Annotated in this window: 49 protein-coding genes (2 of these 49 running past the window's edge); 21 read left to right on the top strand and 28 right to left on the bottom strand. The window is 62.4% G+C overall.

What is annotated here, in order from left to right:
* Nucleotides 1-363 carry the 3' portion of a CaiB/BaiF CoA transferase family protein gene (locus KHO49_RS06575; protein WP_102861311.1) on the top strand. Its footprint begins 837 nt before the window's first position, so 363 of the gene's 1,200 nt are visible here — the last part of the coding sequence; the start codon falls outside the window, past its left edge; it ends in the stop codon at nucleotides 361-363.
* Between the two features lie 76 nt (nucleotides 364-439).
* The gene (locus tag KHO49_RS06570) at nucleotides 440-1,291 is read left to right on the top strand and encodes a TIGR02285 family protein (RefSeq protein ID WP_372820911.1); all 852 of its coding nucleotides are present in this window, start codon (nucleotides 440-442) and stop codon (nucleotides 1,289-1,291) included.
* A 168-nt stretch (nucleotides 1,292-1,459) separates the two neighbouring features.
* Here the strand turns inward: KHO49_RS06570 and KHO49_RS06565 are convergent, their stop codons facing one another.
* Nucleotides 1,460-1,747, bottom strand: a complete 288-nt coding sequence (locus KHO49_RS06565; protein ID WP_102861309.1) for a DUF3509 domain-containing protein — start codon at nucleotides 1,745-1,747, stop codon at nucleotides 1,460-1,462.
* A 218-nt stretch (nucleotides 1,748-1,965) separates the two neighbouring features.
* On the opposite strand from KHO49_RS06565, the gene KHO49_RS06560 reads away from it, so the two are divergent.
* On the top strand, nucleotides 1,966-2,619 hold the full coding sequence (locus tag KHO49_RS06560; protein WP_180988524.1) for a response regulator: 654 nt from the start codon (nucleotides 1,966-1,968) through the stop codon (nucleotides 2,617-2,619).
* 18 nt (nucleotides 2,620-2,637) lie between these two features.
* On the opposite strand, the gene KHO49_RS06555 is transcribed toward KHO49_RS06560, so the two are convergent.
* From KHO49_RS06555 to xerD, 6 genes are all read right to left on the bottom strand, one after another.
* Entirely contained in the window at nucleotides 2,638-3,903 is a 1,266-nt protein-coding gene (locus KHO49_RS06555) for an EAL domain-containing response regulator (protein ID WP_102878504.1), read from the bottom strand.
* Between the two features lie 90 nt (nucleotides 3,904-3,993).
* Entirely contained in the window at nucleotides 3,994-7,608 is a 3,615-nt protein-coding gene (locus KHO49_RS06550; protein ID WP_213664789.1) for an ATP-binding protein, read from the bottom strand.
* Between the two features lie 91 nt (nucleotides 7,609-7,699).
* Nucleotides 7,700-9,109, bottom strand: a complete 1,410-nt coding sequence (gene thrC / locus KHO49_RS06545; RefSeq protein WP_102878502.1) for a threonine synthase — start codon at nucleotides 9,107-9,109, stop codon at nucleotides 7,700-7,702.
* A 107-nt stretch (nucleotides 9,110-9,216) separates the two neighbouring features.
* Nucleotides 9,217-10,521: a homoserine dehydrogenase gene (locus tag KHO49_RS06540; RefSeq protein WP_060842565.1), complete on the bottom strand. Its 1,305-nt coding sequence runs from the start codon at nucleotides 10,519-10,521 to the stop codon at nucleotides 9,217-9,219.
* Nucleotides 10,522-10,656: 135 nt separating this feature from the next.
* Nucleotides 10,657-11,388, bottom strand: a complete 732-nt coding sequence (locus KHO49_RS06535; protein WP_102861304.1) for a thioredoxin fold domain-containing protein — start codon at nucleotides 11,386-11,388, stop codon at nucleotides 10,657-10,659.
* A gap of 149 nt (nucleotides 11,389-11,537) precedes the next feature.
* On the bottom strand, nucleotides 11,538-12,434 hold the full coding sequence (gene xerD, locus KHO49_RS06530) for a site-specific tyrosine recombinase XerD (protein ID WP_110652321.1): 897 nt from the start codon (nucleotides 12,432-12,434) through the stop codon (nucleotides 11,538-11,540).
* Between the two features lie 107 nt (nucleotides 12,435-12,541).
* Between xerD and KHO49_RS06525 the strand changes: the two genes are divergently transcribed.
* Complete coding sequence (locus tag KHO49_RS06525; RefSeq protein WP_102878501.1) at nucleotides 12,542-14,344, top strand: cation:proton antiporter; 1,803 nt, start codon at nucleotides 12,542-12,544, stop codon at nucleotides 14,342-14,344.
* A gap of 57 nt (nucleotides 14,345-14,401) precedes the next feature.
* Here the strand turns inward: KHO49_RS06525 and KHO49_RS06520 are convergent, their stop codons facing one another.
* A complete protein-coding gene (locus tag KHO49_RS06520) occupies nucleotides 14,402-14,815 on the bottom strand; it encodes an acyl-CoA thioesterase (RefSeq protein ID WP_102861301.1) in 414 nt (137 codons plus the stop codon).
* Between the two features lie 327 nt (nucleotides 14,816-15,142).
* On the opposite strand from KHO49_RS06520, the gene KHO49_RS06515 reads away from it, so the two are divergent.
* On the top strand, nucleotides 15,143-17,269 hold the full coding sequence (locus KHO49_RS06515) for a DUF4132 domain-containing protein (protein ID WP_213664788.1): 2,127 nt from the start codon (nucleotides 15,143-15,145) through the stop codon (nucleotides 17,267-17,269).
* A gap of 58 nt (nucleotides 17,270-17,327) precedes the next feature.
* On the opposite strand, the gene rplS is transcribed toward KHO49_RS06515, so the two are convergent.
* The 5 genes from rplS to ffh all read right to left on the bottom strand — a co-directional run bounded on the left by rplS (nucleotide 17,328) and on the right by ffh (nucleotide 20,898).
* Complete coding sequence (gene rplS / locus KHO49_RS06510) at nucleotides 17,328-17,678, bottom strand: 50S ribosomal protein L19 (RefSeq protein ID WP_007927677.1); 351 nt, start codon at nucleotides 17,676-17,678, stop codon at nucleotides 17,328-17,330.
* 45 nt (nucleotides 17,679-17,723) lie between these two features.
* The gene (trmD, locus tag KHO49_RS06505; RefSeq protein WP_170001093.1) at nucleotides 17,724-18,497 is read right to left on the bottom strand and encodes a tRNA (guanosine(37)-N1)-methyltransferase TrmD; all 774 of its coding nucleotides are present in this window, start codon (nucleotides 18,495-18,497) and stop codon (nucleotides 17,724-17,726) included.
* Nucleotides 18,479-19,015, bottom strand: coding sequence for a ribosome maturation factor RimM (rimM, locus tag KHO49_RS06500; protein ID WP_102861299.1), 537 nt, complete (start codon nucleotides 19,013-19,015; stop codon nucleotides 18,479-18,481). The genes trmD and rimM overlap by 19 nt, the downstream gene beginning before the upstream one ends.
* Before the next feature lie 5 nt (nucleotides 19,016-19,020).
* Nucleotides 19,021-19,272, bottom strand: a complete 252-nt coding sequence (gene rpsP, locus KHO49_RS06495; RefSeq protein ID WP_007927680.1) for a 30S ribosomal protein S16 — start codon at nucleotides 19,270-19,272, stop codon at nucleotides 19,021-19,023.
* A 249-nt stretch (nucleotides 19,273-19,521) separates the two neighbouring features.
* Nucleotides 19,522-20,898, bottom strand: a complete 1,377-nt coding sequence (gene ffh, locus KHO49_RS06490) for a signal recognition particle protein (RefSeq protein WP_102878499.1) — start codon at nucleotides 20,896-20,898, stop codon at nucleotides 19,522-19,524.
* A gap of 208 nt (nucleotides 20,899-21,106) precedes the next feature.
* Between ffh and KHO49_RS06485 the strand changes: the two genes are divergently transcribed.
* The 3 genes from KHO49_RS06485 to KHO49_RS06475 all read left to right on the top strand — a co-directional run bounded on the left by KHO49_RS06485 (nucleotide 21,107) and on the right by KHO49_RS06475 (nucleotide 24,776).
* Nucleotides 21,107-21,919 carry a cytochrome C assembly family protein gene (locus tag KHO49_RS06485; RefSeq protein ID WP_502937856.1) on the top strand — a complete coding sequence of 271 codons (813 nt, stop codon included), beginning with the start codon at nucleotides 21,107-21,109 and terminating at the stop codon, nucleotides 21,917-21,919.
* Nucleotides 21,920-21,928: 9 nt separating this feature from the next.
* On the top strand, nucleotides 21,929-23,158 hold the full coding sequence (locus tag KHO49_RS06480) for an HlyC/CorC family transporter (protein ID WP_123393639.1): 1,230 nt from the start codon (nucleotides 21,929-21,931) through the stop codon (nucleotides 23,156-23,158).
* A gap of 301 nt (nucleotides 23,159-23,459) precedes the next feature.
* Complete coding sequence (locus KHO49_RS06475) at nucleotides 23,460-24,776, top strand: MFS transporter (protein ID WP_170001095.1); 1,317 nt, start codon at nucleotides 23,460-23,462, stop codon at nucleotides 24,774-24,776.
* Between the two features lie 77 nt (nucleotides 24,777-24,853).
* Here the strand turns inward: KHO49_RS06475 and purT are convergent, their stop codons facing one another.
* From purT to KHO49_RS06450, 5 genes are all read right to left on the bottom strand, one after another.
* On the bottom strand, nucleotides 24,854-26,035 hold the full coding sequence (gene purT, locus KHO49_RS06470) for a formate-dependent phosphoribosylglycinamide formyltransferase (RefSeq protein ID WP_102878495.1): 1,182 nt from the start codon (nucleotides 26,033-26,035) through the stop codon (nucleotides 24,854-24,856).
* A 99-nt stretch (nucleotides 26,036-26,134) separates the two neighbouring features.
* The gene (locus KHO49_RS06465) at nucleotides 26,135-26,602 is read right to left on the bottom strand and encodes a VUT family protein (protein WP_102878494.1); all 468 of its coding nucleotides are present in this window, start codon (nucleotides 26,600-26,602) and stop codon (nucleotides 26,135-26,137) included.
* 131 nt (nucleotides 26,603-26,733) lie between these two features.
* Nucleotides 26,734-26,949, bottom strand: a complete 216-nt coding sequence (locus KHO49_RS06460; RefSeq protein ID WP_102861292.1) for a DUF1289 domain-containing protein — start codon at nucleotides 26,947-26,949, stop codon at nucleotides 26,734-26,736.
* Nucleotides 26,946-27,470 carry a gamma carbonic anhydrase family protein gene (locus KHO49_RS06455; protein ID WP_102878493.1) on the bottom strand — a complete coding sequence of 175 codons (525 nt, stop codon included), beginning with the start codon at nucleotides 27,468-27,470 and terminating at the stop codon, nucleotides 26,946-26,948. Before KHO49_RS06455 ends, KHO49_RS06460 begins: the two co-directional genes overlap by 4 nt.
* Before the next feature lie 56 nt (nucleotides 27,471-27,526).
* Nucleotides 27,527-28,126 carry a CoA pyrophosphatase gene (locus KHO49_RS06450; RefSeq protein WP_102878492.1) on the bottom strand — a complete coding sequence of 200 codons (600 nt, stop codon included), beginning with the start codon at nucleotides 28,124-28,126 and terminating at the stop codon, nucleotides 27,527-27,529.
* 146 nt (nucleotides 28,127-28,272) lie between these two features.
* Between KHO49_RS06450 and KHO49_RS06445 the strand changes: the two genes are divergently transcribed.
* From KHO49_RS06445 to nagE, 7 genes are all read left to right on the top strand, one after another.
* The gene (locus KHO49_RS06445; RefSeq protein ID WP_102878491.1) at nucleotides 28,273-28,824 is read left to right on the top strand and encodes an NUDIX hydrolase; all 552 of its coding nucleotides are present in this window, start codon (nucleotides 28,273-28,275) and stop codon (nucleotides 28,822-28,824) included.
* Nucleotides 28,825-28,873: 49 nt separating this feature from the next.
* Nucleotides 28,874-29,377 (top strand): L,D-transpeptidase family protein, encoded by a 504-nt coding sequence (locus KHO49_RS06440; RefSeq protein ID WP_102861288.1) that lies wholly within the window; start codon nucleotides 28,874-28,876, stop codon nucleotides 29,375-29,377.
* Nucleotides 29,378-29,651: 274 nt separating this feature from the next.
* Nucleotides 29,652-30,383 (top strand): GntR family transcriptional regulator, encoded by a 732-nt coding sequence (locus tag KHO49_RS06435; RefSeq protein WP_102861287.1) that lies wholly within the window; start codon nucleotides 29,652-29,654, stop codon nucleotides 30,381-30,383.
* Nucleotides 30,384-30,412: 29 nt separating this feature from the next.
* Nucleotides 30,413-31,519, top strand: coding sequence for an N-acetylglucosamine-6-phosphate deacetylase (gene nagA / locus KHO49_RS06430; RefSeq protein ID WP_213664786.1), 1,107 nt, complete (start codon nucleotides 30,413-30,415; stop codon nucleotides 31,517-31,519).
* On the top strand, nucleotides 31,500-32,522 hold the full coding sequence (locus KHO49_RS06425) for an SIS domain-containing protein (protein ID WP_213664785.1): 1,023 nt from the start codon (nucleotides 31,500-31,502) through the stop codon (nucleotides 32,520-32,522). Before nagA ends, KHO49_RS06425 begins: the two co-directional genes overlap by 20 nt.
* Before the next feature lie 27 nt (nucleotides 32,523-32,549).
* Nucleotides 32,550-35,072: a phosphoenolpyruvate--protein phosphotransferase gene (gene ptsP / locus KHO49_RS06420; protein ID WP_213664784.1), complete on the top strand. Its 2,523-nt coding sequence runs from the start codon at nucleotides 32,550-32,552 to the stop codon at nucleotides 35,070-35,072.
* 22 nt (nucleotides 35,073-35,094) lie between these two features.
* A complete protein-coding gene (gene nagE, locus KHO49_RS06415) occupies nucleotides 35,095-36,801 on the top strand; it encodes an N-acetylglucosamine-specific PTS transporter subunit IIBC (RefSeq protein WP_213664783.1) in 1,707 nt (568 codons plus the stop codon).
* Nucleotides 36,802-36,924: 123 nt separating this feature from the next.
* On the opposite strand, the gene KHO49_RS06410 is transcribed toward nagE, so the two are convergent.
* Together KHO49_RS06410 and purL are read right to left on the bottom strand one after the other, a co-directional pair.
* Entirely contained in the window at nucleotides 36,925-37,236 is a 312-nt protein-coding gene (locus tag KHO49_RS06410; RefSeq protein ID WP_016967836.1) for a YqfO family protein, read from the bottom strand.
* A gap of 5 nt (nucleotides 37,237-37,241) precedes the next feature.
* On the bottom strand, nucleotides 37,242-41,138 hold the full coding sequence (gene purL / locus KHO49_RS06405; protein ID WP_110652312.1) for a phosphoribosylformylglycinamidine synthase: 3,897 nt from the start codon (nucleotides 41,136-41,138) through the stop codon (nucleotides 37,242-37,244).
* 287 nt (nucleotides 41,139-41,425) lie between these two features.
* Here purL and mltF point away from each other — a divergent pair, with 287 nt between their 5' ends.
* On the top strand, nucleotides 41,426-42,886 hold the full coding sequence (gene mltF, locus KHO49_RS06400; RefSeq protein ID WP_102878484.1) for a membrane-bound lytic murein transglycosylase MltF: 1,461 nt from the start codon (nucleotides 41,426-41,428) through the stop codon (nucleotides 42,884-42,886).
* Between the two features lie 64 nt (nucleotides 42,887-42,950).
* On the opposite strand, the gene pdxJ is transcribed toward mltF, so the two are convergent.
* From pdxJ to lptF, 8 genes are all read right to left on the bottom strand, one after another.
* Complete coding sequence (gene pdxJ, locus KHO49_RS06395; protein ID WP_047301928.1) at nucleotides 42,951-43,697, bottom strand: pyridoxine 5'-phosphate synthase; 747 nt, start codon at nucleotides 43,695-43,697, stop codon at nucleotides 42,951-42,953.
* 132 nt (nucleotides 43,698-43,829) lie between these two features.
* On the bottom strand, nucleotides 43,830-44,519 hold the full coding sequence (gene recO / locus KHO49_RS06390) for a DNA repair protein RecO (protein ID WP_213664782.1): 690 nt from the start codon (nucleotides 44,517-44,519) through the stop codon (nucleotides 43,830-43,832).
* Between the two features lie 118 nt (nucleotides 44,520-44,637).
* Nucleotides 44,638-45,540, bottom strand: a complete 903-nt coding sequence (gene era / locus KHO49_RS06385; protein WP_019094760.1) for a GTPase Era — start codon at nucleotides 45,538-45,540, stop codon at nucleotides 44,638-44,640.
* Nucleotides 45,533-46,222, bottom strand: a complete 690-nt coding sequence (rnc, locus tag KHO49_RS06380; protein ID WP_102861278.1) for a ribonuclease III — start codon at nucleotides 46,220-46,222, stop codon at nucleotides 45,533-45,535. The genes era and rnc overlap by 8 nt, the downstream gene beginning before the upstream one ends.
* Nucleotides 46,223-46,438: 216 nt before the next feature.
* Nucleotides 46,439-47,293 carry a signal peptidase I gene (lepB, locus tag KHO49_RS06375; protein WP_102861277.1) on the bottom strand — a complete coding sequence of 285 codons (855 nt, stop codon included), beginning with the start codon at nucleotides 47,291-47,293 and terminating at the stop codon, nucleotides 46,439-46,441.
* Nucleotides 47,294-47,298: 5 nt separating this feature from the next.
* The gene (gene lepA, locus KHO49_RS06370; RefSeq protein WP_102861276.1) at nucleotides 47,299-49,098 is read right to left on the bottom strand and encodes a translation elongation factor 4; all 1,800 of its coding nucleotides are present in this window, start codon (nucleotides 49,096-49,098) and stop codon (nucleotides 47,299-47,301) included.
* 168 nt (nucleotides 49,099-49,266) lie between these two features.
* Nucleotides 49,267-50,328, bottom strand: coding sequence for an LPS export ABC transporter permease LptG (gene lptG, locus KHO49_RS06365; protein WP_102861275.1), 1,062 nt, complete (start codon nucleotides 50,326-50,328; stop codon nucleotides 49,267-49,269).
* Nucleotides 50,321-51,439, bottom strand: coding sequence for an LPS export ABC transporter permease LptF (gene lptF, locus KHO49_RS06360; RefSeq protein ID WP_102878482.1), 1,119 nt, complete (start codon nucleotides 51,437-51,439; stop codon nucleotides 50,321-50,323). The genes lptG and lptF overlap by 8 nt, the downstream gene beginning before the upstream one ends.
* Before the next feature lie 307 nt (nucleotides 51,440-51,746).
* Here lptF and KHO49_RS06355 point away from each other — a divergent pair, with 307 nt between their 5' ends.
* From KHO49_RS06355 to rlmF, 5 genes are all read left to right on the top strand, one after another.
* On the top strand, nucleotides 51,747-53,237 hold the full coding sequence (locus tag KHO49_RS06355; RefSeq protein ID WP_102861273.1) for a leucyl aminopeptidase: 1,491 nt from the start codon (nucleotides 51,747-51,749) through the stop codon (nucleotides 53,235-53,237).
* Nucleotides 53,238-53,297: 60 nt separating this feature from the next.
* Nucleotides 53,298-53,726 (top strand): DNA polymerase III subunit chi, encoded by a 429-nt coding sequence (locus tag KHO49_RS06350; protein ID WP_102861272.1) that lies wholly within the window; start codon nucleotides 53,298-53,300, stop codon nucleotides 53,724-53,726.
* A gap of 7 nt (nucleotides 53,727-53,733) precedes the next feature.
* Nucleotides 53,734-54,213: a DNA polymerase III subunit chi gene (locus KHO49_RS06345; RefSeq protein WP_213664781.1), complete on the top strand. Its 480-nt coding sequence runs from the start codon at nucleotides 53,734-53,736 to the stop codon at nucleotides 54,211-54,213.
* A 119-nt stretch (nucleotides 54,214-54,332) separates the two neighbouring features.
* The gene (locus tag KHO49_RS06340) at nucleotides 54,333-57,179 is read left to right on the top strand and encodes a valine--tRNA ligase (protein WP_110652309.1); all 2,847 of its coding nucleotides are present in this window, start codon (nucleotides 54,333-54,335) and stop codon (nucleotides 57,177-57,179) included.
* Nucleotides 57,180-57,354: 175 nt separating this feature from the next.
* Nucleotides 57,355-57,671: the 5' end (the start) of a 23S rRNA (adenine(1618)-N(6))-methyltransferase RlmF gene (rlmF, locus tag KHO49_RS06335; protein ID WP_213664780.1), read on the top strand. Its footprint extends 709 nt past the window's final position; only the first 317 of its 1,026 coding nucleotides appear in the window; the start codon lies at nucleotides 57,355-57,357; its stop codon lies off the right edge, out of view.

Below are 57,671 nucleotides of genomic sequence, written 5' to 3'. Positions count from 1 at the left end.
AACGACGGACGCGATACCCGCCGCGATGAACTCTATGGCGTGATCGACCGCTGGGTGGCCTCCCTGCCCCTGGACCAGGTACTGCAGCAGCTGAATCAGGCTGACGTCCCGGCGAGCCGGATCTTCAGCGCCGAGGACATGTTCCACGACCCGCAGTTCCTCGCTCGGGAAATGTTCCTCCAGGCCAAACTGCCCGACGGCAAGCCCTTCAAGATGCCTGGCATCGTGCCGAAACTCTCTGAGACGCCCGGCTCCGCGGACTGGGTCGGCCCCGAGCTCGGCGAGCATTCGACAGAAGTCCTGGCGAGCCTGGGCTACAGCAGCGAACAGATCCAACACTTGCGCAACTCTGGGGCGATCTAAGCTGAAAAACCGGTTTTCCATCAGCGCCCTGTCCGGCGCCCATCCACCCTTCCTACGCCGTCGCCTTAGGTGCTGCGTGACGTTTCTGCTCGCCCTGCTGTGGCTGCCGAACGCCTTCAGCGAACCCAAGGAGACGCTGTTCTGGCTGCTGCGAGACCTGCCGCCACTGAGCATTTTCGAGGGCGAGCAGAAAGGACAAGGGGTTATCGACCTGCTGATGCCGCAACTGATCGCCAGCCTGCCGGAGTACCAACAACAGATAGTGCGGGTCAATCGCGCCCGGGGCATGCAGATGCTGCGCGAGCCGACCTTCGTCTGCGACCCGTCGCTGATCATGAACAAGGAACGCGAACAGTGGGTGACCTTCTCCATCACCAGCTTCCGGGTCCTGAGCAATGGCCTGGTGATCCGCCGCGCCGACCATGAACACCTGACCCCGTTCGTCCGGGAGGGCAAGGTCGATCTGCGCGCCCTGCTCGCCAGCGGCCAGGAAAAAGTCGGAGTGGTTGCCGAGCGCAGCTATGGCCAGCAAGTCGATAACCTGCTGCATGCAGCCCCCGCGGACTCGGTCAATGCCCACCACGGCAACGACGCCCTGGGCAGCCTGTTGCAGATGCAGCGCCTGGGGCGCCTGCGTTTGTTGCTGGGCTACTGGCCGGAGATTCGCTACCAGGCAATGCAGCAAGGCATGGACCCGCAGGAGCTGGAGTTCTACCCGATCCAGGGCACCCAGCAGTATCAGGAGATCCATATCGGCTGCAGCAAGACCGCCCAAGGGCGACAAGCCATAGCCCGGATCAACCAGGCCCTGCTCAAGCTGCGTGAAGATCGTCTGGTTGAGCTGTACGCCGCCTGGCTGGAGCCCGAGATGCGCGACCCATACCGTGCCGACGCCCGGGCCTATTTCCGCGATCTGCACGACCACTGACAAATCCCGGGCAAAAAGAAACCCCGAGAAGTGGGGAGACGACTCGGGGTTAAACGCGGTCTTTGACGACCGGTATCAGCCGGCTACAAGCACCGGAGCACAATGCCTGATCCTGCTGATACTGAGTCTGACTGACCGGGTGACAGGAAGGTTCCGCAAAAATTTGCATCAGTTGCGCTGATCGAACACCTTGCCTTCAGCTGCATGGCGCAACGCCGCGATCACACAGGGTTCCAGCCGGCCTTCGGCGATCAGCACGTCACGGTGCAGACCATCGACTACGTCGGTAAGCAGGCGCTTGTCGGTGAGCTGGGCCTGATTCACCTCACGCTCCAAGACCATGGCGCCAGCCGCGTTCTTCAGGGTCACCAGGCATTCGCCATGGCCGCCGCAAGGCGTCAGTGTGACCTGGTACGGACTCAGCGACTCGCTCAACAAAAGACTGATACTTTCCATCTAGATCACCACTCAATAGCTCGAATTAGAGGTTCGAAAACAAAAATGCCGGTAGCTTTCTGACATTCAAGTGACCATCGCTCAGAGAAGAAAGTTCGCCACACCTACTGCTGCCGACCTGAGTCATTCGAGCATGCACGGGTAACATGACAGATATAAAACGGCCGACCAGGCGCAAACCACGCCGCCGTTGCATTGGAGCCCAAGCTTTGAAAGCAATGTCGAACAACAAATTGCGCATCATCCTTGCCGACGATCACCCGATCTTCCTGATTGGCTTGCGTGCCGTGCTGGAGCAGGACGACAGCCTGGCCATTGTCGGTGAAGCCCGCTCGCCTTCCGCCCTGAGCCAACTGATGCAGGAAGTCGAGTGCGACGTGCTGGTAACGGATTTCATGATGCCCGAGGAGCAGCAGAACGACGGCCTGCGCCTGATCGAGCAATTGCGCCGGCATCATCCCGACCTGCCCATCGTGGTGGTGACCATGCTCAATCACGCCGGGCTGTTTCGCTCGATCCTCGACCTGGGGGTGATGGGGTTGCTGAGCAAGGCCAGCCTGGCCGATGAACTGCCGTCAGCGATTGCCCATGCGCGACAGCACAAACGCTATGTGGCCCAGGCCATCAAGCGGGCATTGAGCCTTGCCGGTGAAGTGGGACCGGATCGACTGGTCTCCAAGGATCAGTTGTCGCCCCGGGAACTGGAAGTGATCCGCCTGCTGGCCGCCGGCCATGCGGTGGGAACCATCGCCACTCAGCTCAACCGCAGCAAACAGACGGTCAGCGCGCAGAAAGTCAGCGCCATGCGCAAACTGGGCCTGGCCAGCGAAGCCGCGCTGTACATCTATGTCCAGGAACACGGGCTGTCTTAGGCGCCACGGGCAGCGACCTTAAGCACACAAACCGGCGGCCTGCCCATCCAGGCCGTTGCTGCCCACGCCTGGGGTCTCGGCCAGCCATTGGCGCATCTGGGCGGCACTCATCGGCGGGGCGATGAAACAACCCTGCAGATGAGCCGCCCCCAGGCCCCTGGCCGCCACACAGTCGGACTCGGTCTCGATACCGGTCACCACCACCCCCAGGGACATGCGTCGCGCCATGTTCATCGCACCGCCGACCAGCGCCCGCTTGCGCTCATCCGCGGCCATGCCGGCGACAAACACCGGAGGGATCTTCAGCTCGGTGAACGGCAACTCCAGCAAGCGCTGCAGGCTGGTTCCTCCGGTGCCGAAATCGCCGATGGACAACTTGCAACCAATCATCCGCAGGCGCAGCAGCGCCTCCACATGGGCGGTATCGGTCTGCAGTTGCGTGGTGTCGATGACTTCCAGGGTCAGCATCCGGGCCGGCACTTCGAAGCGCCTCAGCAACGCCTCCAACTGACGGGGGAACAACGGCCGCTCAAGGATGCCGGTGGGAATGTTCACGGCAACCGGCAGCCAGTAGCCCAGCACCAGTTTCACCCCGGCCACCAGTTCCAGTGCCTGCTCCAGCATGTGCCAGGTGAAGACCTCTTGCAGGCCAGCGAACTCGATCAGCGGAAGAAATTCGCCAGGCATCAGCAGACCCCGCTCGGGATGCTGCCAGCGCGCTAGCGCCTCGACACCTTGAAGCTCGCCATGCTCATGGATGACCGGCTGAAAATGCGCAACCCCACAACCCAGCACCGCCGCCAGCCCCTCATCCTGAGTCACGTCCTCGAAGACAAAGGGCTCAAGGCCCAGCAAGTCCCGGAGCAATGTCTGGTTCAATTCGGGGCCGGCTGCCCTGGCGTGCTGTTGATAGGCACAGAGCAAGTCGCCGAGCACCGCAGCCGAAGCCGGCTTGGGCAGGCATGCGAGCACTTTCAAGCCCAGCTCGCGAGCCATGCCGGCTGTACCTTCCAGGACATCCGGCTCTGCGTCGCTGAGAATGATCAGGGCCTTGGCCAGTTGCTGCTGGGCCAGTTCGCGGATCAACTCCAGGCCATCGGTCTGCTCCAGGTACAGATCGCAGATGGCGATATCCACCGGCCCCTTGCTGTCCAGCGAGCGCCGCGCGGACTCCTGGTTCTCGGCGGTCAGCACGTTGAAGACACCATTGGCGTTGAGCATCTGGTGCAAGGCCATCAATTGGAACGAGTTGTCTTCGAGAATCAGCACTTTTAGCGAATGCATGGGGGCAACCTCCGATCGGCGCAGGTGGGAACAGTCCACTACGGGCCGACACGGTAATCAGACAAGTCCTAATCACACATAGGACAAGTCTTATTCGTCCAGAGCCATCTGAATATCGCTGCGCAAAATCCCCATGACCTCAAGCAGCAGCGGCCATTGACGGCCCAGCGCCTGCTCCTGACGCTCCTTGACCAGCACCTCCAGCTCGATACAGGCCTTGGCCAGGGGCAAGGCGTCGATCAGGCAGCACACACCCTTGAGCCGATGCAAGGTGCCTCTCAGGCGCTCCCAATCCAGCACCGCCAAAGCCTCTTCCAGTGCTTGCTGCTCTTGGGCAAGGTTGCGCAACAGCTCCTGCAACATGCGCTGCAACACGTGTTCGTCGGCCTGGGTCATGCCGCGCAAGGTCTGGATGTTGAAGGATGGCGACGGCAGGAAACGGGCCAGAGACTGGGCCAACTGATCCAGGGTCACCGGCTTGACCAGCAACTGATCCATGCCGGCGCGCTCACAACGCTCGCGCTCGTCTTCGAACGCGTTGGCCGTGCAGCCGATCACCGGGCAGGGCGAACGCCCTTCCTGCGACTCGATCTGGCGGATGGCCTCGGTCAGGGCGTAGCCACTCATGCCCGGCATGTTGCAATCGGTCATCAGCACATCAAAGGTCCCGGAGCGCCAGCGCTGCAACGCCTCACGGGCGTTGTCACAGGCCACGACCCGATGCCCGAGGAACATCAGCTGCTGGCTCAGGACCATGCGGTTGGCGCTCAAGTCATCCACCACCAGCACTTCGATGCTGCGGCTCGGCGGACGCTCGGCAGGCGGCGAGACTTGCGGATCGAGATCCTCGCTGACCCGCTCCAGATACAGCTCGATGACAACAACGGTTCCGGCTCCTGGCTCACTCAGCAGGTGAATGCGCCCGCCCATCAACTCGATCAACTGCCGGCAGATGCTCAGACCCAGCCCGGTGCCGCCATAGGTTGAAGAGGTCATGGCATCGGCCTGGACAAAGGGCGTGAATATCCTCGCTTGCTGCTCGGCACTGATTCCCGGGCCGGTATCCGCGACGCTGATACGCAGACACGGGATACCGGACTCATCCGGCTGGCGCTCTACCGTCACCCGCACTTCACCTTCAGCGGTGAACTTCAAGGCGTTGCTCAACAGGTTGTGCAGCACCTGGCGCAAGCGCAACGGATCAAAGAGATAACGCCCCCGGGCTTCCTCGTGGAAGACCAGTTGCAAATGCACGCCCTGGTTGCGCGCAGTCACCTCGAAGAGCTGCCGGACGCTGTCGAAAAAGGGCTTGAGGGCGGTGACCTGCGGCACCAACTGCATATGGCCGGCCTCGATCTTGGCCAGATCAAGACTGTCCCCCATCAGGCTGATCAACTCCTGGGCAGACTGATAAGCCACCCGCAGAGCCTCGGAAAAAGGCGCGCCACGCACCCTGGCCTGCTCTTTCTCCAGTTCCAGCAAGCCAACGATGGCGGTCATCGGCGTGCGGATCTCATGACTCATGGTGGAGAGAAAAGCGCTCTTGGCGGCATTGGCCTGGTCGGCGGACTGACGCGCTTGCACCAACTGGTTCTCCAGACGCTTGCGCTCGGTGATATCGATCCAGCCACCCAGCAAGCCCTGCAGACGGCCCTCGGCACTGTAGAACGGCACCGTCCATTGATAGGCGTGGATCGATCCGTTGCGCGTCTGCACCTGGCGGTCGGCGAATACCGACTCCTCGGACGCCAGCAACTGCATGATCTCGCCATGCAGCTGGCGCGCGGTGGCTGCAGGCAGCAGATCCAGCTCTGTCAGTTGTCGCCCCTGAATCTGTTCCAGGCTCGTCCCCAACTGCTGTTCATAACTCTTGTTGCAGGTGATCAGGCGCCCTTGCAGATCACGGACAAAGATCGGGTTGGGAATGCCGTCAAGCAGGGCCCGCATGAACACCAATTGATCGTTGAGCCGTTGCTCGGCTTGCAATCGCTGCTGAATCTGCAGCTTGAGCCGACTGCTCCAGGCCAGGGAAATCAGACCGAACAGCAGCGCGGTGGAAATGGCCCAGTACACCCAGGTCGGCACCCGCTGCCAGACCGGCATCGGCACCGGCGTGGCCCCCAGCCACTTGAGACGGATGGCGCTAAGCTCCGCCACGGGCAGCGCCTCCAGCGACTTGTTGAGGATACTCAGCAGCTCGGGTTGATCCTTGCGCACGGAAAACTCGTCGGCCGACCAGGTACCTTCGACGCTGCGTCCCACCCGCAACCCATCGTCAGCGGGCCCCAACCCCAGCGCCTGGACCTGGACCTCGTTCTGAATGGTGGCCATGGCTTCACCATTGCTGACCAGGGCCCGGGCTTCCTCATAGCTGGCAACGCTGCGCAGCCGAATATCGGGATAGTAGCGCCGGATGTAGCTCTCAAGGGTGTGCCGCGCCGGCAACGCCAGCACCTCACCGGCCATCTGCTCCAGGCTGCTCAGGCGGCGATCCTCGGGACGCACGACAAAGACCCAGGCAGCACCACCAAAGGCATGGGAGAAATTCAGGAACAACCGCCGGTCCTCACTGGCCGTGAGGGTAGAAGTCATCTGCGCCTGCCCACTCTCCAGCCACTCAAGGGTCTGTGCTGTGGAAAGGCTCTCCTTGTGCACAAAATGCAGGCCGGTCATGCGCGAGATACGGTTGAGCAAATCGATATTCAGGCCGGCCCAGCGCCCTTCCTTGTCCTTGAACACATGGGGCGGATATTGCTGGGAGGCGACCATGACATGGGGATGCTGGAGAATCCAGGCCTGCTCCTCGGCGCTGAGCTCAATGCGCTCACCGGAAATATTCGCCCCCAGACCGGTGGTCCAGCGGGCCTGTATTTCCCGTTGCAGGGATTCGTCGATGCTCTGCAGCGCCTGCTCCAGCATGCCTGCCAGCAACGCATTGTCGTCACGAGTGGCAAAGGCGAAACCAGTCGGTGGCAAGCGGCTTTCATCCTGGATGTGCACCGCCAGATAAGGGCGCAGGGCCTTGTAGGCGCGCACGATGACCTCATTACCAATGAAGGCGTCGGCATCGCCCTGATTCAATGCCTCCAAGCCGCTGTAGAGGTTAGGCGAAAGCATGATCTGACTATTCGGATAGGCCGCATGAACCTGCTCGGCGTTGGCATAGCCATCCAACAACACCAGCTTCTTGCCGGCCAGATCACCGCTGGGGCTCGACCCGTCACGGCGAACCACCACCACCGCCCTATCGGGCATGTAATCGCTGGTGAAGCGCAGCCCCGAGAGGCCGCGCTCATAGCCATTGGCACTGGTCAGCACATCGATGGTGCCGTTGCGCAGCGCTTCAACCGCCTGCTCGCGCTCGGAAAACCCCAGGACTTCCATTGTCACGTCCAATCGCTCGCCCACCAGACCGAGGTAATCGGCGCTGATGCCCTGATAGCGATTGCGGTCACGGGTGATGTCGATGGGCTGGTAGTCATCAATGGCGATCCCCACCCTCAGGCGTGGATGCGTCGCCAGCCATTGCTGTTCGGCAGGCGCCAGGGCCAGAGGCTGCAGATCGGCGAACGCCGGCACCAGTTTGAAGGGCAGGTTCTTCACCGTGCCGGCCAGCGCGACACCCCAGAGCACGGCCCAGGCCAGCAGGCCCGCCAGTAGCAGGCCCAGGACGCGCACTACCCTGTACGTTTGTCGAAGCATCATCCGGGCCTCCCTGCCCCTGACGGGCCAAGCTTGCGCATGAAAAAACAAAGCCCGTCAGGAGACGGGCTTCGTGGACGACAAGACCAAGGGATCAGAGTGGCTTGCCACGATTGCCGTGCTGGCTGACAAAAGCCTGCACCGCTTTCAGGTCATTGGCCAGGACCGTGCAGCGTTCTTCGCGCTGGAACAGGTCGGACAAGTGCGCCGGCAGTTCCAGAGCCTTGCCGACACCGGCCTTCTCCACCGCGTCCGGGAACTTGACCGGGTGCGCCGTGCCCAGGATCACCATCGGTGTATCCAGGCTGCGACGGCACTCACGGGCGGCCTTGACGCCAATCGCGGTATGCGGGTCGAGCACCTCGCCGGTCTGTTCGAAGACTTCGGCGATGGTCTCGCAGGTCTGCTCGTCGTTCACCGCCAGGGAGTCGAACAGCTTGCGCGCTTCGGTCCAGCGATCTTCTTCGACGCTGAAACCGCCGCCTTGCTTGAAGCTCTCCATCAACCCCGCCAGTGCCGCGCCATTGCGACCGTGCAGGTCGAACAGCAGGCGCTCGAAGTTCGACGAAACCATGATGTCCATGGACGGCGACAGGGTCGCGTGCAGGGTTTCCTTGACGTACTGATTGCCGCTCATGAAGCGGTGCAGGATGTCGTTGCGGTTGGTGGCGACGATCAGCTGGCTGATGGGCAGGCCCATGTTGCGTGCCAGGTAGCCGGCGAAAATATCGCCGAAGTTGCCGGTGGGCACCGAGAACGCGATGGAGCGCGCCGGGCCGCCCAGCTGCAGGGCCGCGTGGAAGTAGTAGACGATCTGGGCCATGATCCGCGCCCAGTTGATCGAGTTCACTGCCACCAGACGGGTGCCCTTGAGGAAGCCCTGGTCGGCGAAGCTGGCCTTGACCATTTCCTGGCAGTCGTCGAAATTGCCTTCGATAGCGATGTTGTGGATGTTCTCGCCGAAGATGGTGGTCATCTGCCGGCGCTGCACTTCCGAGACACGGTTGTGCGGATGCAGGATGAAGATGTCGACGTTGTCGCAACGCTTGCAGCCTTCAATGGCCGCCGAACCGGTGTCACCGGAAGTGGCACCAATGATCACCACGCGCTCGCCGCGCTTCTCCAGCACGTAGTCCAGCAGGCGACCCAGCAGTTGCAGGGCGAAGTCCTTGAACGCCAGGGTCGGGCCGTGGAACAGCTCCAGCACCCACTCATTGCCGTTCAGCTGACGCAGCGGGGCAATGGCGTTGTGAGAGAAGGCCGCGTAGGTTTCTTCCAGGATCTTCTTGAAGTCGGCATCCGGAATGCTGCCGGTGACGAACGGGCGCATGACCCGGAACGCCAGCTCGTGATACGGCAGGCCGGCCCAGGAAGCGATTTCTTCCTGGGTAAAGCGCGGCAGGTTCTCCGGCACATAGAGACCGCCATCACTGGCCAGACCGGCCAGCAGCACATCTTCGAAATTCAGGGCCGGTGCCTGGCCACGAGTACTGATATAGCGCATGGGGACAAACCTTCGGTTTGAGCCTCAAGCCGCAAGCTTCAAGCCTCAAGTCAAAGCACATCAGCTTCTGACTTGGCGCTTGCCGCTCGCCACTTGCGGCTGCTTCATTAATTCAAATGTTCGACGCGGATACGGACCACTGGGCCGACGACGCCCTGCAGGGCCTCCAGCGCGGTAATCGCATCGTTGATGTGCTGCTCCAGAACGCGGTGGGTCAGCAGGATCATCGGCACCAGGCCATCCTGTTCTTCCACTTCCTTCTGCATGATCGATTCGATGTTGATGCCGCGCTCGGAAAGAATGCTCGCCACCTGGGCCAATACGCCCGGGTGATCCTTGGCCTGGATGCGCAGGTAGTAGGCACTCTCGCAGGACTCGATCGGCAGGATCGGGTGATCGGACAGCGAATCAGGCTGGAAGGCCAGGTGCGGCACGCGGTTTTCCGGATCGCTGGTCATGGCGCGAACCACGTCCACCAGATCGGCCACTACCGAGGAAGCGGTCGGCTCCATGCCGGCGCCAGCGCCGTAGAACAGAGTCGAACCGGCAGCGTCGCCATTGACCATCACCGCGTTCATCACGCCGTTGACATTGGCGATCAGGCGGTCGGCCGGGATCAGGGTCGGGTGCACTCGCAGCTCGATGCCCGCCTCGGTGCGGCGCGCCACACCCAGGTGCTTGATGCGGTAGCCCAGGGCTTCGGCGTAGTTCACGTCGGCCGTGGTCAGCTTGGTGATGCCTTCGGTGTAGGCCTTGTCGAACTGCAGCGGGATACCAAAGGCGATGGACGCCAGGATGGTCAGCTTGTGCGCGGCGTCGATGCCTTCAACGTCGAAGGTCGGATCGGCTTCGGCATAACCCAGGGCCTGGGCTTCAGCCAGCACGTCTTCGAAGGTACGGCCCTTCTCGCGCATTTCCGAGAGGATGAAGTTGCCGGTGCCGTTGATGATGCCCGCCAGCCAGTTGATGCGGTTGGCCGAGAGCCCTTCGCGGATTGCCTTGATCACCGGAATGCCACCGGCCACGGCGGCTTCGAAGGCCACGATCACGCCCTTCTCCTGGGCCTTGGCGAAAATCTCGTTACCGTGGACGGCAATCAGCGCCTTGTTCGCGGTAACCACATGCTTGCCATTCTCGATGGCCTTGAGCACCAACTCACGGGCCACGGTATAGCCGCCCACCAGCTCGATAACGATATCGATTTCAGGGTTGGTGGCCACGGCGAAGACATCGTTGGTAATCGCAATACCGGTCGTCTGGAACTGAGGCTTTGGCGTACGGGTAGCAATTTGCGCTACTTCGATTCCACGCCCGGCACGGCGGGCAATCTCCTCGGCGTTGCGCTGAAGTACGTTTAGGGTACCGCCACCGACAGTACCCAGCCCACAGATGCCTACTTTGACCGGATTCACTCTGAACTCCCCATAAAACGGCCGACTCAAGGCCGGCCGTGGAAAACAGCCGCAAACAGCGCGGCTCTCTATTAATGCCCCTCCGGTTGCACCCGGAGGAGCATGATCGTCAAAGGCTAGCGTGACGATGCAGGATTATTTCGCACCCAGGGCCAGTTTGGCGATCTGCGGTGCCGGCTGGTAGCCGGGAATGACTTGGCCATCAGCCAGGACGATGGCCGGCGTGCCATTGACGCCGATCGACTGCCCCAGGGCGAACTGCTTGGACACCGGGTTATCGCACTTGGCGGCCTTGATTTCCTTGCCGTCGACCATTTTGTCCATGGCGGCTTTCTTGTCCGCCGAGCACCAGACCGCCTGCAGCTGCTCATCACCCGGCGAACCCAGGCCCTGACGCGGGAACGCTACATAGCGCACTTCCACACCCTGCTTGTTCAGTGCCGGTATTTCCGCGTGCAGCTTGTGGCAGTACGGGCAGGTGGTGTCGGTGAACACGGTGATATGGGTCTTGGTCTCGCCGATGGCCGGATAGACCACAGTTTCTGCGACCGGAATACCGTTGATCAACTTGGAAATGCCCAGGCGTTCGGTTTTTTCCGTCAGGTTCACCGGTTTGCCGTCCTTGAGCTGGAACAGATAGCCCTGGACCACGAACTGGCCATCGGCGCTGGCATACAGCACGCGACTGCCCTTGAGCTTGACCTCGTACAGCCCGGCCAGAGGACTGGCGGTGATGCTCTCCACCGGCACTTCGAGCTGCAGCGTCTCGAGGCTCTTGCGGATGGCTTTCTCGGCACTGTCATCGGCCACGGCGAAGGTGCTGAGCAACGCCAGGGAGGCGGCGGCAAAAATCTGGGTCAAACGCATGGGAACTCCTGAAGGCGGGCAAATGGGCAACTGGGAGCGGTCGCAATGGCAACGGCCCGCAAACACCCGTTTTGCAAACCGGCAAAGCCTACCACATCTGTTTGCCGGCACCGACTACGGGCGACGCAAAGCGCCACCCGGGAGCCAAATCAACCCCGCGGGTGATGCTTGGCGTGCAGATCCTGGAGGCGGGCACGAGCCACATGGGTATAAATCTGGGTGGTGGACAGATCACTGTGGCCCAGCAACATCTGCACCACTCGCAGATCGGCCCCGTGATTGAGCAAGTGCGTGGCGAAGGCGTGGCGCAGGGTGTGAGGCGACAGCGCCTTGCCGATCCCGGCGACCTTGGCCTGGTGCTTGATCCGGTGCCAGAAGGTCTGCCGCGTCATCTGCTCGCCACGCAAGCTGGGAAACAGTACATCGCTGGGCCGCCCGCCCAGCAGCTCGGCCCGGGCGTCACGCATGTAGCGCTCGACCCAGACAATCGATTCCTCGCCCATAGGCACCAGGCGTTCCTTGCTGCCCTTGCCCATGACCCGCAACACACCCTGGCGCAGGTTGACCTGTTCCAGGGTCAGGCTGATCAGCTCAGTCACCCGCAGGCCGCAGGCGTAGAGCACCTCCAGCATGGCGCGATCGCGCTGGCCGATGGCCTCGCTCAAGTCCGGCGCCGCCAGCAACGCCTCGACATCGGCCTCCGACAGGGACTTGGGCAGCGGGCGTCCCAGTTGCGGCATATCGATCTGCAAAGTCGGATCGATCTCGATCAGTTTTTCTCTCAGCAAATAGCGATAGAAGCCCCGCACCCCAGAGAGGAATCTGGCCGTGGAACGGGGCTTGTAGGCTTGCTCCACGCGCCAGGCCAAATGATCGAGGATCAGCTCGCGTCCGGCCCGCGGCAACTCCACCCCCTGCTCCTGCAACCAGCCGTTGAACAACGCCAGGTCACTGCGATAGGCATGGCGGGTGTTGTCGGACAGGCCTTTCTCCAGCCACAGGGCATCGAGAAAACGGTCGATCAGGGGGTGGTCGATGGCGGGCATAAAGACTCGAAAGGCACGGCCCAGGGGCCACGCGTAAAAAAATAGTGAACTGCGCAGAGGGTCGCTAGTCTTTCATAGCCAGCCATTTCAAGGAACAGGGTGCATTGATGAGTGAACAACAGATTCTGCTGGCCTTCGGCGGCATCGGCGCGGCAGCACTGGGCTGCCAATGGCTGGCCTGGAGGCTGAAACTGCCAGCCATTCTGTTCCTGCTGCTGAGCGGCATTCTTGCCGGTCCCGTGCTGGGCTGGCTCGACCCCCAGGAGATGTTCGGCCCGCTGCTGATGCCCCTGGTGTCCCTGGCGGTGGCGCTGATCCTGTTCGAAGGCAGTCTGACCCTGCACCTCTCGGAATGGCGTGAAATCGGCAGCGTGGTGCGCCGCCTGGTGACCATCGGCGCGCTGTCCACCTGGGCGGTGATCACCCTCGCCACCCATTGGCTGCTGGGCTTCGACTGGATGCTGGCCTTGCTGTTCGGCACCTTGACGCTGGTCACTGGGCCGACGGTGATCGTGCCCATGTTGCGAGTGGTGCGACCCAAGGCCTCGATCGCCAATATCCTGCGCTGGGAGGGCATCGTCATCGACCCTATCGGCGCCCTGCTGGCCGTGGTGGTCTACAGCTTCATCATCGCCAGCGCCGCCGGCGAGGGCCTGAGCCACAGCCTGCTGACCTTTGGCGGGGTGATTCTGTGCGGCAGCCTGTTCGGCATCGCCGGCGGCTGGGTCCTGGGCACCATCATGCGTCGCCAGTGGCTACCGGAGTACCTGCACAACCTGGCGACCCTGGCCGCAGTCCTGGGAATCTTCATCGCGTCCAACCAAGTGATGCACGAATCCGGCCTGCTGGCCGTGACCCTGATGGGCATGTGGATGGCCAACATGAAGGGCGTGGATGTCCGGCACATCCTGCACTTCAAGGAAAACCTCAGCGTGTTGCTGATCTCCGGACTGTTCATCCTGCTGGCAGCGCGCCTGGACCTCAAGGCACTGATCGCCCTGGGGCCGCTGGTGCTGATCCTGCTGCTGGTGATCCAGTTCATCGCTCGCCCGCTGAATGTGTTGCTGTCCACTGCCGGCTCCAGCCTCAACTGGCGTGAACGCGCCTTGCTGGCGTGGATTGCGCCACGGGGGATTGTTGCGGCAGCGGTGTCGGCCATCTTCGCCATCCGCCTGGATGAAGCCGGTCACGAGGGGGCGTTGCTGCTGGTGCCACTGACCTTTGCCGTGATCATCGGCACCGTGGTCCTGCAAAGCGCTACTGCCCGGCCCTTGGCGCGCCTGCTCAAAGTCGCGGAGCCCGCTCCCAGCGGCTTCCTGATTGTCGGCGCCAATGGCCCGGCACGCACCATTGGCAAGGCCTTGCAGCAGTTGGGCAGCCGAGTGCTGCTGACCGACTCCAGCTGGGAGAATATCCGTGCAGCACGCATGGAAGGCCTGCCCACCTATTTCGGCAACCCGGCCTCGCAGCACGCCGACGCGCATCTGGATCTGGTGGGATTGGGGCATTTGCTGGCGCTCTCACCTTCAGGCGAACTCAACACCCTGGCGGCCATGCGCTTTCGACACGACTTTGGCCATCAGCGCCTTTTTGCCCTGGCCAACAGCCAGGAAAGCCGACGCACCGACAAGCACCGCGCCAGCCACGAACATCGCGGCCAGCTACTGGGCAGTGAAGCCCTGACCTACACCAAGCTGGCCAGCCTGCTGGGCCAGGGCGCCGAGCTGTACAGCACGCACCTGACCGAAGCCTTTGGCTGGAACGACTACCAGACTTTGCACGGCGAACGCGCAACCCTGCTGTTCGCCCGCGACAGCAACGGCTGGGTGCATGTAATCACCCCGGAAAGCGGCCTCAAGCCGACGGCTGGCTGGACCCTGCTGGCACTGATCCAACCCGAGTCACTCTAAGAAGCGGGTTTGCCGGCGAAGGGGCCCGCAGGAACGCCTTCGCCGGCAAGCCGGCTCCTACGCTGCGAATCCCGGAAGCACCGGCACCGGGCGCTTGTCGTCATCGATGGCGACGAAACTGAACAGACCATGAATGGCCTTTTCCCGTCCGTCACAACTCATGCTCTCGACAAACACCTCTACCTCAACCTTGAGGCTGGTGTTGCCCACCTTCACCACCCGCCCTACCAGCTCGACAATAGAACCGGCGGCAATCGGATGATTGAAGTCGATACGGTCGGTGGAGACTGTCACCAGTGGCAACCGGCAAAAGCGCGTGGCGGCGATAAACGACACTTCGTCCATCCAGGCCAGGGCGGTGCCGCCGAACAGGGTGTTGTGATGATTGGTGGTGGACGGGAATACCGCCTTGGTCACACGGGTCACCGAGAGTTCGGTACGACGCTGGATTTCTTGCTCACGAAGGGTCATCGGACTACTGCCTGAATGGATAGATCCGCGCAGGGACACGCTGCGGGCATGGAACGCCGATGAGCGCTGCAAGGCAGCGACCAAAGGCTTGATGGGAACAATCGGGGGCCGCCTGCCTGTGGATAACAACAGGCCAGGAACGCCGGGAGGCGTGTGACGCACCTTGGGCGTTCCGTGCAGGCTGCACGGCGCGGGCGATCACACTTTATTGGGTCGGCGAGTATATCGCCGCCCGGCAGGGGCCGAAAGAACCCGGCAGGGGTCAGAGGTCACGATCGGCGATAAAAAATGCGATCATCCGCGCCCCCAACAAGGAGAATCGCCGTCATGGATGCCCTTTCCGCGCCTTCGCTCGTCGAGCACCTGCAGCAACGCCTGAGCGCCGCGACAACGGATCATCCGAGTTTCATTGGCGCGCCCATCGATATCAGCTCACTGACACCCGCTCAATTGGGCAGCCTGTGGCCGGCTATCCGCCGAGCACTGCGTACCCCTGAAAACCCGGCTGCGCAGCAACTGGCGACATCGATTGTGCAGCAGGCCGCACAGCTGGAACTGTGCCCAGCCCTCGATCAAACCACCCTGCTGGAGGTGCTGCGCACTTGTCTGAGCGGGCAGGAGGCGGTGGAGCAACTGGCCTATCACAGCGGCAAACCGAGCAGTGCACTGAGCAGCGAGTTACATAGAATCCTCGGCGAACCCTCAATACGCTGGGCTGCGGACTACCACCAGACGTACGTATTGGCACAATGGCTGGATGCACAAGCCCAGGCAGCCCTGCACCGTTGCGTGGAACAACACTACGCCGATGCGCCCTACGTCCGGCAGGAGTTCGAACTGCTTGAACAACTGGAACCGCAATCCCGACTGGCCCTTGCCAGCAGCGAGTACTGGACCGGTCATCACTCACTGAGCAGCGACCCCGCCACGGCGCTGGCCGACGATGCTGCCTACGTCGAGTTCTCCCAGCAGATCCTCAACACCGCCGCCCAGCGCCTGGAAGATATTCACAGCGGCGCCACCCCCTATGTGGCCGATGGCGCCTTCAGCACCCATGACACGCCAGTAATCGCCCGTGCCGCCCGGATCGCCCTGCGGCGCGATGCGCCTTGGCTACCGCCACTGATGGACACTTTGCTGACCAAGGCTTGCGTCGCCCCAACCCAGGCCAAAACCGCGCCGTCGCAATCCCTGGCCATTGCCCTGGGTCATTGCATCGAACAGATACCAACGCCGGAAAGCGTGCAAACGCTGCGCAGCGCCCTGAGCCTGGTGCGACATGCCGGCCTGCAGAAAAAACTCACGCGCAATCTCAAACCCGCCGAGCGCGGACTGGCCCAACGCCCCGAGATTGCCCTGCGCCTTGCCCCAATCACTGCTCCCGGAAAAGCCCAGCACGCGCTTCTGGCCAGTTGCCTGGAGTCAGGACTGTGGCAACACTTCGAGCTGTCTTTGAGCGACTGGCGAAGGCAACTGGTGGATTCTGCCGTGGGCGCGCCCTTTGCCCACTCGTTGATATGGGTGGCTCACAACGACTGTGGCCAACGCTGCAGCTTCCTATTGACCCAAAACGCGCAAGCTCTTGACGTGCGGGGTCAGCCGCTTTCCCTGGACGCCGGATGCCGGATTTCGCTGTGGCACCCCCTGTCGAGCGACGAAGCAGAGCGCCAAGCCTGGCAAGCCGTGATCACCGAACGCCAGATCAGGCAACCACTGCGCCAGGTATTTCGCGAGCACTACCAGGCACCTGACCATGAGCTGGAAAGCCCCTCCTACCAGGCATTCGCCGGGTACAGCCTATCCATTCGCCCATTGATCGGCCTGGCACGCCGCGAGGGCTGGAAGATCGACAGAGACGGTAGCCTGAGCCGGAACCTGAGCGACATCCGAGTGACTCTGAATGTCGACGTGCCACTCTATCCCGGCTTACAAGGGCACTGCTTGTCCGGCGCCACGTGCTTCGCTCGTCGCACCGAGAAACACTGGCAGCCTGTGCTGCTGAAAAATGTGCCGGTGCAGGTTTTTTCAGAGGCTTGCCGAGCCATCGATCTGCTGGTCAGCATCAGCGCTTTCGCCGTTGAAGAACTGACGCAGACCGCCGCTGGCATTCCTCTTCCCCAGGCCTCGCCAGGCAAGCGCGAAGAGCGCCTGAATCGACTGGCCGGGCACAATCTCACGCAAATGACATTGATGCGCCAACAGGTGCTGAATACAGCCTTTGCGACGCACATCAAAGCAGGAAAGCTGAGTATGGATGAGCGCCATGTGCGGGTCGGTGACTACGCCGTGCACCTGGTGACCGGGCGCGTGTCACGCGATGGAGGCGCGGTGGACCTGCCACTGGCGGCACAAAGTGGCAAATTGGCCGCCCTGCCCTGGCTGCCTTATGACGAGGTACTGCTGGAACGTATCGCCAACACGGTCTGCGCCCTGCTGAACCGCTCCGGGCATTAAATGACAGGCAACAAAAAAGCAGCCCGTAGGCTGCTTTTTTCTGCATCGGAAGCTGGACTTAAACCAGTTTTTCCTTGATGCGAGCTGCTTTACCCGACAGGTCGCGCAGGTAGTACAGCTTGGCTTTACGCACGTCACCGCGACGCTTGACAGCCATGCTGTCGATCTGCGGGCTGTAGGTCTGGAAAGTACGCTCTACGCCAACACCGTTGGAGATTTTACGTACGGTGAACGCGCTGTTCACACCGCGGTTGCGCTTGGCGATAACTACGCCTTCGAACGCCTGCAGACGGGAACGATCGCCTTCCTTCACTTTCACCTGAACGACAATGGTGTCGCCCGGGGCAAAGGCTGGGATCTCTTTGGTCATCTGCTCTGCTTCGAGTGCAAGGATGATTTTGTTGGTCATGCTGTGCTCCTAAGGTAAATCGTCGGATCTACCATCGATACGTTGTTAACTATCGTCCCGCTCGCGGAGATATTCCTCGAGCAGCTTCTTCTCTTCTCCAGAAAGCGAGCGGCTTTCCAGAAGATCGGCGCGTCGTTCATAGGTCCGACCAAGGGACTGCTGTAAACGCCAACGCCGGATGTGTGCGTGGTTGCCACTTAGCAACACGTCGGGAACACGCTGATCCGCATACACCTCCGGTCGGGTGTAGTGCGGGCAATCCAGCAGACCGTCCGTGAAGGAATCTTCCTCCGCGGAATCCACATGCCCTAAAGCTCCGGGCAGCAGTCGCGTAACCGCATCAATCAGGACCATCGCCGGCAGCTCGCCACCGGAGAGTACATAGTCGCCAATCGACCACTCTTCATCGACATGAGCTTCAATAAACCGCTCGTCAATGCCTTCATAACGACCAGCAATCAGGATCAATGCATCCTCATTCGCCAACTCGCGTACCGCCGACTGGTTCAGTTGACGGCCTTGGGGCGACAGGTAGATCACCTTCGCACCCTCCCCGGCTGCGTTTCTGGCCTGAACCAGTGCATCCTCCAGGGGCTTGATCTTCATCACCATGCCAGGGCCACCGCCAAACGGGCGATCGTCCACAGTGTGATGTCGATCCGTGGTGTAGTCTCGCGGATTCCAACAAGTGAGCTGCAAGAGCCCCTGTTTCACCGCGCGGCTGGTTATGCCGTATTCGCTGATGGCGGAAAACATCTCGGGAAACAAACTGATCACTTCTACGCGCAAGTTAGCCACGCTTAGAAGTCCGCATCCCATTCCACCTTCATCTCGCCCGCGGCCAGATCGACGGCCAACACGCATTGCTCGGTATAGGGCAACAGGCGTTCGCGATCATCCAGGCTGCCAGCGCAAGGCTTGACCACCATTACATCGTTCGAGCCGGTCTCCAGCAGGTGATCGATCTGCCCGAGCAGTTGCCCGAGGGTGTCGATGACCTTGAGACCTTGCAGCTGGTACCAGTAGTACTCGCCGTCGGTCAGTTCAGGGAACAGGTTGCGCGGCACGCAGATCTCGTAACCGGCCAGAAGACGAGCTTCTTCGCGATCATCAAGACCCTTGAGCTTTGCGACCAGGAACTTGTCGTTCCCGCGTCCGCTGACCAGCTCAACCTGTTTCACGCTACCTTCGCGCTTGAGCGTCCAGGTTTTGTAGTCCAACAGGTTTTTAATCGGATCAGTAAAGGAAAAGACCTTCACTTCGCCGCGAACGCCATGAACAGAGTAGATTTTGCCGATAACGATCAAATCATCAGCAGGAGCTGGCGTCGCGTTCATAGGGTTCAGGCTGCAGCCTTAGCCGATTCCTTCAGCAACTGAGCAACGCGCTCAGAAGGCTGTGCACCAACGCTCAGCCAGTAGGCTACGCGTTCTTGGTTCACGGACAGGCGGACTTCTTGACCGCGAGCGATCGGGTTGAAGAAGCCAACTTGTTCTTTGTGCGAACCGTCGCGTGGGTTACGGCTGTCGGTCACGGTCAAGTGGTAAAACGGGCGCTTTTTGGAGCCGCCAAGGGCAAGACGGATTGTTAGCATGTGAACATCGTTCCTGTAGTCGGTGCTGCAAATCTAAATGCACAGCGGGCATGGGTGCCCGAAAGGCCGCATATTCTAAGGAATATCCGGACTTTTGCAAATGACTTTTTCCGGCGCCTATCGGCTGCCACTCAGATTTGCTATGGAGCCGCCGCAAGCGGCAGCGAGTGAGCGCGCCCCAATCGAGGGTTTGCTCGAGATTCCACGTCCCCGTGGAATAGCGCCGACATGACTGCCGGCGCGGATTCTTCACATTTTCGGCATGCCGCCGCCGGGCAACATGCCGCCCATGCCGCGCATCATCTTGGCCATCCCGCCCTTGGCGGAGAACTTCTTCATCATCTTCTGCATCTGCTTGTGCTGCTTGATCAAGCGGCCGATGTCCTGCACCTGGGTACCAGAACCCATGGCGATCCGGCGCTTGCGCGAACCGCTGATCAGCTCAGGGTCGCGGCGCTCGGCCGGGGTCATGGAGTTGATGATGGCTTCCATCTGCTTGAACTGCTTTTCAGCGGCGCTCTGTGCGTTGCCCATCTGCGCCAGATTGACACCACCGATGTTCGGCAGCTTGTCCATCAGGCCGCCCAGACCGCCCATGTTCTTCATTTGCTGCAGTTGGTCGCGGAAGTCTTCGAGGTCGAAGCCTTTGCCCTTCTTCAGCTTCTTGGCCAGCTTGTCGGCCTTTTCCTTGTCGAGGGTCTGCTCGGCCTGCTCGATCAGGCTGAGCACGTCGCCCATGCCAAGAATCCGCGAAGCAATACGTTCAGGGTGGAATGGCTCCAGCGCCTCGGTCTTCTCGCCCATACCGATGAACTTGATCGGCTTGCCAGTGATGGCCCGTACCGACAGTGCGGCACCGCCACGGGCGTCACCATCGACCTTGGTCAGGATCACCCCGGTCAGCGGCAGCGCGTCACCAAAGGCCTTGGCGGTGTTGGCGGCGTCCTGACCGGTCATGGCGTCGACCACGAACAGGGTTTCCACCGGTTTGATCGCCGCATGCAGCGCCTGGATCTCGTCCATCATCTCGCTGTCGACGTGCAGGCGACCGGCGGTGTCGACGATCACCACGTCGATGAACTTGAGCTTCGCTTCCTTTATAGCTGCTTCGGCGATGGCCACCGGCTTCTGGCTCAGGTCCGAAGGGAAGAAGGTCACGCCGATGTCGTTGGCCAGGGTCTCCAACTGCTTGATCGCCGCCGGGCGGTAGACGTCGGCGGACACCACCATCACGCTCTTTTTCTTGCGCTCTTTAAGGAAGCGCGCAAGTTTGCCGGCGGTGGTGGTCTTGCCCGCACCCTGCAGACCGGCCATCAGCACCACGGCTGGCGGCACGGCGCTGAGGTTGAGGTCTTCGTTGGCCGCGCCCATCAGGCTTTCCAGCTCGGCCTGGACGATTTTCACAAAGGCCTGGCCCGGGGTCAGGCTGCGGGACACTTCGGTGCCGACCGCACGCTCCTTCACCGAGTTGACGAAGTCCTTGACCACCGGCAACGCAACGTCGGCTTCGAGCAGCGCCATGCGCACTTCGCGCAGGGTGTCTTTGATGTTGTCCTCGGTCAGCTTGGCCTTGCCGGTGACATGGCGCAGCGTCTGCGAGAGACGGTCGGTTAGGTTTTCAAACATGCTCGATCCTTTCAGGCCCAAGGTAGACCGGGGTAATGGCGGCCCAGAGCTTAATAAACAAGAGCTCGATGAGCCTGCGGCGTGGGCAGGTCGCGGATTATAGCGAAGACTGTGCGTGGCGGACACCTCGCCGTCTGCTTGCGTGGTCTTTCAGGGCTGTGGGTTCTATGCCAAACTCAGCGACTTTCGGGCTTGCCTAACAGGATTTATGCTCCCCTTGTCACCCAGCTTGCTACCCACCCTCGCCGCCGCCGTCCTTTATGCCGCTGCGACCCTCTATCAAGGCTCTCGCCTGGCCACCGGCGCCAAGGCAAACAAGCGCCTGCTGGTTATGCTGGGCATCCTGGCCCTGCTCGCCCACGGCATCAGCCTGCTGACCCATTTGCTGACCCCGGCCGGCCTGGGCTTGGACTTCTTCAGCGCCGCCAGCCTGATCGCTGCCGCGGTCATCGCCCTGACCTTAATGGCCTGCTGGCGGATTCCCGTGGAAAACCTGCTGGTGCTGCTGTTCCCCCTCGGCGCCCTGACTGCGCTACTGGCGCAGTTCGTGCCTACCGGAACCGTGCCGGTGATCGATGAGGAACCGGGAATTCTCGCCCACATCCTGCTGTCGATCCTGGCCTACGGCATGTTCACCATTGCGGTGTTCCAGTCCCTGTTACTACTGGTGCAGGACCATCAGCTGAAGAACAAGCACCCCTCCGGGCTGATCAGGAACTTCCCGCCCCTGCAAACCATGGAAAGCCTGCTGTTCGGTTTTCTCTGGGCCGGTTGGACCCTGCTGTCGCTGTCGCTGATCTCCGGCTGGCTATTCGTCGAGAACCTGTTCGCCCAGCACCTGGTGCACAAGACCCTGCTGGCCTGCCTGGCCTGGGTGGTGTTCAGCGTGCTGCTGTGGGGCCGCAACCGCCTGGGCTGGCGCGGGCACAAGGCGATTCGCTGGACCCTCGCGGGTTTTTGCCTGCTGATGCTGGCGTACTTCGGCAGCAAGCTGGTTCGTGAATACATCCTGCACATCTGACGACCGGCCATGACCGACTCCTTGCCCTCCGGGCCCATGCTCGCGGTAATCGCCCTGCTGATCGTCTGGTCGGGGCTGTTCACTGCCATCGATGCCGCCCAGCAGCACCTGCTGACCCAACGCAACGGCTCACGCTCAGGCGACAAACCGACGGCACAGCTGGCCTTCCCCAAGGAAAGCCTGATCCTGTGCAACACCCTGTGCCGAGTCCTGGCGGTGATCATCAGCACCTTACTGGCGCTGTTCTACTGGGCGGAAAACGGCCCCTGGCTGGCCTGCCTGATCAGCACCAGCGGCTTGCTGGTGCTGGCCGAGTACTTGCCCCGCACCCTGGCTTTGCGCTACCCGGAAAGCACTCTGAGCTTTGGCAACAGCCTGCTGGCCATCCCCATGAAGCTTGTCTATCCCCTGGCCTGGCTGCTGCAGGCCATCGGCCAGTTGCTGTTGCGCCCGTTCGCCGCCAAGGCCAGCGCGGTCAAGCACAGCGAAGACGATCCGGCACGGCTGGACGATGAGCCCGCTCCCCAGGAACACCACGCCCTGTCCGGCATCCACGCCCTGGACAAGATCACGGTCAATGACATCCTGGTGCCTCGCAGCGAAGTGGACGGCATCAACCTGGACGACTCCATCGACGAGATCATCGCCCAACTGCGCCTGAACAAACGCACGCGCCTGCCGGTGTTCCACAGCGATATCAACCAGGTGGAGGCTGTCCTTAATACCCGCCAGATCCGCCACCTGCTGCCGGACGCCAGCCTGACCAAGGAAACCCTGCTGGCCGCCTGCCACGAACCCTACTTCGTCCCCGAAAGCACCCCGTTGCAGTTACAGCTGCTCAATTTCCACAAGCAGCAGCGGCGCCTGGGCATGGTGGTGGACGAATACGGCGAAGTGCTGGGCATCGTCACCCTGGAAGACATCCTCGAAGAAATCGTCGGCGAGTTCGAAAACGAGCACAGCCTGGACAACCCCCATATCCACCCACAGGCCGATGGCCGTTATGTGGTGGAGGGCGCGGCATCGATCCGTGAACTGAACAAGAGCCTGGGCTGGCACCTGCCCAGCGACGGCCCCAAGACCCTCAACGGCCTGGTCACCGAAGCCCTGGAAACCATTCCCGACAGCGCCGTGTGCCTGAAGATCGGCCGCTACCGCCTGGAAATCCTCGAAACCGAGGAAAACCGTGTCAGCCGCGTACTGCTCTGGCACACCAGCAGCGTTCCCGCCCGGACCTGACTCGATGCTGATGCCTGCGCCCTGAACCTCTGCAACGGAGTTTCGGGGCCTGGCGCAGTCACGCAAAACCACCAACGACCACAGCCCTTGTTGGATCGTTAGCAGCCTTTCTATAATCGCGCTGCTTACCCAAGCCCCGCAGATCCGCGTGCTACCCGCACCGAGAACGATCCTGCATGCATCACCCGCCACTGTTCGACGTCACTCCCATCCCGAGTGACGACCGCGCCAAACCCACATCCCTGGGTGCTCGACCATAATAATTCGCTCCACTGGAGCACAGACTGTCAGGGATATCCGCATGACGACCAACACCGCCTACAGCGCCTGCGCGCCCGCTCAACCGAGCAATTCCACCACCCGGGTGGCCACCGCCAGTTTTATCGGCACCGCCATCGAGTTCTACGACTTCTACGTCTACGCCACCGCCGCTGCGCTGGTGATCGGGCCGGTATTCTTCCCCCAGACGTCCGGCACCGCCCAGATGCTCTCGGCCTTTCTGACCTTTGGCATTGCCTTCCTCGCCCGCCCCCTGGGCTCGGCGCTGTTCGGCCACTTTGGCGACCGTATCGGACGCAAATCGACCCTGGTCGCCTCCCTGCTGCTGATGGGGGTGTGCACCACCCTGATCGGCGTGCTGCCGGGCTATGCCAGCATCGGAGCCTGGGCGCCGATCCTGCTTTGCGTATTGCGCTTCGGCCAAGGGCTGGGGCTGGGAGGCGAATGGGGTGGCGCAGCCCTGCTGGCCACGGAAAACGCCCCGCAAGGCAAACGCGCCTGGTTCGGCATGTTCCCGCAACTGGGCCCCTCCATCGGCTTCCTCGCCGCCAACGGCCTGTTCCTGGCCCTGGCCATGGGCCTGGATGACGAACAGTTCCGCTCCTGGGGCTGGCGCATTCCGTTTCTGCTCAGCGCGGCGCTGGTGATGGTGGGCCTGTATGTGCGCCTGAAGCTGCACGAAACCCCAGTGTTCGCCAACGCCGTGGCACGCCAGGAACGGGTGAAAATGCCACTGGTGGAGCTCTTCAGCCAGTACTGGCTGCCAGTGCTGCTGGGCGCCGCGTCGATGGTGGTGTGCTACGCGCTGTTTTACATTTCCACGGTATTTTCCCTGAGCTACGGCGTCGCGACCCTGGGCTACAGCCGGGAAACCTTCCTCGGCCTGCTGTGTTTCGCAGTGCTGTTCATGGCCGCGGCCACGCCCCTGTCGGCCTGGGCCAGCGACCGTTTCGGGCGCAAGCCTGTGCTGATTGTCGGTGCCGTGCTGGCTATTCTCTCCGGCTTCACCATGGAACCCTTGCTGACTCAGGGCTCCACCGCCGGTGTAGCGCTGTTTCTGTGCATTGAGCTGTTCCTGATGGGGGTGACCTTCGCCCCGATGGGCGCGCTGCTGCCGGAACTGTTTCCGACCCATGTGCGCTATACCGGCGCATCGGCGGCTTACAACCTGGGGGGCATTGTCGGTGCTTCGGCCGCACCCTTCTTCGCCCAGAAGCTGGTGGCGATGGGTGGGTTGAGCTGGGTAGGCGGGTATGTGTCGGGGGCGGCGATCCTGAGCTTGATCGCGGTGCTGTGCTTGAAGGAAACGCGCAATAACGATCTGAATCGGGTCGTCTGAGCGACCGCTTCGCGAGCAAGCTCGCTCCTACAGGTTCAATGCAAACCTTGTGGAAGCCAGCTTGCTCGCGATGTTTCTCAGAGTTCGACCACTACCGCTTGCGCAGCGCGGGTCGCCTTGGCCCGGGCGGCCTCGATCGACTCATCACGAGCCAGAGCCACGCCCATGCGGCGCTGGCCGTTGACCTCAGGCTTGCCGAACAGGCGCAGCGCAGTGTCCGGCTCGCTCAGGGCGACGCCGAGGTTGGCGAACGCGGTCTGGGTGGATTTGCCTTCTACCAGAATCACTGCCGAAGCCGATGGACCGAACTGACGGATCAGCGGAATCGGCAAGCCGAGGATCGCCCGCGCATGCAGGGCGAACTGCGACAGATCCTGGGAAATCAGGGTCACCAGGCCGGTGTCATGGGGACGCGGCGACACTTCGCTGAACCACACCTGATCGCCCTTGATGAACAGCTCCACGCCGAACAGGCCGCGGCCGCCCAGGGCTTCGGTCACTGCCTTGGCCACACGCTCGGATTCGGCCAGGGCTTTGGGGCTCATGGCCTGAGGCTGCCAGGATTCCTGATAGTCGCCCTTTTCCTGACGATGACCGACCGGCGCACAGAAAGTGGTGCCGCCTACGTGGCGCACGGTCAGCAGGGTGATCTCGTAGTCAAAATCGATGAAGCCCTCGATGATCACCCGGCCCTTGCCGGCACGCCCGCCTTCCTGGGCGTAGTCCCAGGCTTTCTGTACGTCATCGACACTGCGCAGCAGGCTCTGGCCCTTGCCCGAGGAGCTCATCACCGGCTTGACCACGCAAGGGAAACCCAGGTCTTGCACCGCCTTGGAATAGTCTTCGAAGGTATCGGCGAAATGGTAAGGCGAGGTCGGCAGGTCCAGCTCCTCAGCCGCCAGACGACGAATGCCTTCACGGTTCATGGTCAGCGAAGTGGCCCGGGCGGTGGGGATTACGGTGAAGCCTTCAGCTTCCAGTTCCACCAGGGTCGCGGTAGCGATGGCTTCGATTTCCGGAACGATGAAGTGCGGCTTCTCAGCCTCGATCACCGCCCGCAGGGCCGCACCGTCGAGCATGTTGATCACGTGGCTGCGATGGGCCACCTGCATCGCCGGCGCATTGGCGTAGCGGTCCACGGCAATCACCTCGACACCCAGGCGTTGCAGCTCGATCACCACTTCCTTGCCCAACTCACCACAGCCACAAAGCAAGACGCGGGTCGCGGTTGGCGACAATGGAGTTCCGATACGAGTCATCTGAAGGTCCTCAAAGGAGCGGATCATCGAGGGCCGAGCGCCAGGCGGGCGACCCATGGGGAAAGAGCGCGGCATTTTACATGAACCGCAGCCTTTGGCTCAGCCGGCGCACGCCGCTTTGCGCAAACGCCAGGCCATCGCCAGCCAGACCACGGTGACCCCGGCGAACTTCGACCCCAGGGCGGTCAGCACGACCCCCGGGGTCAGCGCATCGATCATGCCGTAGAAGATGAAGGTATCCAGGGGAATGCTCAGGGCCGAACTGATCCACAGGCGATCATGCAGGGGCCGCTTGGTGATGCTGAACACCAGCCAGTCGATGCATTCCGAGACGGCGAATGCCGTGGCACTGGCCAGAGCAATGGTCGGGTCGGAGGTGACATAGGACAACACCAGGGCCGCCAGCATGGCGACGATGGCGCCATGGCCGAAGCGAGTCTGCACCATGTCCCGCAGGACAAACACCAGCCCGCCCCAGGCCGACCAGACGATATCCAGTTGCGGCGCGACGGAAAAGGCGTAATTGATCAGCACGACGCTGCTGATATAGGCGATCAGGAAAAGCATGGGGGCCAAGGGTACCTATCGGGAAGGAGCACAGGTTACTGCAGGCCCGGGGTTGGGCCAAGAAACCCTTGCGCCGGCAGCTGGCTCCTACGCATCGCCTGCGGGAGCTGGCTTGCCGGCGAACGGGCGGATCAGCTCGCCGAGCTGGAGCCGATCATCCACAGCAAGCCACTGGATTTGGCCCGCTCATGGCACAGGGCCAGGACTGCGCGGCGCTCGCTGTTGTCCATGCGACTCCAGCGGGTGATTTCATCCACCGTGCGCTGACAGCCGGTGCAAATGTCCTGCTCATCCAGGGCACAGATGCTCACGCAAGGCGAGGCGACGGGTCTTTCAGGGGCGGTCATTGTTCTTGCTCAACCAGGTCTCGGGCATAACGTTGAGCATTATGAACGTAGTGGGCGGCGCTGGCTTCGAGCATTTTCTTCTGCGCCTCGGTCAGTTCGCGAACCACTTTGCCCGGCGAGCCCATGACCAGCGAACCGTCAGGTATTTCCTTGCCTTCGCCGATCAGCGAATTGGCGCCGATGATGCAGTTCTTGCCGATCTTCGCGCCATTGAGAATGACCGCGTTGATACCAATCAGGCTGTAATCGCCCACGGTGCAGCCATGCAGCATGGCGTTATGGCCGATGGTCACGCCGGTGCCCAGGGTCAGTGGAAAGCCCATGTCGGTGTGCATCACGGCACCGTCCTGGACGTTGCTGTGCTTGCCGATCAGGATCAGTTCGTTGTCGCCACGCAGCACGGCGTTGAACCACACACTGGCCCCCTCTTCCAGCTTGACCTTACCCACCAAGGTGGCATTCGGGGCCACCCAGCTCTGTGGATGGGTGTCGACTCGGGCGTCGCCCAGGCGGTATTTCATCTTGTTGTCCTTATGGTTCAGGCAGCCGCGGGTTTATGTCATGCCAAGCCATGGCTTCAGGTGTCGATAAAGGTTTTCGGCGGGTGATGCAGGCTGATCTTGGCGTCGTACAGCAGGTTGACCAGTTCGACCACCATGATCGCGGTCAGACCCCAGATCTTGTACTCGCCGAAGCGGTAGCTGGGGACGTACCAACTGCGGCCCTGATAGTCGATGCGGTGGGTGTGTTCACGAGGGTCCTGGCGAAAGAACTCCAGAGGAACGCTGAAAACGGCAGCGATCTCGGCATCATTGGCCTGGTATTCGACATAGTCGGGAATCACCCCGACGTAGGGTGTGACCTTGATCCCGTGCAGGGAAATCAGTGGGCTCAAGGGGCCGATGACTTCCACCAGTCCCGGCGGCAGGCCGATTTCTTCTTCGGCCTCCCGTAGCGCGGTGAAGATCAGGTCCGGGTCTTCCGGATCGCGCCGGCCACCGGGGAAGGCCACTTCACCACCATGGGTCGAAAGCCCGCTGGCGCGCAGGGTCAGCACCAGCTCCGGTTCATCGCTGCGGGTGATGGGCACCAGCACCGCAGCTTCGGGAAAACGTCGGTCGGTCTCCAGCGTTCTTGGCGTGTAATGGCTTACCCGATGAAGTAGCTCGTCCAGCATGAGGCATCTCGATCTGTTGGCTACCGTGCATCATGCACCAATCCAATCGGTGGCCCAACCCCTGCCCTCGGGCATGTCGCTTAACGACAACTTGCCGACAATCGGGCGGCGCGCCAAGATAGCCCCAGCCTTTTCGGATACCCCACATGAAATTTTGCAGCCAGTGCGGCAACCCGGTGATCCAGCGCATTCCCGAAGGCGACTCGCGCCTGCGCTTCGTCTGCGATCACTGCCAGACCATCCACTACCAGAACCCCAACATCGTCGCCGGCTGCCTGGCCACCTGGGAGGGCAAGGTATTGCTCTGCCGTCGCGCCATCGAACCGCGCCTGGGCTACTGGACCCTGCCGGCGGGTTTCATGGAGAACGGCGAGACCGTGGAACAGGCGGCCATCCGCGAAACCTACGAGGAAGCCTGTGCCCGGGTACGCAACCTGAACCTCTACACCTTGATCGACGTGCCGCACATCAGCCAGGTGCATGTGTTCTTTCGCGCCGAACTGGCAGACCTGGACTTCGCCGCCGGTCCCGAGAGCCTGGAGGTGCAACTGTTCGACGAAGCCGATATCCCTTGGTCCGAGCTGGCTTTCCGCACCGTCGGTCGTACCTTAGAATGCTTCTTCGCTGACCGGCGGGCACAGGCATTTGCCGTGCGCTCCGAATCCATTCCGCCGCTCTCTCAGCCTGCCATCAGTTAAACAATAAAAACGTGCACGGACTCTGTGCGCGCCTGGGGATATCGTGTCAATGCGCTGGTTGCTTGCCCTGCTGTGCTGTTCCGTCGTCACTCTGTCTCAGGCCTCCACGGTGGAAACCCTGGACGGCAAGGTCATAGAAAAGGTTCTGGTGCTCAAGTCCGCCCATCAACTGCAGTTGATCAATGGCGGCAAGCCACTGAAAACCTATCGGATTTCCCTGGGCAAGAAGCCCAAGGGGCCCAAGCTCATGGAAGGCGATAAACGCACCCCCGAAGGCCTCTACTGGCTCGACTGGCGCAAGACCAGCGACCGCTACAACCTGGCCATGCACATCTCCTACCCGAACATCACCGATGCCGCCCGCTCGCGTCGCGAAGGGGTCAATCCCGGCGGCATGATCATGATCCATGGCACTCCAGACACCGAAGAGTTTCCCGAGCAGTACTTCCACACCCTGGACTGGACCGACGGCTGCATCGCCATGCGCAATGTCGACATGCGCGAAGTCTGGAGTCTGGTCAAAGACGGCACCCTGATCGAAATTCGCCCTTAATCCCTACAGCACAAAAAATATTTTCCTCCCCGCCGCCCTCCCCCGGCGCGCATACCACTTGGCGACCCGCCCCGGGTCGCCACCTCGAGCTATAGCCTTCGCGGCCAGACCTGCCTAATACCACTTCAATCCTTTACCCTCCTAAGCACCCCGAAAGCGCCGGATTTACTACACCTTCACCTGATAGGTGGCGTTGACATGGTATTTAAGTGGTATTAGTTTTTCGGCATTACCGGGCGACAACAACCTCATAACCGCATCGGAAAACCTACAGATGAATCACCTCCTGACCCTGCGTCCCGACGACACTCAGCCGACCCCGCTGTACCTGCAACTGGCTCGCAACCTGGAAGCGGCGATTCACTCCGGCCAATGGAAAGCCGAGCAGGCGCTGCCTTCGGAACGCAACCTCAGCGAACTGCTGGGCATCTCCCGGGTGACTGCGCGCAAGGCCCTGGAAGTCCTCTTCGAACGGGGCCTGATCCGGCGCAGCCAGGGCTCGGGCACTTTCATTACCCCGCGCCTTGAGCAACCGCTGTCGCGCCTTTCCGGGTTCAGCGAAATGCTGCGCCTCAAAGGTTTCGTCCCCGGCTCGCAATGGCTGGAACGCACACTGACCCCGCCGACCCACGAAGAGCTGATCCGCCTCGGCCTGTCGCCCAACGACAAGGTGGCGCGCCTCAAGCGCCTGCGCAAAGCCGACGATGCGGTCATGGCGATCGAGATGAGTACCTTGCCGGCCAGCATCATTGCCCAGCCCGAGGCCGTCGGCGATTCGCTCTACGAGTACCTCGACAGCATCGGCCGTCCCGTGGTCCGGGCCCTGCAGCACATCCAGGCGATCAACGCGTCAGACGAATTCGCCGCCCTGGTGGGCATCGCCCCCGGCACCGCGATGCTGCTGATGACCCGGGTCGGCTACCTGGAAGACAACACACCAATCGAAGTCACCGACACCTATTGCCGCAACGACTACTACGACTTCGTCGCCGAACTGCGACGCTGAATCCGCCCCCTGGAGCCAGAGAAACGCCCATGTCCGAAGACAACATCCTCACGCCCCAAGGCTGGGTCCGCGGCCGCCTGATCCATGAGCACGGCAAAGTCGTCGCCATCGAAGGCAGCCCCTGCGACCCGGCGGACAACGACCTGCCCTACCTGCTGCCGGGCTTCATCGACCTGCACGTCCATGGCGGTGGCGGCAAGGACGTCATGCAAGGCCGCACAGCCTTCGAGACCATCACCCGTACCCATGTGCGTTTCGGCACCACCTCGCTGCTGGCCACCACCATGACCGCCCCCAGCGAAGAAATCAGCCAGGTTCTGGCTGAGCTTGGAACCTACGCCGAGCAGCGCCCCCAGGGCTGCGCCCGGGTCCTCGGTGTGCACCTGGAAGGCCCGTACATCAATCCCGGCAAGCTCGGTGCACAACCCAACTTCGCCCACACCGCGCTCATGGCGGAAGTGGAGAAGTACCTGCAACTGGCGCCCATCCGGGTGATCACCATTGCCCCGGAAATCGCCGGCCACGACGCCCTGATCCGTGCCCTCAGCGCGCGTGGCGTGCGCATGCAGATCGGCCACACCCTGGGCAGCTACGAAGAAGGCGTGGCCGCCCTAGCCGCCGGCGCCACCAGCTTCACTCACCTGTACAACGCCATGAGCCCGCTGCATCACCGCGAACCCGGCATCGTCGGTGCGGCCCTGGCCCACGCCCAGTACGCCGAGCTGATCCCCGACCTGCTGCACGTGCACCCCGGTGCCATGCGCGTGGCCCTGCGCTCGATCCCCTGTCTGTATTGCGTCACCGACTCCACCGCGGCCGCCGGCATGCCCGACGGTGAGTACAAGCTGGGCAGCCACACCGTGACCAAGTGCCTGGGCGGCGTGCGCCTGCCGGACGGCACCCTGGCCGGCAGCACCCTGACCATGGACCAGGCCCTGCGCAACCTGGTGAAAATCGGCCTGCCCCTGGCGGACGCTTCCCGGCGCCTGTCGCAATTTCCCGCCGACTACCTCGGCATCCCTGAACGCGGCCGTCTGCAACCTGGCAGCTGGGCCGACAGCGTGCGCCTGGACCGCGCACTCACACTGACCGCCGTCATGGTCGAAGGAGAAGACATTGACTTCAAAAATGCTTGAAGAGGCCCTGTCCTCGCACGCTGCCGTAAGCAGTCAACTGCAGCACCTGGATGCGTCGCTGCTCGAAGTCGCCGGCCGCCTGCGTCGCCAGCCGCCACAAGTGGCCATGACCGTGGCCCGGGGCAGTTCCGACCATGCCGCCAGCTACTTCGCCTACCTGACCATGCAACAGGTGGGCATCCCGGTGGCCTCATTGCCGATGTCGGTGGTGACCATGCAACAGGCCCCCCTGCGGGTCAGCGGCCAGGCGGTGTTCGCCTTCTCGCAATCGGGCCAGAGCCCGGATCTGGTGAACAGCGTGCGCCTGCTGCGCAAGCGCGGTGCCCTGAGCGTGGCCATGGTCAATGCGCAAAACAGCCCTCTGGAGGCCGCCAGCGAATTCTCCCTGCCGCTATACGCCGGTGCCGAGCAGAGCGTGGCCGCTACCAAGAGTTTCATTGCCACCCTCAGCGCCAGCGCCCGCCTGATCGGTCACTGGAACGAGGACAGCCACCTGCTGGAAGCCGGCCTGGCGCTGCCCGAAGGCTTGCAGCAGGCCGCGACCCAGGACTGGGACCTAGCGGTCAACGCCCTGCGCGATTGCCAGCGGTTGATGGTCATAGGCCGCGGTGCCGGCTTCGCCATCGCCCAGGAAGCCGCACTCAAGCTCAAGGAGACCTCGGCGATCCAGGCCGAAGCCTTCAGCAGCGCCGAAGTGCGCCACGGCCCGATGGCCCTGATCGACCACGACTACCCGTTGCTGGTGTTCGCCCCCCGGGGCGCCGAACAGGGCGGCCTGCTGAGCCTGGCCGCCGACATGCGCCAGCGCGGCGCCAAGGTGCTGCTGGCGGCACCGGATGACATCGGCGAACGGGACCTGACCCTGAGCCGCGCGGAACACCCGGCGCTGGACCCGATCCTGGCGATCCAGAGTTTCTATGTGATGGCCGCCGGCCTGGCCGAGGCCCGCAGCATGGACCCCGACCAGCCGCGTCACCTGAGCAAAGTGACCCGCACGCACTAAGCCCTTTTGATCGATGAGTACTGCGCCATGCACAACAACAATAACGACCTGACGCTCAGTGCCCCCCTCAGCGGGCCTGTCCTGCCGCTACACAGCGTCCCCGACCCGGTATTCGCCAGTGGCGCCATGGGCGACGGGATTGCCATCGACCCGCTCAACGACACCCTGCACGCCCCTTGCGCCGGTGAGGTGATCCAAGTGGCACGCACCGGGCACGCCGTGACCCTGCGGGCGGCCAATGGTGCCGAACTGCTGCTGCACCTGGGCCTGGACACGGTCGAACTGCAAGGTGAAGGGTTTGCCCTGCTGGTGGAGCAAGGCCAGCAGGTCAGCGCCGGCCAGCCCCTGCTGCGGGTTGACCTGGACCATGTGGCGCAGCATTGCCGAAGCCTGATCAGCCTGTTGATCCTGACCAACGGCGAGAGCTTCGACCTGCGCCCCCTGCCCCTGTCCGCGGTCAAGGTGGGCGAGCCCTTGCTGCACATCAGCCGACGCGCCAACGCTGGCCCGCAACCGCTGGCGCAAGAGCCATCCGAACAGCAGGCCAGCGCCCGGATCAAGGTAGCCCATCGCGGCGGCCTGCATGCCCGCCCAGCCGCCCTGGTGCGCCAGACCGCCCTGGGTTTCAACAGCCATTCGCAACTGACCTTCAAGGACAAGAGCGCCCCCTGCACCAGCCTGATCGCCCTGATGAGCCTGGGTATCGGTGAACAGGATGAAGTGCTGGTCAATTGCCAGGGCGCTGATTGCCAGGACGCCTTGCAGGCGATGCTGCTGACCCTCGGTACCGCCATGGCCGCAGATGCCCATGGCGAAACCCCGGCACCGGCACCGGTCGCCCAACGCCCCGTGGAAGATGGCGTGCTGCCGGGCGTCTGCGCCGCACCGGGCCTGGTGTGCGGGCCATTGGTGCGGCTCAACGCCATGGTCCTGGCAGAGGATCATGACCAGCATCCGCCCGAGCCCCAACGACAGGCATTGAGTGCTGCTCTGGACCAGGTGCGCGGAGAAATCCGCCACACCCTGGAGCAGGCCCGGCAACGCCGCGACCAGCAGGAACAGGACATTTTCAGCGCCCACCTGGCCCTGCTCGAAGACCCGACCCTGCTGGACGCCGCCGAAGCCGCCATTGCCCAGGGCCGCGCAGCCACCCATGCCTGGAGCGCGGCGATTGCCGAACAATGCCAGATCCTGCAGCAACTGGGCAGTGCACTGCTGGCCGAACGCGCCAACGACCTGCGGGACCTGCAGCAACGCGTGCTGCGGGCCTTGCTGGGCGAAGCCTGGCACTACGACCTGCCACCCGGAGCGATCGTCGCCGCCGAGGAGTTGACCCCTTCCGACCTGCTGCAACTCAGCGCCCAGGGCGTGGCCGGGCTGTGCATGGCCGGCGGCGGCGCCACCTCCCATGTGGCGATCCTCGCCCGCGGCAAAGGCCTGCCCTGTCTGGTGGCCATGGGTCCGGAACTGCTGGGCCTGGACGGCGACCGCCAGGTGGTGCTGGATGCCGACGGCGGGCGCCTGGAACTGGCACCCGGCCCGCAGCGCATCGCACAGGTGCAACAGGCTGGTGAAACCCTACGCCAGCGCCGTGCACTGCAACAGCAAAAAGCCCATGAGTCCGCCCTGACCCAGGACGGCCAGCAGATCGAGGTGGCAGCCAACGTGGCTTCCAGCAATGAAGCCCGGGACGCCCACCAGGGAGGCGCCGATGGCGTCGGCCTGCTGCGCACCGAGTTCCTGTTCGTCGATCGCCTGACCGCTCCGGATGAAGCCGAGCAGCTACAGGCCTATCAGGCGGTGCTGGATGCCATGGGCGACAAGCCGGTGATCATCCGCACCATTGATGTTGGCGGCGACAAGCAACTGGACTACCTGCCTCTGCCAGTGGAAGCCAACCCGGTGCTGGGCCTGAGGGGCATCCGCCTGGCTCAGGCCCGCCCGGAACTGCTGGACCAGCAACTGCGGGCGCTGCTCCAGGTCAGCCCGGTGCAGCGCTGCCGGATCATGCTGCCAATGGTCACCGAAGTGGCCGAACTGCTGCATATCCGTCAGCGCCTGGATCGGCTCGCGGTGGAGCTGGGACTGAGCCAGCGCCCGGAGCTGGGGGTGATGATCGAAGTACCGGCTGCCGCGCTGATGGCCGAGCAACTGGCGGAACACGCCGACTTCCTGTCCATCGGCACCAATGACCTGTCCCAGTACACCCTGGCCATGGACCGCGACCACGCTGGCCTGGCAGCCCGGGTCGATGCCCTGCACCCCGCCCTGCTGCGGCTGATCGCTCAGACCTGTGCCGGCGCCGAGCGCCACGGACGCTGGGTCGGGGTTTGCGGTGCACTGGCTTCCGATCCGCTGGCCACCCCCGTCCTGATTGGCCTGGGGGTCAGCGAGCTGTCGGTCAGCCCGCCTCAGGTCGGCGAGATCAAGGACCGGGTTCGCCAACTGGACGCCGGCCAATGCCGCCACCTCAGCCAACCGCTGCTCAACCTGCCCGGCGCCACCGCAGTCCGTCAGGCCTGCGAACGGCTTTGGCCTCTGCACTCATAACAAGAATTCCAGGAGAGACGCCATGTACCAGTATTTCATCGAGGGCCTGCAACGCCTCGGCCGGGCGCTGATGCTACCCATTGCCATCCTGCCGATTGCCGGCCTGCTGCTGCGCCTGGGTGACACCGATCTGCTGAACATGCCCATCATCCACGATGCCGGACAGTCGATCTTCGGCAACCTGGCGCTGATCTTCGCCATCGGCATCGCCGTGGGCTTTGCCAAGGACAACAACGGCACCGCCGGACTCGCCGGGGCCATTGGCTACCTGGTCATGATCTCGACCCTCAAGGTGCTGGACGCCAGCATCAACATGGGCATGCTCGCCGGGATCATCAGCGGGCTGATGGCCGGCGCGCTGTACAACCGCTTCAAGGACATCAAACTGCCGGAGTACCTGGCGTTCTTCGGCGGTCGGCGCTTCGTGCCCATCGCCACCGGCTTTACCGCCGTGGGCCTGGGGGTGGCGTTCGGTCTGATCTGGCCGCCAATCCAGCATGGCATCAACAGCTTTGGCCAATTGCTGCTGGAGAGCGGCAGCTTCGGCGCCTTCGTCTTCGGTGTGTTCAATCGCCTGCTGATCGTCACCGGCCTGCACCACATCCTCAACAACATGGCCTGGTTCATCTTTGGCAGTTTCACCGACCCGAGCACCGGCGCGGTGGTCACTGGCGACCTGACCCGCTATTTCGCCGGCGACCCCAAAGGCGGCCAGTTCATGACCGGGATGTTCCCGGTGATGCTGTTCGGCCTGCCCGCCGCCTGCCTGGCGATGTACCGCAACACCCGGCCGGAGCGGCGCAAGGTGATGGGCGGGATCTTCCTGTCCATGGCCCTGACCTCCTTTCTGACCGGGGTCACCGAGCCCATCGAATTCGCCTTCATGTTCCTCGCGCCGTTGCTGTATCTGGTACATGCGCTGCTCACCGGTCTGGCCATGGCCCTGACCAATCTGCTGAACATCCACCTGGGCTTCACCTTCTCCGGTGGCGCCATCGACATGGCCCTGGGCTGGGGCCGCTCCACCAATGGCTGGAAGGTGTTTCCGGTGGGGCTGCTGTATGCGGTGGTGTACTACCTGGTGTTCGACTTCTGCATCCGCCGCTTCAACCTGAAGACACCGGGACGCGAAGACAGCCCCTCCGGCGAGAAATCCGAACTCAACGCCGATCAGCGTGCCGCGGCCTACATCAAGGCCCTGGGCGGCGCGAGCAACCTGATCACTGTCGGCGCTTGCACCACGCGCCTGCGCCTGGAGCTGGCGGATCGCAGCCTGGCTGTGGACGCCGAACTGAAAACCTTGGGCGCCATGGCTGTGGTACGCCCCGGCAAGGGCGGCAGTTTGCAGGTGGTGGTGGGACCGATGGCCGACAGCATTGCCGACCAGATCCGCCTGGCACTGCCAACCTCGGCCACTGTCAGGGTGACGCCGACGCCTGTAGAAGCCGCACAGCAGATCGACATTTCCAACCAGGAAGCCCAGCAGTGGCTCAGTGCTCTGGGTGGTCGGGAAAATCTGTTGCAGATGGATTGCGTGGCCCTGACCCGGTTGCGGGTGCAACTCAGTGACAGCCGCAGCCTGTCGGAGTCGGCGCTCAATGCCCTGGGCTGCCAGGGTACGCGGCGCCTGGACGGGGATGTCTGGCACGTGCTGATTGGCGAGAAGGCCGGGGGATTGCAGGCCGCTCTGCAAACGCTGCTGCACAAGAAGGTGGAGGCGAGCGCCTGAAGCCGCCTTCGCCGACAAGCCGGCACCTACACCGTTCCTACAGGTGCCGGCTTGCCTGAATAGGCCCACAAAAAAACCCGCTGACCGTCTCCGGTGCAGCGGGCTTTTTATCGGTGGATAACCTTAGAACGCTTCCAGACGCCAGACTTCATAGGCCGGCGTCTCGTAGGGATGGCTCTGCTTGAGGGCCGCCACTGCATCAGCAATCAGTTCATCGGCCACCACCAGCTCGACTTTCCATTCCTCCACTCGCTCCACCTGCCCGGTCTGCCCGAGAAACGGCTGGCTGCCGTCCAACGGGCGAAACTGGCCCTGGCCGAGCACCTGCCAGGCGCACTGGTCATAGGCGCCGATACGTCCGCCACCGGCGGCAAACACGGCACTCTTGACCAACTCCACATGGCTGGGAGGCACGAAGAAGCTGAGCTTGTACATCAGCCTCAGTTCACCCAGGCACGAGCGTTGCGGAACATGCGCATCCACGCCGCGTCTTCGTTCCAGTCATCCGGACGCCAGGAGTTCTGCACGGCACGGAACACCCGCTCAGGGTGCGGCATCATGATGGTGACGCGACCGTCGCGGCTGGTGAGGCCGGTGATCCCGCGCGGCGAGCCGTTCGGGTTGGCCGGGTAACGCTCAGTGACCTTGCCATGGTTGTCGACGAAGCGCAGGGCCACGCAACCGGACAGATCGGCTTCCAGCAGCGCCTCTTCGCTTTCGAACTCCGCATGACCTTCACCGTGGGCGATGGCAATCGGCATCCGCGAACCGGCCATGCCCTGCAGGAAGATCGAGTTCGACTCCTGGACCTGGACCATGGCCACCCGGGCTTCGAACTGCTCGGAGCGGTTGCGCACGAAGTGCGGCCAGAACTCGCTGCCCGGGATCAGCTCGTGCAGGTTGGACATCATCTGGCAACCGTTGCACACACCCAGGGTAAAGCTGTCGGTACGTTCGAAGAAGCCCTGGAAGGCATCCCGCGCGCGGCTGTTGAACAGCGCCGACTTGGCCCAGCCTTCACCGGCACCCAGTACGTCGCCGTAGGAGAAGCCGCCGCAGGCAACCATGCCCTTGAAGTCGTTGAGGTCGACACGACCGGCGAGGATGTCGCTCATGTGCACGTCGATAGCGTTGAAGCCGGCGCGGTCGAAAGCCGCGGCCATTTCCACCTGACCGTTGACGCCCTGCTCACGCAGCACCGCCACCTGGGGACGCACGCCTTTCTTGATGTAAGGCGCGGCGATGTCCTGGTTGACGTCGAAGCCCAGCTTGACGCTCAGGCCCGGGTTGTCTTCTTCCAGCAGGACGTCGAATTCCTGCTCGGCGCACTCGGCGTTGTCCCGCAGGCGCTGGATCTGGTAGCTGGTTTCTGCCCACTGACGCTGCAGCAGACGACGCTGGCCGGTGAATACGCTTTCGCCGTTGTAGGAGATGCTCACTTCACCGTTGTTGATCGGCTGGCCGATCACGGCCACGCAGTCGCCCAGGCCGGCAGCGCTGAACTGGGCCAGCACGTCAGGAGTGGCGTCCTGACGCACCTGGATCACCGCACCCAGTTCTTCGTTGAACAGGATAGCGGCGATTTCCGCAGCGTTTTCCGCGACAGCGTCGAGGCTCAGGTTCAGGCCGCAGTGACCGGCGAAGGCCATTTCCACGGCAGTGACCAGCAGACCGCCATCGGAACGGTCGTGGTAGGCCAGCAGGTGACCGTCGGCGTTGAGGCCCTGGATCACCGCGAAGAAGGCTTTCAGGTCCTCGGCGTCATCCACGTCCGGCGCTTGCTTGCCGAGCTTGCCGTGGGTCTGGGCCAGGATCGAGGCGCCCATGCGGTTCTGACCGCGACCGAGGTCGATCAGGATCAGGTCGGTAGTGCCCTTGTCCATGCGCAGTTGCGGGGTCAGGGTCTGACGAATGTCCGCGACCGGTGCGAAGCCAGTGACGATCAGCGACAGCGGCGAGGTGACGCTCTTGTCCTGGCCGTCTTCATTCCAGCGGGTGGCCATGGACATCGAGTCCTTGCCCACCGGGATGGTGATGCCCAGCTCTGGGCACAGCTCCATGCCCACCGCCTTGACGGTGTCGTACAGACGCGCATCTTCGCCCGGGTGGCCGGCAGCCGACATCCAGTTGGCGGAGAGCTTGATGTCGCTGATCTTGTTGATCCGCGACGCCGCGATGTTGGTCAGGGTCTCGCCGATGGCCATGCGGCCGGACGCCGGGGCATCCAGCAGGGCCAGCGGAGTGCGCTCGCCCATGGCCATGGCTTCACCGGTGTAGACGTCGAAACTGGTGGCGGTCACGGCCACGTCGGCCACCGGCACCTGCCACGGGCCGACCATCTGGTCGCGAGCCACGAGGCCGGTGATGGTGCGGTCACCGATGGTGATCAGGAAGCTCTTGCTGGCCACGGCCGGGTGGTGCAGGACGCGCTCGATGCTCTCGGCGATGTCCAGGGTGCTCGGATCGAAATCGTCACCCAACTCGGTTTCACGAACCGCCGAACGGTGCATGCGCGGGGCCTTGCCCAGCAGCACTTCCAGCGGCATGTCCACCGGGCTGTTGCCGAAGTGGCTGTCGGTCACGGTCAGCTGTGGCTCGGCAGTGGCTTCGCCGACCACCGCGAATGGGCAGCGCTCGCGCTCGCAGATGGCCTTGAAGCGCTCGAAGTCTGCTGCGCCCACCGCCAGGACATAACGCTCCTGGGATTCGTTGGACCAGATCTCGTGCGGGGCCATGCCCGGCTCGTCGTTGGGAATGTTGCGCAGTTCGAAGCGACCGCCACGGCCGCCGTCGTTGACCAGTTCCGGGAAGGCGTTGGACAGGCCGCCGGCACCCACGTCGTGGATGAAGCTGATGGGGTTGTTGTCCCCCAGCTGCCAGCAACGGTCGATGACTTCCTGGCAACGGCGTTCCATTTCCGGGTTTTCACGTTGTACCGAAGCAAAATCCAGGTCCGCCGAGCTGGTGCCGGTGGCCATGGAGGATGCCGCGCCGCCGCCCAGGCCGATGAGCATGGCCGGGCCGCCGAGGACGATCAGCTTGGAGCCGACGGTGATCTCGCCTTTCTGCACGTGTTCGTCACGGATATTGCCCATGCCGCCTGCCAGCATGATCGGCTTGTGGTAACCACGAACTTCATCGCCACGAGGCGTGGTAATGGATTGCTCGAAGGTACGGAAATAACCGGTCAGGGCCGGACGGCCGAATTCGTTGTTGAACGCAGCGCCGCCCAGTGGGCCTTCGATCATGATGTCGAGGGCGGTGACGATGCGCTCTGGCTTGCCATACGGCACTTCCCACGGCTGCTCGAAGCCCGGGATCTGCAGGTTGGACACGGTAAAACCGGTGAGGCCGGCTTTCGGCTTGGCGCCGCGACCGGTAGCGCCTTCGTCACGGATTTCGCCGCCGGAACCGGTGGAGGCGCCAGGGAATGGAGCAATGGCAGTCGGGTGGTTGTGGGTCTCAACCTTCATCAGGATGTGCACCGGCTCCTGCACCGCACCGTATTGGCGGGTATCAGGGTTCGGGTAGAAACGCCCGGCAACGGAACCGACGATGACCGCCGCGTTGTCCTTATAAGCAGAAAGCACACCTTCGCTGTGCATCTGGTAGGTGTTCTTGATCATGCCGAACAGGCTTTTTTCCTGGCTCTGGCCGTCGATGTCCCAACTGGCGTTGAAAATCTTGTGGCGACAGTGCTCGGAGTTGGCCTGGGCGAACATCATCAGTTCGATGTCGTGGGGATTACGCTTGAGGCCCTGGAAGGCGTTCATCAGGTAATCGATTTCGTCTTCGGCCAGGGCCAGGCCCAGTTCGCTGTTGGCTTTTTCCAACGCGGCGCGACCACCGCCGAGAATGTCGATGGCCGTCAGCGGCTTGGGTTCGGCGTGGCTGAACAAGCCGGCAGCCTGCTCCAGGTTACCCACGACGATCTGAGTCATGCGATCGTGCAGCGCTTCGGCGATCAACTGCGCGTCAGCGTCGCTGAACTCACCGGCGACGTAGAAAGCGATACCACGTTCCAGGCGCTGGATCTTCGCCAGGCCACAGTTACGGGCGATGTCGCTGGCCTTGCTCGACCAGGGCGAGATGGTGCCGAAACGCGGCAGGACCAGGAACAGACGGCCGGTCGGCTCTTGTACCGGAACACTTGGGCCGTACTTCAGAAGGCGCGCAAGCACCTGCTGTTCGTCGCCGGTCAGGACGCCGGTGACTTCGGCGAAGTGAGCGAATTCAGCATACAAGCCACTGACAGCCGGAACCTTCTGGCTCAGTTGCTCAAGGAGTTTGCTGTGGCGAAAGGCAGAAAGGGCAGGAGCGCCGCGCAGGATCAACATCTTCGGGACAGCCTCGGGAAGGGGGGTGTGCTTTGAGGCCGTGCATTCTAACGTAAACCGTTGGCATCGGCACTCGAAACGCAAACCGGGGTGCCCCCGGACGTCGGCCCAGACCCGACGGCCTATAACAAAGGCTCATCAAGGTCATTGCCGTAGGTTATTTTAATCGTCATATAGACGGCCGAAGCCCCATTCTTGAGGCCTCCAGCCCAGGCCACCCGGCGCTAGCAGACAAGCCCTTCGCTGTCGAGATATGGCGGCCGTTATCCTTTGCGTATACTGCGCCAATGTTTTCCCCTATGGCTTTACGTCCGCGCTGCGCCAAGTGGCTCATCGTAACCGGACTCTTCCTGATGCTCGGCGCCTGTGTTGAGAAACCCAGCACCCTTGAGCGCGTAAAGGAGGATGGCGTGCTGCGGGTGATCACCCGTAACAGCCCCGCCACCTACTTTCAGGACCGCAACGGCGAAACCGGCTTCGAGTACGAGCTGGTGAAGCGCTTCGCCGATGACCTGGGGGTGGAGCTGAAGATCGAGACCGCCGACAACCTCGACGACCTGTTCAACCAGCTGGGTCAACCCAAGGGCCCGGTGCTGGCCGCCGCCGGCCTGGTCGGCAGCGAAAAGCGCAAGCAGCAAGTCCGGTTTTCCCATCCGTATCTGGAAGTCACCCCGCAAGTCATCTATCGCAATGGCCAGTCCCGGCCCACCAGCGCACAGAACCTGGTGGGCAAGCGCATCATGGTGCTCAAGGGCAGCAGTCACGCAGAGCAACTGGCGGAGCTCAAGCTCAAGTACCCCGGGATCGAATACGAAGAGTCCGACGCCGTGGAAGTCGTGGACCTGCTGCGCATGGTGGACGAGGGACAGATCGACCTGACCCTGGTGGACTCCAACGAACTGGCGATGAACCAGGTGTACTTCCCCAAGGTGCGGGTGGCCTTCGACCTCGGGGACGCCCGCAGCCAGAGTTGGGCCGTGGCCGCCGGTGACGACAATAGCCTGCTCAACGAAATCAACAGCTTCCTCGACAAGGTCGAAAAGAACGGCACCCTGCAACGCCTCAAGGACCGCTATTACGGTCACGTGGACGTGCTCGGCTATGTCGGCGCCTACACCTTCGCCCAGCACCTGCAGCAGCGCCTGCCCAAGTACGAGAAGCACTTCAAGGCCTCGGCCAAACAGGAAAAGGTCGACTGGCGACTCCTGGCGGCTGTGGGTTACCAGGAATCCATGTGGCAGGCCGAGGTCACCTCCAAGACCGGCGTGCGCGGGCTGATGATGCTGACCCAGAACACCGCCCAGGCCATGGGCGTGTCCAACCGCCTGGACCCCAAGCAGAGCATCAGCGGCGGCGCCAAGTACCTGGCCTACATCAAGCAACAACTGGACGACAAGATCGAGGAGCCGGACCGTACCTGGTTCGCTCTCGCCGCCTACAACGTCGGCACCGGCCACCTGGACGACGCCCGCAAGCTGGCGGAACGGGAAGGCCTGAACCCGAACAAGTGGCTGGATGTGAAGAAGATGCTACCCCGGCTGTCGCAGAAGCAGTGGTACAGCAAGACCCGCTACGGCTATGCCCGAGGCGGCGAGCCGGTGCATTTCGTGGCCAACATCCGGCGCTACTACGACATTCTGACCTGGGTGACCCAGCCGCAGCTGGAAGGCGATCAGGTCGCCGAGGGCAACCTGCACGTCCCCGGGGTCAACAAGACCAAGCCGACGGAGGACAATCCGCCGCTCTGAAAGCCTTCGCCGGCAAGCCGGCTCCTACAGAGGTTGCAGGAATCAGCTTGCCAGCAAAGAGCAATCAGGCCTTGGCTGCAGCCGCCAGGATCAGCGCTTTCATCTCGGCTACCGCTCCCTTGAAACCGACGAACAGGGCATGAGCCACCAGGGCATGGCCGATGTTCAGCTCATTGATGCCCTTGATCGCCGCCACCGCTTCAACGTTGTGGTAATGCAGGCCATGGCCGGCATTGACGATCAGCCCCTGGGCCAAACCTACGGCAACCCCGTCGACGATACGCTGCAGCTCATCGGCCACTTCACTCGGCGTCTGGGCATCGGCATAACGCCCTGTGTGCAACTCGATGGCTGGCGCGCCAACGCGCTTGGAGGCCTCGATCTGACGCTCGTCAGCGTCGATAAACAGGGACACTTCGGCACCGATTTTCGACAAGCGCTCCACCGCTGCCTTGATCCGCGCTTCCTGCCCGGCCACGTCAAGTCCGCCTTCAGTGGTCAGCTCCTGGCGGGTTTCCGGCACCAGGCAGATATGCGCCGGGCGGATGCGCTCGGCAAAAGCCATCATTTCTTCGGTAACGCCCATCTCGAAATTCATGCGGGTCTGCAGCACGTCCTTGAGCAGCAGCACGTCGCGCTCCTGGATATGCCGACGGTCTTCGCGCAGGTGCACGGTGATGCCGTCGGCGCCCGCTTCTTCAGCGTCCAGCGCGGCCTTGACCGGGTCCGGGTAACGAGTGCCGCGGGCCTGACGCAGGGTGGCAACGTGATCGATGTTCACGCCGAGAAGAATGCGATTGCTGGTGGTCACGAAAGCGCTCCTGAGTAAATGAAGATTCGGCGCACAGCATACGGGGAGAACAGGGTCCGTTGCCATTTGCGCGAACGCACAATGGCGGCGCCAGATGGACTACCGATGCCGACGGCCAAACAACAGCCAGGCTCAAGGCTTGCGAAACAGCTCGCGACTGACCAGGGGCCGGCCGCCCAGATGCACGGCCAGGGCCTGGCGCATCAGGCGCTTGGCTGCCGACAACGCGCCAGGAGCGCTCCAGTCGGCCTCGGCCATGGCCAACAGCTCGGTGCCATTGAACAGACCCGGTTGCAGCAGGAACACCTGCTCCAGTCCGGCATCCACCTGCAGGCGATACAGCCCATCGGCAGCGATGGGCGCGCCGTGGATGTCGCTGTCCAGGGCGAAGCCGTAGCCCAGATCGTCCAGCAGGCGCCACTCAAAGGCCCGCAGCAGGGGCTCCAGGGGCCGGCCTTCGGCCAGGGCCAGCAAGGTGGCGGCGTAGTGGTCGAATACTGCCGGATGGGGATCCTCCGCCGGCAGCAGGCGGATCAGCAGTTCATTCAGATACAGACCACTGAACAGCGCTTCGCCATTGAGCCAGGATGCGATGCCGGCACTTTCCATGCGCCCGACGTTCTTCAGCTCGCCGCGGCCGCGAAACTCGACTTCCAGAGGAACAAAGGGTCGCGCCACGGTACCGGCCTTGCCCCGTGCGTTGCGCAGGACAGCGCGCAGGCGACCTTGGGGGGTAAGGAAATCCACCAATGCACTGCTTTCGCGGTAGGCGCGGCTGTGCAGGACGTAGGCAAGTTGGCCGACTGGAGCGGTGCTGGACATGGTTGCGAGGGATCTCAGGGGCAGAGAGGGAACCGGGTCCGAAGAAGGGGTTGTAGCTGTTCGCCGGCCAGCCGGCTCCTACAGGGCGCTGCAGGAGCCGGCTGGCCGGCGAAGGGCGTCAGAGGTCGCCGTAGCCCAGGGAGCGCAAGGCGCGCTCGTCGTCGGACCAGCCGCCCTTGACCTTGACCCAGAGGTTGAGCATGACCTTGGAGTCGAACAGCAGCTCCATGTCCTTGCGCGCTTCCATGCCGATGCGTTTGATCCGCTCACCCTTGTCGCCAATGATGATTTTCTTCTGTCCGTCGCGCTCGACGAGAATCAAGGCATGGATATGCAGGGTCTTGCCCTGCTGCTTGAACTCTTCGATTTCCACGGTGATCTGGTACGGCAGCTCGGCACCCAGCTGGCGCATGATCTTCTCGCGCACCAGTTCGGCCGCCAGGAAGCGGGAGCTGCGGTCGGTGATCTGGTCTTCCGGGAAGAAGTGGTCGTTCTCCGGCAGATGCTTGGCGATCAGGCCTTCCAGGGCTTCGAGGTTGTGCCCCTGCTGCGCGGAAACCGGCACGATCTCGGCATTCGGCAGTTGCTCCTGCAGCCAGGTCAGGTGCGGCATCAGCTCGGCCTTGTCCTCGATGCGGTCGGTCTTGTTGATCGCCAGGATCACCGGCCCCTGCACGTACTGGACACGCTCAAGGACCAATTGGTCCTCGTCGGTCCACTTGGTGCGGTCCACCACGAAGATCACCACGTCCACGTCTTTCAAGGCCGCCGAAGCGGTCTTGTTCATGTAGCGGTTCAGCGCCTTCTCGTTGCTCTTGTGCATGCCGGGGGTGTCGACGTAGATCGCCTGGATGGCGCCTTCGGTCTTGATCCCGAGCATGTTGTGGCGTGTGGTCTGAGGCTTGCGCGAGGTGATCGCCAGCTTCTGGCCGAGGATATGGTTGAGCAGCGTTGACTTGCCCACATTGGGGCGGCCGACGATGGCGACATAGCCACAGCGTGTTGCGGTTGAATCAGTCATGGCCATTCTCCACGCCCAGGGCAATCAGTGCTGCGGCGGCCGCTACCTGTTCGGCAATACGACGGCTCACACCCTGACCTCGGCTTTTTTCATTCAATAAGGTGACTTCACATTCAACGAAGAATGTCCGGCAGTGCGGTTCGCCCTGGATATCCACCACTTCGTAGCGTGGCAGTTCACAGGCGCGAGACTGGAGGAACTCCTGCAGCCGGGTCTTGGGGTCCTTGTTGGTGTCCACCAGGGTCAGGCTCTCGAACTCCGAGGCCAGCCAGGACAACACGCGGTCACGGGCGGTTTCCATGCCGGCGTCCAGGTAGATCGCACCAATCAGGGCTTCCAGGGCATCGGCGAGGATCGACTCACGACGGAAACCGCCGCTCTTCAATTCGCCGGAGCCCAGGCGCAGGTATTCGCCCAGGTCGAAACCACGGGCCAGTACTGCCAGTGTTTCACCTTTCACCAGGCGTGCGCGCAAACGCGACAGCTGGCCTTCGCGGGCCTGGGGGAAGCGCTCGAACAACGCCTCGCCGGCCACGAAGTTGAGGATGGCATCACCGAGGAATTCCAGGCGTTCATTGTTGCGCCCGGCAAAGCTGCGATGGGTGAGGGCCAGGAGCATCAGTTCCTGGTCCTTGAAGGTATAACCGAGCTGACGCTCGAGACGGCTCAAAGAAACGCTCACGGTTTACCCACGCTGATTTCGTTGCCGAAACTCACCATCCTAGGGGCCGCGCACGAGGTGCGGGTGGCAATTAACGCTGTGTTCAAATCCACATCCTGAATATCGTTGACTGCATGCTTCTGGTCACAAAGCTGTTACGCGATGCCCGAGGGCAAGGGCGTTTTATACAAGAGCCAGAAAAGCATTCGGCGCTGTGTTCAACAGCGCCGTGTGTGATTACTTGATCAGGCCAACCCGCGAGAAATTCGGCAGGTGGCTGAGTTTCGGTTCGGGCCAGCTCATCCAGACTGCGAAGGCCTTGCCGACGATATTCTTGTCGGGAACCATGCCCAGCAGATCCTTGGGAATACTTGGATCGTCCCAGTAGCGACTGTCGTTGGAGTTGTCGCGGTTGTCGCCCATCATGAAGTAGTGCCCGGCGGGAACCACCCAGCGCCCGTCCGGAGCGGGCCGATAGCGACTCATTTCCTTGCGGATCAAGTGCTCGGCGGCACCGAGTTTTTCCTTGTACAGCTCAGCGCTGCCCAGGGTGCCGGGTTCAGCCCCGACCAACTGCTCCGCCACCGGCTGACCATTGACGAACAAGCGTTTGTCGCTGGTGTAGCGCACTTCATCGCCCGGCAGGCCGACCACACGCTTGATGTAGTTGACGTTCGGGTCGCTTGGGTAGCGGAACACCATCACATCGCCGCGCTGCGGATCACCGACTTCGATGACTTTCTTGTCGATCACCGGCAAGCGAATCCCGTAAGAAAACTTGTTCACCAGGATGAAGTCGCCCACATCCAGGGTCGGCTTCATCGAGCCCGACGGAATCTGGAACGGTTCCACCAGGAACGAACGCAGCACCAGGACGATGAACAGCACCGGAAAGAACGACTTGCCGTACTCAACCAGCAGCGGTTCCTTGCTCAGCTTTTCGACCACCAGCCCATCCGGCTGGCTGACGCTGCCCTGATAGTTGGCGATGGCCGAGCGCCGACGCGGTGCCAGAAACACCAGGTCGAGCAACGCCAAGAGACCGCAGACAAAGACAGCGATGACCAGCAACAGCGGGAAATTTAGTGACATAGGACCTAACTATCCAACCTGAGCACGGCAAGGAAGGCTTCTTGTGGAATTTCCACGTTGCCCACTTGCTTCATGCGTTTTTTACCGGCCTTCTGCTTTTCCAACAGCTTGCGCTTACGGCTGACGTCGCCACCGTAGCATTTGGCCAGTACGTTCTTTCTGAGCGCCTTGACGGTTGTCCGCGCCACAATCTGCCCGCCAATGGCGGCCTGGATTGCCACGTCAAACATCTGCCGAGGAATCAGTTCCTTCATCTTCTCGGTCAACGCACGCCCTTTGTAGTGGGCGTTGTCACGGTGGACGATCAACGCCAGGGCGTCGACTTTCTCACCGTTGATCAATACATCCAGCTTGACCAGATTAGCCGACTGGTAGCGATCAAAATGGTAATCCAGCGAAGCATAGCCGCGGCTGGTGGATTTCAGGCGGTCAAAGAAGTCCAGTACCACTTCGTTCATCGGCAGATCGTAGGTCACCTGGACCTGGCTACCCAGGAACAGCATGTCGTGCTGCACGCCACGCTTCTCGATGCACAGGGTTATGACGTTGCCCAGGTGCTCTTGCGGCACAAGAATATTGGCCCGCACGATCGGCTCGCGCATGTCTTCAATCGCCGACAGATCCGGAAGTTTGGACGGGTTGTCGACATAGATCGTTTCACCGTTCTTCAACTGCAGCTCGAAGATCACCGTCGGCGCCGTGGTGATCAGGTCCAGGTCGTATTCGCGCTCCAGGCGCTCCTGGATGATCTCCATGTGCAGCATGCCGAGGAACCCGCAACGGAAGCCGAAGCCCAGGGCGTCGGAGCTTTCCGGGGTGTACTGCAGCGACGAGTCGTTGAGGGTGAGCTTCTGCAAGGCTTCGCGGAAATCCTCGAAGTCGTCGGAGCTGACCGGGAACAGGCCGGCATAGACCTGCGGCTGAATGCGCTTGAAGCCTGGCAGTACTTCCACGTCCGGGGTCGAACTCAAGGTCAGGGTGTCACCCACCGGTGCCCCGTGAATGTCCTTGATGCCGGCGATGATGAAGCCCACTTCACCGGCCTTGAGGTCAGTGGTGGCGGTGTGTTTCGGGTTGAAGACGCCGACGCTGTCCACCAGGTGGATCTTGCCGGTGGATTTCACCAGGATCTTGTCGCCCTTCTTCACCCGGCCGTGACGCACACGCACCAGGGACACAACGCCCAGGTAGTTGTCGAACCAGGAGTCAATGATCAGTGCTTGCAGTGGGTCTTCGATATTGCCGGTAGGAGCCGGAATCGTGGCGACCAGGCGCTCAAGCACCTCGTCCACGCCCAGGCCGGTCTTGGCGCTGCAAGTCACGGCATCGGTGGCATCGATACCGATGATCTTCTCGATCTCTTCCTTGACCCGCTCCGGATCGGCCTGTGGCAGGTCGATCTTGTTCAGCACCGGCATGACTTCCAGGCCTTGCTCAATGGCGGTGTAGCAGTTGGCAACCGACTGGGCCTCAACACCCTGACCGGCGTCCACCACCAGCAGAGCACCTTCACAGGCCGCCAGGGAGCGACTGACTTCATAAGTGAAGTCCACGTGGCCCGGGGTATCGATGAAGTTCAGCTGGTAGGTGATGCCATCTTTGGCTTTGTAATAGAGGGTGACGCTATGGGCCTTGATGGTGATCCCGCGCTCACGTTCAAGGTCCATGGAGTCCAGAACCTGGGCTTCCATTTCGCGATCGGCCAGGCCGCCGCACATCTGGATAAAACGATCGGCCAGAGTCGACTTGCCATGGTCAATGTGGGCGATGATGGAGAAATTGCGGATATGACTCAAATCACTCACGGATGAACACTCAAAAAGGCTGCAGGCAGGGCCCGCCGAAAAATAGCCGGGAATTGTACCTGATACTCGGCACGAGCGTCACGCTCGCCTATCAGCGTTTGTCAAATGCAAAAACGCCCCGATTCAAGGACCGGGGCGTTGCGCTAATCGCCTGGTAGAGCCAATGAATCAGCCGGCTCGGCGCAATAGCCAGAAACCAGCAATGGCACAGATACCCGCCGGCACCAGCACCGCGAACAGCGGCGAGAAGCCGAACACCAGGCTCGAAGGGCCCAGCAGGTCCTGGGCGATACGGAAGGTGAAGCCCACCAATACGCCGGTGAATACCCGCTGCCCCAGGGTCACCGAACGCAGCGGTCCGAAAATGAAGGAAATCGCCATCAGCACCAGGGCCGCCGTCACCAACGGCTGCAGCACCTTGACCCAGAACGCCAGCCAGTAGCGGCCATTGTTCAAACCCTGGTCGGCCAGATAATGGATATAGCCCCACAGACCACTGATGGACAGGGACTCCGGCGCCATGACCACGGTGCTCAGCAGTTGCGGGCTCAGGGCCACATCCCAACGCTCATCGGGCACGCTGATGACCTCGGTGTGACCGTCACGGAAATAGGTGGTGGTGACATCAGTCAACTGCCAGTAGTTCTCGTGGAACCGTGCCTGACGGGCAAAACTCGACGACAACATGTGGTGACTGTCATCGAAGTGATAGCGAGTCACGCCATACAGCAGGCCATTGGGCTGCACTGCGTTGATATGGATGAACTCCTCGCCCTGGCGGTGCCACAGGCCGCGCTTGGAGCTCTGGGCATCGCCGGAACCCTGGGCCAGGGCGCGACTGGCCTGGGCCTGGGTTTCGGTGGCCGGCGCGACGTACTCGCCCACCAGCACGCCCACCAGCATCAGCACCAGCATCGGCTTCATCACCGCCCAGACGATACGACCGACAGAAACGCCGGCAGCACGCATGATGGTCAGCTCGCTGTTGCTGGCCAGGGAGCCAAGACCGATCAGGCAGCCGATCAGGCCGGCCATCGGCAACATTTCATAGACCCGGCGCGGAGCAGTGAGCGCCACGTAGCTCATCACATCCATCACGGTGTAGGTATCGCTGACACTGCCCATCTCATCGATGAAGGCAAACAGCGAAGCCAGCCCGAGGATGATCCCCAGGACCGCGAGAATAGCCATGAACACACTGCTACCGATGTAGCGATCGAGCTTAACCACGAGCCATCTCCTTCATGCTGCGACGACTCGCCATCTTCAAACGCAACGGTTCCCAGTACATCAAACCCAGACCAATCGCCAGGAACATCAGGTGAACCCACCACAGCCCCAGGGTTGGCGAGATCTTGCCTTTCTCCATGGCGCCACGTACCGCGATCAGGATAGTCAGGTACGCCATATACAGCAGGATGGCCGGGATCAGCTTGAGGAAGCGGCCCTGGCGCGGGTTGACCCGAGACAACGGCACCGCCATCAAGGTCACGATAAACACCAGCAATGGCAGAGACAGGCGCCATTGCAGCTCGGCACGGGCCCGCAGGTCATCCTTGCCGATCAGATCAGCAGTGGGCATGGCATCGCGATCGGTGACTTCGTCGCTGACATCAGGCCGCTCCAGCAGCACGCCGTAGGTGTCGTACTTGATCACCCGGTAGTTGGCCTCACCTGGATTGCCGTCATAGCGATAGCCGTTTTCCAGGATCAGGTAGCGATTGCCATCGGGACGAATGTCCTGGTGCCCCTTCTCGGCCACCAGCACCGAAATGCCCTGGTCCTTTTTCTCCCGGCTCAGGCGTTTTTCGGAGATGAACACTCCGGAAAGATTGGTGCGGTCCTCGGAAAGCTGCTCGGTATAGGTCACCCGAGTGCCATCATTGAGCGCCTGGAAGCGCCCGGCCACCAGGGTGTCGAACTCGGTCAGCGCATCCTGTTTGTTCAGCAGCAACTGGAACTGATTGGCTCCCTGCGGCGCCAGACTCAGGCTCAACCAGGCCACCAGCAGGGCCACAAGGGCCGCCGGGATCATGGTCATGCCCAGCAAACGCTGCTGACTCATGCCGGTAGCCGACAACACGGTCATCTCGCTTTCGAGATAGAGCCGGCCGTAAGCCAGGAGAATGCCCAGGAACAGTCCCAATGGCAGGATCAGCTGCAAAAAGCCCGGCAGACGAAAGCCCATGATCAGGAACAGCGAGCCCGGGTCCAGGGCGCCCGAGGCGGCTTGTGCGAGGAACTTGACGAAGCGTCCGCTCATGATGATGACCAGCAGCACCGCACTCACGGCACTCAGGGTCAACAGGACTTCGCGGGATAGATAACGAAAGACGATCAAACCAGACACTCCAGGGTTGTCAGGCTAAGGCGGCCGAACAAGCAAACGTATCGAGCCGGCCCCAGAGACAGGGCCGCCGAAAAAAAGATGGCGCATTATCCTGTGATTGCGCGCGCCTGTCACGGAGGATGCTCACCCGACGCTCTAAAGCAGCGAACTTGGCCAAGACGAGGGTTGTCAGCCGCAACGGGCGAGGTTCAAACTGGCGGCTTTGTCGTCGGCAGCACGCGACGCCTTCTTCTATATAGACAAGCCCCGCGCCGGAGTCTTTCCTGCGCTCTTTGACCATTCATTCAGGGACCCAGACATGGAACTGGTTGTAAAAAGCGCTAGCCCGGAAACGTTGAAGACCGCCACCCTGGTGGTCGCCGTCGGCGAAGGCCGCAAACTCGGCAACGTGGCCAAGCAACTCGACGAACTCAGCGGCGGCGCCATCAGCGCCGTACTCAAGCGCGGCGATCTGGCCGGCAAGGTCGGCCAGAGCCTGCTGCTGCACGGCGTGGCCAAGCTGAAGGCGGAACGCCTGCTGCTGGTGGGCGTCGGCAAGGATGAGGAACTGGGCGACCGCCCGTTCCGCAAGATCATCAGCGGTGTACTTGCCACCCTCAAGGGCCTGGGCGGCAGCGATGCCGTGCTGGCTCTGGACGAAGTTGTGGTCAAAGGCCGCGACAGCTATGGCAAGACCCGTCTGCTGGCCGAAACCCTGGTGGACGGCGGTTACGTATTCGATCGCTACAAGAGCCAGAAAGCCGAACCCCGCGCCCTGAAGAAAATCACCCTGCTGACCATCAAGGCCGCCCAGGCTGAAGTCGAGCGCGGCGTGACCCACGCCCAAGCCATCGCCAAAGGCATGGCTTTTACCCGCGACCTGGGCAACCTGCCGCCGAACGTTTGCCACCCGACGTTTCTGGGTGAACAGGCTAAGGCCCTGGGCAAGGAGTTCAAGGGCCTGAAAGTCGAAGTCCTTGACGAGAAGAAGATCAAGGAACTGGGCATGGGCTCGTTCTATGCCGTAGGCCAGGGCAGCGACCAGCCGCCGCGCCTGATCGTCATGCAATACAACGGCGGCAAGAAATCCGAGAAGCCGTTTGCCCTGGTGGGCAAGGGCATCACCTTCGACACCGGCGGCATCAGCCTCAAGCCGGGCGCCGGCATGGACGAAATGAAATACGACATGGGCGGCGCCGCCAGCGTGTTCGGCACCCTGCGCGCCGTGCTCGAACTGCAACTGCCGATCAACCTGGTATGCATCCTGGCCTGCGCCGAGAACATGCCCAGCGGCGGCGCTGCACGGCCTGGCGATATCGTCACCACCATGAGCGGCCAGACCGTGGAAATCCTCAATACCGACGCCGAAGGCCGTCTGGTGCTGTGCGACGCCCTGACCTACGCCGAACGCTTCAAGCCCCAGGCTGTGATCGACATCGCCACCCTGACCGGTGCCTGCGTGGTCGCCCTGGGCGCCCATACGTCCGGCCTGCTGGGCAACAACGACGAGTTGATCGGCCAACTGCTAAGCGCCGGCCAGCAAGCCGACGACCGCGCCTGGCAACTGCCGCTGTTCGATGAGTACCAGGAACAACTGGACAGCCCGTTCGCCGATATCGCCAACATTGGCGGGCCAAAGGCCGGGACCATCACTGCCGCGTGCTTCCTCTCGCGCTTCACCAAGAACCTGAACTGGGCGCACCTGGATATCGCCGGCACCGCCTGGACCAGCGGCGGCAAGGACAAGGGCGCCACCGGCCGCCCCGTCCCCCTGCTGACCCAATACCTGCTGGACCGCGCCAAAGCCTGAAAACCATGACCGCGAAGGGTGTCGCTTGAAGGCGGCGCCCTTTCCGGCTCAGGAATCCCAATGACCAAAGTCGACTTCTACATTCTTCCCAGCGCGGACCCTGCGGCGCGCCTGGATTTTGCCTGCAAGCTCACCGACAAGGCCTGGCGCATGGGCCATCGCATCTACCTGCATTGCAGCGACGCCCAACAACGGGACGAGCTCGACGCCCGCCTGTGGCGCTTCAAGGGCGAAGCCTTCGTTCCCCACGGCCCGGCAGAAAGCGAAGCCGACGGCCTGATCGTGCTTGGCTTGGGCCAGGACCCTGGCGAACACAACGACCTGCTGGTGAACCTGGACCTGAAAGTACCGGCCTTTGCACCGCGCTTTGCCCGAATTGCCGAAGTGGTGGTGGAAGACCCGACTATTCGTCAGGCGGCCCGCGAGAGTTTCCGTTTCTATCGCGAACAGGGCTATCCTCTGCAAGATCACCGTTTACAGCGACTCTGAGCACCCGATGGACACTCCCAACCCGCTGCAAAAGCCCGCGCATCTGCTGGACGACCTCGAGTCGATCCGTCAACTGCTCGGCGATGACAATCTGCAACCGCCACTGCTGACCGAAACCGTGAGCGGCGAAGTGCAAATCCCCCTGCTGTTCGACATGGTGGGCAGCCAGCAACCTGACGAAACCGAAGCTGCACCCGCAGCGCAAGCCAAACCGCAAGCTGCACCGGCACCGGCACCAGTTCAAGTGACGGCACCAGCCCCTGCTCCAGCTCCAGCTCCAGCGACCGCCCCCGCAGCCAAACCCGCCCCTGCCAGCAACAGCGCCGATGCCCTGCTGCACCTGGATACCGAACTGCGTGCCGCTGCCCAGCTGATCATGCAAGACGTGATCGACGATTTCGCCCCGCACATCGAAACCGAAATCAAGCGCCGCCTCGACGCCCGCCTGGAACGCCTGCTCGCAGCAGCCACCAACGGCAAACCATAAGCCACACGCAAAAGCCGGGCATGGCCATCTTGTCGCTTGCCGCTTGTGGCTTGCTGCTGCCCCCCTCCGCTATACTTCCCGGCTTTTCCTGAATAAATGCCAATAGGGTCCCGCCGCGCATGGATAAGACCTACCAGCCGCACGCCATTGAAACTTCCTGGTACCAGACCTGGGAGTCCGAGAACTACTTCGCCCCGCAAGGCGCGGGCGACTCCTACACCATCATGATCCCGCCGCCGAACGTCACCGGCAGCCTGCACATGGGCCACGGCTTCAACAACGCGATCATGGACGCCCTGATCCGCTTCCGCCGCATGCAGGGTCGCAACACCCTGTGGCAGCCGGGTACCGACCACGCCGGTATCGCCACACAGATGCTGGTGGAGCGTCAGATCGAAGCCCAGGGCCAGAATCGCCATGATCTGGGCCGGGAAAAATTCCTCGAAAAAGTCTGGGAATGGAAGGATCAATCCGGGGGCAACATCAGCCGCCAGATCCGTCGCCTGGGCTCCTCCGTGGACTGGAGCCGCGAGCGCTTCACCATGGACGACGGCCTGTCGGAAGCGGTGAAGGAAGCCTTCGTGCGCCTGCACGAAGATGGTCTGATCTACCGCGGCAAGCGCCTGGTGAACTGGGACACCAAGCTGCACACGGCGATTTCCGATCTGGAAGTGGAAAACCACGACGAGAAAGGCTTCCTGTGGAACCTGAAGTATCCACTGGCCGACGGCGCCAAGACCGCTGAAGGCAACGACTACCTGATCGTCGCCACCACTCGTCCGGAAACCATGCTCGGCGACTCCGCCGTCGCGGTGAACCCTGAAGACGAGCGTTACAAGGCGCTGATCGGCAAGTTCGTCGAACTGCCCCTGGTCGGTCGGCGCATCCCGATCATTGCCGATGACTACTGCGACCCTGAATTCGGCACCGGCTGCGTGAAAATCACCCCGGCCCATGATTTCAACGACTACGAAGTCGGCAAGCGCCACAACCTGCCGCTGCTCAACATCTTCGACAAGAACGCCGCCGTGCTGCCGGCCTGCCAGGTGTTCAACCTGGACGGCAGCCTCAACGAAACCATCGACGGCAAGATCCCGGCCGAGTACGTGGGCCTGGATCGTTTCGAAGCGCGCAAGCAGATCGTGGCTGCCTTCGACGCCGCTGGCCTGCTGGTCAGCGTCGACGACCACGCCCTGAAAGTGCCGAAGGGCGACCGCTCCGGCACCGTCATCGAGCCGTGGCTCACCGACCAGTGGTACGTCTCCACCAAGCCGCTGGCCGAACCTGCCATCGCTGCTGTGGAAGACGGCCGCATCGCCTTCGTGCCCAAGCAGTACGAGAACATGTACTTCTCCTGGATGCGCGACATCCAGGACTGGTGCATCAGCCGCCAGCTGTGGTGGGGCCACCGGATTCCGGCCTGGTACGACGAATCGGGCAAGGTCTATGTCGGCCGCGATGAAGCCGAAGTGCGAGCCAAGCACAACCTCGGTCCGGACGTTGCCCTGCAGCAGGACAACGACGTACTCGACACCTGGTTCAGCTCGGGCCTGTGGACCTTCTCCACCCTGGGCTGGCCGGAACAGACCGACTTCCTCAAGACCTTCCACCCGACCGACGTGCTGGTCACCGGCTTCGACATCATTTTCTTCTGGGTCGCCCGGATGATCATGCTCACCATGCACCTGGTGAAGAACGAAGACGGCACGCCGCAGGTTCCGTTCAAGACCGTGTACGTGCACGGTCTGGTCCGCGACGGCCAGGGCCAGAAGATGTCCAAGTCCAAGGGCAACGTCCTCGACCCGCTGGACATCATCGACGGTATCGACCTCGAAACCCTGGTGCAGAAGCGCACCACCGGCCTGATGCAGCCCAAACTGCAGAAAGCCATCGAGAAGCAGACCCGCGCCGAATTCGCCGACGGCATCGCCAGCTACGGCACCGACGCCCTGCGCTTCACCTTCTGCTCCCTGGCCACCACCGGCCGCGACATCAAGTTCGACATGGGCCGCGTCGAGGGTTACCGCAACTTCTGCAACAAGATCTGGAACGCTGCGCGCTACGTGCTGGATAAGGGCGAGGACTGCGGTCAGAACGGCGAGGCCTATGAGCTGTCCCTGGCGGACCGCTGGATCATCTCGCAACTGCAGCGCACCGAAGCTGAAGTGACCCGTCAGCTCGACCAGTTCCGTTTCGACCTGGCCGCCCAGGCCCTGTACGAGTTCATCTGGAACCAGTACTGCGACTGGTACCTGGAGCTGTCCAAGCCCGTGCTGTGGGACGAGAACGCGCCGGTTGAACGCCAGCGCGGCACCCGTCGCACACTGGTGCGGGTACTGGAAGTGGCCCTGCGCCTGGCCCATCCATTCATGCCGTTCATCACCGAGGAAATCTGGCAGCGCCTGGCACCGTTGGCCGGCGCCGAAGGCAAGACCATCATGCTGCAGCCTTGGCCGGTGGCTAACGAAGCCCGCATCGACCAGGCCGCCGAAGACGACATCGAATGGCTCAAGGGCCTGATGCTCGGCACTCGCAACATTCGCGCGGAAATGAACATCGGCCCGGGCAAGCCCCTGGCCCTGTTCCTGAAGAACGTTAGTGCCGAAGACCAGCGTCGCCTGACCGAGAACGAAGCCTTGCTGAAGAAGCTGGCCCGACTCGAATCCATCACTGTGCTGGGTGCCGGCGACGAAGCGCCGCTGTCTGCCACCGCCCTGGTGGGTGAGATGGAAGTGCTGGTGCCCATGGCCGGCCTGATCGACAAAGGTGCGGAACTGGCCCGTCTGGACAAGGAGATCCAACGCCTGCAAGGCGAAGTGCAGCGAGTGGGCGGCAAGCTGTCCAACGCCTCCTTCGTCGACAAGGCTCCGGCCGAAGTGATCGAGAAGGAACGCGCCAAACTGGCCGAAGCCGAACAGGCTCTGGGCAAGCTGGCAGAGCAGCACGCACGGATCTCCAGCCTGTAACGGCGATTCGCGCAGTGTGAAAGAGGGAGGCCCGTACAGGCCTCCCTTTTTTATGCGCGCTGTCTTATGTAGCGAGAAGGCACGCTTGCATCACTTGTCGCTCGCCGCTTGAAACTTACCGTTGCTCCTGTGTGACAATGCCCGCCACTTTGAACCAGCCCCGAATCGATCCCCCATGACCGCCCCCAACACCCCAAAGCCTGCGCGCAAAAAGCCCAAAACCGCCTCCCCGGCCAAAAACGCCGCACCCCGGGAAAAGGCCAGCCTGCATCCGCGCAATCGTCACCAGGGGCGTTACGACTTCCCGCAACTGATCAAGAGCACCCCGGAACTGGGGCAGTTCGTGATCCTCAATCCCTACGGCAAGGAAAGTATCGACTTCGCCGACCCGGCCGCCGTGCGGGTATTCAACCGAGCCCTGCTCAAGGCCTTCTACGGCATCGCCCACTGGGACATTCCGGCGGACTTTCTCTGCCCACCCGTGCCCGGTCG

This window comes from Pseudomonas sp. RC4D1 (assembly GCF_018390395.1).
GTDB classification, from domain to species: Bacteria; Pseudomonadota; Gammaproteobacteria; order Pseudomonadales; family Pseudomonadaceae; genus Aquipseudomonas; species Aquipseudomonas danubii.
This window is presented reverse-complemented; position numbering and strand designations above follow the sequence as displayed.

Bases quoted from the DNA above. Each gene is read 5' to 3' on its own strand.
- nagE (WP_213664783.1), top strand. From the start codon at position 35,095: ATGTACCAGTATTTCATCGAGGGCCTGCAACGCCTCGGCCGGGCGCTG.
- ptsP (WP_213664784.1), top strand. From the start codon at position 32,550: ATGCACAACAACAATAACGACCTGACGCTCAGTGCCCCCCTCAGCGGG.
- KHO49_RS06355 (WP_102861273.1), top strand. From the start codon at position 51,747: ATGGAACTGGTTGTAAAAAGCGCTAGCCCGGAAACGTTGAAGACCGCC.
- KHO49_RS06340 (WP_110652309.1), top strand. From the start codon at position 54,333: ATGGATAAGACCTACCAGCCGCACGCCATTGAAACTTCCTGGTACCAG.
- KHO49_RS06460 (WP_102861292.1), bottom strand. From the start codon at position 26,949: ATGACCGCCCCTGAAAGACCCGTCGCCTCGCCTTGCGTGAGCATCTGT.
- nagA (WP_213664786.1), top strand. From the start codon at position 30,413: ATGTCCGAAGACAACATCCTCACGCCCCAAGGCTGGGTCCGCGGCCGC.
- KHO49_RS06435 (WP_102861287.1), top strand. From the start codon at position 29,652: ATGAATCACCTCCTGACCCTGCGTCCCGACGACACTCAGCCGACCCCG.
- KHO49_RS06480 (WP_123393639.1), top strand. From the start codon at position 21,929: ATGACCGACTCCTTGCCCTCCGGGCCCATGCTCGCGGTAATCGCCCTG.
- rplS (WP_007927677.1), bottom strand. From the start codon at position 17,678: ATGACCAACAAAATCATCCTTGCACTCGAAGCAGAGCAGATGACCAAA.
- KHO49_RS06475 (WP_170001095.1), top strand. From the start codon at position 23,460: ATGACGACCAACACCGCCTACAGCGCCTGCGCGCCCGCTCAACCGAGC.
- KHO49_RS06520 (WP_102861301.1), bottom strand. From the start codon at position 14,815: ATGACCCTTCGTGAGCAAGAAATCCAGCGTCGTACCGAACTCTCGGTG.
- ffh (WP_102878499.1), bottom strand. From the start codon at position 20,898: ATGTTTGAAAACCTAACCGACCGTCTCTCGCAGACGCTGCGCCATGTC.
- KHO49_RS06525 (WP_102878501.1), top strand. From the start codon at position 12,542: ATGAGTGAACAACAGATTCTGCTGGCCTTCGGCGGCATCGGCGCGGCA.
- KHO49_RS06350 (WP_102861272.1), top strand. From the start codon at position 53,298: ATGACCAAAGTCGACTTCTACATTCTTCCCAGCGCGGACCCTGCGGCG.
- KHO49_RS06555 (WP_102878504.1), bottom strand. From the start codon at position 3,903: ATGCATTCGCTAAAAGTGCTGATTCTCGAAGACAACTCGTTCCAATTG.
- rpsP (WP_007927680.1), bottom strand. From the start codon at position 19,272: ATGCTAACAATCCGTCTTGCCCTTGGCGGCTCCAAAAAGCGCCCGTTT.
- KHO49_RS06410 (WP_016967836.1), bottom strand. From the start codon at position 37,236: ATGTACAAGCTCAGCTTCTTCGTGCCTCCCAGCCATGTGGAGTTGGTC.
- rimM (WP_102861299.1), bottom strand. From the start codon at position 19,015: ATGAACGCGACGCCAGCTCCTGCTGATGATTTGATCGTTATCGGCAAA.
- KHO49_RS06550 (WP_213664789.1), bottom strand. From the start codon at position 7,608: ATGATGCTTCGACAAACGTACAGGGTAGTGCGCGTCCTGGGCCTGCTA.
- KHO49_RS06345 (WP_213664781.1), top strand. From the start codon at position 53,734: ATGGACACTCCCAACCCGCTGCAAAAGCCCGCGCATCTGCTGGACGAC.
- KHO49_RS06450 (WP_102878492.1), bottom strand. From the start codon at position 28,126: ATGCTGGACGAGCTACTTCATCGGGTAAGCCATTACACGCCAAGAACG.
- mltF (WP_102878484.1), top strand. From the start codon at position 41,426: ATGTTTTCCCCTATGGCTTTACGTCCGCGCTGCGCCAAGTGGCTCATC.
- KHO49_RS06560 (WP_180988524.1), top strand. From the start codon at position 1,966: ATGTCGAACAACAAATTGCGCATCATCCTTGCCGACGATCACCCGATC.
- era (WP_019094760.1), bottom strand. From the start codon at position 45,540: ATGACTGATTCAACCGCAACACGCTGTGGCTATGTCGCCATCGTCGGC.
- lepB (WP_102861277.1), bottom strand. From the start codon at position 47,293: ATGTCACTAAATTTCCCGCTGTTGCTGGTCATCGCTGTCTTTGTCTGC.
- KHO49_RS06485 (WP_502937856.1), top strand. From the start codon at position 21,107: ATGCTCCCCTTGTCACCCAGCTTGCTACCCACCCTCGCCGCCGCCGTC.
- purT (WP_102878495.1), bottom strand. From the start codon at position 26,035: ATGACTCGTATCGGAACTCCATTGTCGCCAACCGCGACCCGCGTCTTG.
- KHO49_RS06445 (WP_102878491.1), top strand. From the start codon at position 28,273: ATGAAATTTTGCAGCCAGTGCGGCAACCCGGTGATCCAGCGCATTCCC.
- thrC (WP_102878502.1), bottom strand. From the start codon at position 9,109: ATGCGCTATATCAGTACTCGTGGCCAGGCACCGGCCCTGAATTTCGAA.
- KHO49_RS06440 (WP_102861288.1), top strand. From the start codon at position 28,874: ATGCGCTGGTTGCTTGCCCTGCTGTGCTGTTCCGTCGTCACTCTGTCT.
- KHO49_RS06515 (WP_213664788.1), top strand. From the start codon at position 15,143: ATGGATGCCCTTTCCGCGCCTTCGCTCGTCGAGCACCTGCAGCAACGC.
- KHO49_RS06535 (WP_102861304.1), bottom strand. From the start codon at position 11,388: ATGCGTTTGACCCAGATTTTTGCCGCCGCCTCCCTGGCGTTGCTCAGC.
- KHO49_RS06565 (WP_102861309.1), bottom strand. From the start codon at position 1,747: ATGGAAAGTATCAGTCTTTTGTTGAGCGAGTCGCTGAGTCCGTACCAG.
- purL (WP_110652312.1), bottom strand. From the start codon at position 41,138: ATGTTGATCCTGCGCGGCGCTCCTGCCCTTTCTGCCTTTCGCCACAGC.
- KHO49_RS06455 (WP_102878493.1), bottom strand. From the start codon at position 27,470: ATGAAATACCGCCTGGGCGACGCCCGAGTCGACACCCATCCACAGAGC.
- recO (WP_213664782.1), bottom strand. From the start codon at position 44,519: ATGTCCAGCACCGCTCCAGTCGGCCAACTTGCCTACGTCCTGCACAGC.
- KHO49_RS06465 (WP_102878494.1), bottom strand. From the start codon at position 26,602: ATGCTTTTCCTGATCGCCTATATCAGCAGCGTCGTGCTGATCAATTAC.
- xerD (WP_110652321.1), bottom strand. From the start codon at position 12,434: ATGCCCGCCATCGACCACCCCCTGATCGACCGTTTTCTCGATGCCCTG.
- trmD (WP_170001093.1), bottom strand. From the start codon at position 18,497: ATGGGATGCGGACTTCTAAGCGTGGCTAACTTGCGCGTAGAAGTGATC.